Origin of the sequence: Micromonospora sp. HK10 (assembly GCF_000982955.1) — a bacterium.
Lineage (GTDB): Bacteria > Actinomycetota > Actinomycetes > Mycobacteriales > Micromonosporaceae > Micromonospora.
In genome coordinates this window covers 1-45873 of sequence record NZ_KQ058749.1, presented here as the reverse complement: position 1 = coordinate 45873, position 45873 = coordinate 1, and the positions used below count along the sequence as shown (strand labels likewise).

Here is a 45873-nt window from a genome sequence, read left to right as displayed (position 1 = left end):
CGCCCACGCCGCCGGCGCCCTGTCCCTCGACGACGCCGCCAAGGTGGTCGCACTGCGGGCCCAAGCCCTGCGGGCACTGATCGGGCACGGCGACATGGCGTCTCTCGCCCTGCCCGCCGACCAGGTCACCGAACTCCTCCACGGCTCGGAAAACCGAGCGCACATCGCCACGGTCAACGGGCCGAACGCCACCGTCATCGCCGGCGACCCCGACGCCGTCGCGGCGGTCGTGGCCCACTGCAAGGAGCGGGACATCCCCGCCCGGGTACTGCCCGTCGGCTACGCCTCCCACACCCCCCACGTCGAAGCGTTGCGCGACGAGGTCCACACCGCCCTCGACGGCGTACAACCCACCACGACGGATGTCGCGTTCTACTCCACCTACACCGGCGACCGCATCGACACCGACACGCTCACCGCCGACTACTGGTACGACAACCTCCGCCACCCGGTCCAGTTCCAGACCGCCACCCAAGCCCTGCTCCGCGACGGGTACGCCACCTTCGTCGAGGTCAGCCCCCACCCCGTGCTCATCCAACCCATCGAGGACACCGCCGACCAGCACGAGATCGTCGCCCTACCCACCCTGCGCCGCGACACCACCAACCAACTCACCACCGCGCTGGCCACCGCGCACACCCACGGCCTGCCGGTGAACTGGCGGCCGCTGCTGCCGGCGGTGACCGCGCCGGTCGACCTGCCGCCGTACCCGTTCCAGCGCCAGCGCTACTGGCTCACCAGCCGGCCCACCGCCGGGGAACCGGCCGACCTGGGCCAGGGCGCGGCCGACCATCCGCTGCTCGCCGCCGCCATCGAGCTGCCCGACCAGGAGGGCATGCTCTTCACCGGCCGGCTCACCCTCGACCGGCAACCCTGGATCGCCGACCACGCCGTCACCGGCACCGTCCTGCTCCCCGGCACCGCCTACGTCGACCTCGCCCTGCACGCCGGACACCACACCGGACACCCCCACCTCGACGACCTGACCATCGAGACGCCGCTGATCCTCGACCCGGACACCGACCTGCAGCTCCAGGTCGAGGTGGGCGCGCCGGACGATGCCGGGCGGCGGGCCCTCACCATCCGCTCCCATGGCGACGGCCAGGAGTGGACCCGGCACGCCACCGGCGCCCTCACCGCCACCCCGGCCCCGGCCGAGGCGGACCCCGAGCCGGCCGGCTGGCCACCCGCCACCGCCGCCCCCGCCGACGTGACGACCGCCTATCCCGACCTGGCCACGACCGGTCTCGGGTACGGGCCGGCGTTCCAGGGTGTCCGGGCGGTCTGGCGGGACGGCGACGACGTGCACGCCGAGATCCGCCTCCCCGACGAGGTGGACGTCGACGGGTACGCCATCCACCCGGCGCTGCTCGACGCGGCCCTGCACCCGCTGGCCCTGACCGGCGACGCCGACGGCGTCCGACTGCCGTTCGCGTGGACCCGCGTCACCCTGCACGCCACCGGATCCCGGGAGCTGCGGGTGCGACTCGCCGCGACCGGCCCGGACACCGTCCGGCTGACCGCCACCGATCCCGCCGGCGCACCGGTGGTCACGGTGGCCGGGCTGACCGTCCGCCCGCTGCCGGCCGAGCAGCTGCGCCAGGCGGGCGGCCGGAACACGCTGCACCGGGTGGCCTGGTCACCGGTGGTCGCCACCGGCGGGCTGCCGTCGGCCGTACCGCCGGCGGTCGGGCTGGACGACCTGGTGGCGTCGCTGGCCGCCGCCGAGCCCGTGGCGGAGACCGTGCTGGTCCGGGCCACCGGGCCGGACGCCACCGGTGATCCGCTGGCGGTGCACGAGGTGGTCGAACGGACCGTGACCGCGTTCCAGGCGTGGCTGGCCGACGAGCGCACCGCGGAGAGTCAACTGGTCGTGCTGACCCGGTGCGCGGTGGCCGCGCGCCCCGGCGACCCGGTGGCGGATCTGGCCGGGGCGGCGCTCTGGGGGCTGGTCCGCGGCGCCCAGGTCGAGCACCCGGACCGGTTCGTCCTGGTCGACACCGACGACCATCCGGGCAGCGTGGCGGCGCTGCGGGCGGCGGTGACGACCGGCGAGCCGCAACTGGCGGTACGCGAGGGCACCCTGCTGGCCCCCCGGCTGGCCCGGTACCGGGCCGTCGAGGCCGCGCAGGGCGCGGGCCAGGGTGGCGTCGTCGGTGACTCGGGACCGGCACCCGCCGCCCTGGATCCGGAGGGGACGGTGCTGATCACCGGCGGCACCGGCACCCTCGGCGCCCTACTCGCCGAACACCTCACCACCACCGGCCAAGCCCGACACCTCCTGCTCGCCAGCCGACGCGGCCCCGACGCACCCCAAGCGACGGAGCTGGTCGACCGGCTCACCCAACTCGGCGCCACCGCCACCGTCGTCGCCTGCGACACCGCCGACCCCGACCAGGTCCACACCCTCATCACCGGCATCCCCACCGACCACCCCCTCACCGCCGTCTTCCACACCGCCGGCGTCCTCGACGACGCCGCCCTACACACCCTCACCCCCCACCAGATCCACACCGTCCTACGCCCCAAAATCGACGCCGCCTGGCACCTCCACCACGCCACCCACCACCTACCCCTGACCGCATTCGTCCTCTACTCCTCCGCCGCCGGCACCCTCGGCAGCCCCGGCCAAGCCCACTACGCCGCCGCCAACACCTACCTCGACGCCCTCGCCCACCACCGCCACACCCTGAACCTCCCCGCCACCAGCCTCGCCTGGGGCTACTGGGCCCACACCACCGGCATGACCAGCCACCTCACCACCACCGACCAGACCCGGATCACCCGCAACGGCCTGCTACCCATGCCCACCGACCACGCCCACACCCTGCTCGACACCGCCCTGGCCAGCGGCGAACCGACGCTGGTGCCGGTGGCGCTCGACCTGGCCGCGTTGCGGGGCGGGCCGGTGCCGGCGATGCTGCGGGGCCTGCTGCCCGAGTCCCGCCGGCCGGCGGCCGGCGCCGCGCCGCGGGTGGCGCTGGCCGAGCGGCTCGGCGCCCTCGACGAGGCCGAACGCCTGCCCTACCTGCTCGGGCTGGTGCGCGAGCAGATCGCGACCGTGCTCGGGCACGCCGATCCGCAGGCGGTCGAGCCGCAGCGCACGTTCAAGGACCTCGGCTTCGACTCGCTCACCGCGGTGGAGTTGCGCAACCGGCTCAACGCCGCCACCGGGCTGCGACTGCCGGCCACCCTGGTCTTCGACCATCCCACGGCGGACGCCCTGGCCGGCTACCTGCTGACCCGGATGCCGGTGAGCGGGGCGGGCCGCACCGGGGACGTTCTCGACGAGCTTTCCCGGCTGGACCGGGTGCTCGCCGAGGCCACCCTCGACGAGGCCACCTTCCAGGAGGTGAGGAACCGCCTCCAGCGGCGGCTGGCCCTGCTGGGCAAGCGGTGGGAGCCCGCCGAGGGCGGCGACCTGGACGACCGGATCCACACCGCGTCGACGACCGAGATCTTCGACTTCATCGACCAGGAGCTGGGCCGGAAGGTGGGCTGAGCAGCGGCAGTCCGGCACGGCGGCGGGACCGGCCGCCGTGCCGGGCCGAAATCCGTTGACGGAGTGAGTACTCACTCCGTACCGTGACGGCATGACGGAGACGACAAGCCGGCGCCGGGCGCCGGGGATGAGTCCGGAAGACCGACGCGAGATGATCGTGGCCGCCGCCCTGCCGCTCCTGGTCGAGCACGGTGCCTCCGTGAGCACCCTGCAGATCGCCAAGGCGGCCGGGATCGGCGAGGCGACGATCTTTCGCGCCTTCACCGACAAGGACGAACTGTTGGACGCCTGCCTGGCGGCGGCCCTGCGCAACGACCACGTGCTGGCCGAGCTCGACTGCGTACCGCTGGATCAGCCGCTGGCCGCCCGGCTGACCGAGGCCGCCGCGACCCTGCACGCCTATCTCGAGCGGATGGGCGCGGTGACCGCCGCGATGCACACCGCCGGCCGCCGGCGCGAGCGCGCCAGGCCGGGTGACGGCGGGGCCACCGACAGCCGGGCGGACGCGGTGGAACGCACCCAGCAGGCGGTGGTCCGGCTCCTGGAACCGGATCGGGGCACGCTGCGGCTGCCCGTCGAGCAGCTGGCCGTCATCTTCCTCGGCATGCTGTTCGGACGGCGGGGAGCGCGGCGGGGAGCACCCGGCGGCGCGGAGACGCCGGTCGAGACGTTGGTCGACGTGTTCCTGCACGGCGTGGTCGGCAAGCCGGCCGACCCCTCCTGAGCCACCGCGCCCCCGCAGCGTCGGGCCACGGCCGCGGCGCACCGACCGCGCACCGGTCCAGGACGGCAGCACCGCGAGCCCCGGAACGGCAGCACCGCAGGCCCGGGGACGGCAGCACCGCGTGCCTCAGGACGGCAGAACCGCGGGCCCCGGAACGGCAGCCCCCGGCCCGCGGGCACCGTGCACAGTGGGCGGGCTCAGCGCCGCACGGGCGGATCCGTGCGGCCGTTGTCCTCGTCGGAGCTGAGCCGCAGCGAGCCGGTCAGGGCCGCCCAGGCGCGCCGTTCCCGGCGACTCAGCGGGGGCGCCGGCCGGACGTCGGGATGGGCGGCGGACCCGCTTCCGCCAGGGTTCCGGCGCGGCGCCGGAACGGCAGCGGACGCGTCCCGACCGGCCGGACGTCGCCCGGCCGGGTCATGCCCCGCCAGGCCCCGGCCGGTCAGGTCCCGACCGGCCGGGTCCGGCCCGGCCGGGTCCCACCCGGCCTGGTCCCCGGCGGTCGGGTCCGGGGCGGCCGGGGTCCAGCCGGGCGGGGGGCCGCCGGCCGGGGCGGCCCAGCCGCCAGGCGCCCCCGCCACCGTGCCGCCGGGCGGTGTGGGCGGCACCCAGCCGCTCATCGTCACGGCGAAGTGCGGCAGGATCGCCCAGCACTCGCGCCACCAGGCGCGCAGCGCCGACCACACCCGGCTCCGGCCGTTCACTAGGCGCGCTCGCCGGACACCTTGAAGCCGCCGAACTTGCCCGCCTTGACCTTGCCCGACAGTTGGCTGCCGTGCACCGTCAGGTCGAAGGTCACCGTCATCTTCAGGTGCGGCAGCTTGGCCTTGAACTGCAGCGCGTCCCCGTCCACCGTGCCGTCGAAGATCTCGGTCGACAGGTTCTGGCCGGTGTTCACCATCGTGCCGGTCACCGTGCCGGCGTTCTCCACGAGATCGACGGACACCTGCTGGCGACCCATCGGCGACTCGATCACCAGGTTCCACTTACCGTCCACGCTCATCGTGGGGCCTCCAATCCGTGCCGGGCGACGGGTTCGACCGGGCGGCGTAGGGGGTCATCGTCCGGTACCGGACCAAAGGCAGCTTGAAGCGCGCGTTGTGGTCGTACCCGGTCAACCGGACGCCGGGCGGGCGCCCGCCGGGTCGGCCGGCCGGCGCGCGGCGGGCGGCCCGGCCACCGGGACCGCGATGGCGGCGAGCACGAGGCCGCGCCGGGCGAGCCACCGGCCGGTGAAGCCGCCGAGCGGGCGGCCGTCGGGCAGCGCCGGCGGCGGCACCAGCAGCCGGGCCCGGAAGGTACCGGCCGCCGGGTCGACGGTCACGTCGGCCTCCTCGAAGTCCAGCCAACGCCCGGTGAGCGGGTACCAGGCCTTGTAGACCGACTCCTTGATGCTGAAGAGCAGCCGGTCCCAGCGCACCGAGGGCTCGCGCCGCACCAGCTCGGCGACCCGCGAGCGCTCCTGCGGCAGGGCGATCGAGTCGAGGACCCCGGCGGGGAGCGGTTCGTTCGGCTCCGCGTCGATCCCGGTGCTGAGCAGGGTGCCGGCCCGGGCGGCGACGGCGGCCCGGTAGCCGGCGCAGTGGGTGATGCTGCCGACCGTGCCGTCCGGCCAGCGCGGCTCGCGGCGTGGCCCGGCCAGCAGCGCGACGGGCGGCACGCCCAGTTCGGCGAGGGCCCGGCGGGCCAGGTGCCGACCGGTGGTGAACTCCCGCCGCCGCTTCTCCACCGCGCCGCCCACCAGCGCCTCCTCGGCCGGCAGGAGCCGGGCCTCCGGCGGGTCGTCGTACGCCTCGGCCGCGGCCACCCCGGCGGGCAGCAGCTCCTCGATCACCGCACCGGCTCCGGCAGGAGCACCCGGCGCACCGGGCGGGGTGGGGTGGCGCGCCGCCGCCACTCCCGCGGGTAGCCCAGCGAGACCTCCTCGAAGCGCACCCCGTCGTGCACGGTGGTCCGCGGGATGTGCAGGTGGCCGTAGACCACGGCGGCGGCGCGGTGGCGCAGGTGCCAGTCGGCGGTCAGCTCGGTGCCGCACCACTGCGCGAACTCGGGATAGCGCAGGATCCGGGTCGGCTCCCGGACCAGCGGATAGTGGTTGATCAGCACGGTCGGTACGGCGGGGTCGAGCGCCGCCAGCCGGCGGTCGGTCTCGGCCACCCGGGCCCAGCACCAGGCCTCCCGGCTCGGGTACGGGTCGGGGTGCAGCAGCATCTCGTCGGTGCAGACCACCCCGGCGGCGTACGCCCGCTCCAGCGACTCGGCCTTGGTGGCGGTGCCGGGGGCACGGAACGAGTAGTCGTAGAGCAGGAAGAGCGGGACCAGGGCCACCGGGCCGCCCGCGCCGGTCCAGACCAGGTAGTCGTCCTCCGGGGTGCGGACGCCCAGGTCGCGGCAGAGCCGCACCAGTTCCCGGTAGCGCGCCTCGCCGCGCAGCTGCACCGGATCCTGCCGGGGCGTCCACAGCTCGTGGTTGCCGGGCGCCCAGATCACCGTGGCGAACCGGCTGCTGAGCAGGGTGAGCGCCCACTCGATGTCGGCGAAGAGCTCGCCGACGTCACCGGCGACGATCAGGCAGTCGTCGTCCGTCTCGGGGTGCAGGCCCGCCACCACGTCCCGGTTCTCCTGGTACGCCACGTGCAGGTCGCTGACCGCGAGCAGGTTGCCGGTGCGGGTCTGCCCCACCTGGTTCACCTCCGCTGCTGTCGTGGGTCCCGACGATAACCACGCCGGTCCGGCCCGCCAACCCCTAGCCGCCGCCCCTAGCCGGTGGCGTCCCGCAGCAGCGTCTTCTGCACCTTGCCGAGCGCGTTGCGCGGCAGGCGGTCGACCAGGTGCACCCGACGGGGTCGCTTGTGCACGGACAGGTGCCCGGCGACGAAGTCGATGAGCTGCTGCGGCTCGGCGCCGTCGGCCACCACGTACGCGGTGATTTCCTCGCCCAGGTCGGGGTGCGGGGCGCCGACCACGGCGGCCTCGCTGACCGCCGGGTGGGCCAGCAGCGCGTCCTCGACCTCCCCGGCGCCGACCCGGTAGCCGCCGGTCTTGATCAGGTCGATCGAGGCGCGCCCGACGATCCGGTGCCAGCCGTCCGGCCCGATCACCGCGATGTCGCCGGTGTCGAACCAGCCGTCCGGCATCGGCACCGGCTCCCGGTGCAGGTATCCGCTGAACAGCGTCGGCCCGCGGACCTGGAGGCGGCCGATGGTGCTGCCGTCGGCCGGCACCTCCGTGCCCGCGTCGTCGACCAGGCGGGTCCGCACGCCGGCCAGCGGCAGCCCGACGTGGCCGGCGCGGCGGACACCGTCGGCGCGTCCGCTGACGGTGATCAGCGTCTCGGTCATCCCGTACCGTTCCAGCGGCGGCTGGCCGGACCAGGCGGCGAGCCGGTGGAAGACCGGCACCGGCAGGGCCGCGCTGCCGGAGACCAGCAGCCGGGCCGGGCGCAGCGCCCGGGCGGCGGCCGGCTCGGCGGCGATCCGGGACCAGACCGTCGGTACGCCGAAGTAGAGCGAACCGCCGGCGGCCGCGTACGCCTGCGGGGTGGGCCGGCCGGTGTGCACCAGCCGGCCGCCGATCCGCAGCGGGCCGAGCAGGCCCAGCACCAGGCCGTGCACGTGGAACAGGGGCAGCCCGTGGACCAGCACGTCGTCGGGGGTCCACCGCCAGGCCTCGGCGAGGGCGTCGAGGCCGGCCGCGATGGCCGCGTGCGGGATCACCGCGCCCTTCGGCGCGCCGGTGGTGCCGCTGGTGTAGAGGATCAGGGCGGGCTGCTCCGGTGCGGGCGGCGCCCAGTCGACGTCGGCGCGCCCGGCCCGCTCGACGGGCAGCCCGGGCGGTTCGCCGTCGGCGGCCGGCTCCCGGGTCGGAGTGAGCAGCAGCGCGGCGCCCGAGTCGCGCAGGATGTGCCCCCGCTCCGCCGGGCCCGCGTCGGGTGGCACCGGGACGACGGGTACGCCGGCCAGCAGCCCGGCGACGACCGCGACGGCGGTGGTCACGGTCGGCTCCGCCCGGACCGCTACGGCGGACGCGCCACGGATGTCCCGGGCCACCGACCCGGCCCAGCCGAGCAGCTCCTGCCGGGACAGGTCCCGGCCGCGCAGGCGCAGCGCGGCCGGGTGGTCGGCGCCGGCGTGCAGGGCGGCGAGCAGCATGCGGATCAGGCTTTCTGGACGGCGGGCGTGGCGGGTCCGGGCGGCACGCAGGACACGCTACTCGGCGACCCGGGTGCGGCCGGTCCAGCGGAACACCACCGGCTCGCCGTCGGCCGGGGCGGCCGGGTCGCGCTCGAAGTGCTCGTAGCCGCCGTTGTGCGGGAGCTTGACCTTCTGGTCGCCGGCGGCGAGCCGTTGCAGCCGCCACTCGGCCGGCAGGTGCCGGGGCCCGCCCTCCAGGACGACGTCGATGAGCCGCGCCGCCTCCGCCGCCAGGCCGAGCGGGTCGCGGCCGTCGTACGGGGCGGGGCAGGTGCTGGTGGGCTGCGACAGTTCAGTCATCACGGGAACCTTTCACCTCGATTTCACCGCACCGCTTCCGTGGGCGTACGGCGCAATTCGCCGAATCGGTGGGCCGGCGACGTGAACGTGTTTCCCCCGAATGGGGACGAACCTCGAACGACGGTGGTCGAGCCGCGGATAACGCGTGGTCAACGGGGTGTCCTGAGTGGGCGGAAGCGCGGCGACGCCGGCCCCGACCAGGGCCAAGTTATCCACATCACACCGGCCCGCCAACCCTTATCCGGACCCCTACCGAAAATGCTGGTCGGTCGATGGCCGCGCATTGCTCCGGCTTTAGTTCGCGGTCCCATGCTGGCGCGGGCGCAGCGTCTGTCCGACGACGGTTCCGGCGCCGGCCGCCGCGCCCGCCGCGCTGGAACTGAGGAGAGAGCATGACCGTCACCGTCGTGTCCCCCACCGTCGGCGTCGACGCGCCCACCGATCCACGGCACCCGCTGGTCCGCCTCGGCCACCTGTTCGACCCGGACACCATGGCGGTGTTCCGGCCGGCCGACGAGGCGGGGGTGGCGGTGGCGACCGGCCGGATCGCGGGCGCGCACGCGGTGGCGTACTGCACGGACGCCACCCGGATGGGCGGCGCGCTCGGGGCGCGCGGGGCCCGCAACATCGTCGAGGCCATCGACCTCGCCCTGCACCGGCGCTGCCCGGTCGTCGGGCTGTGGCACTCCGGCGGGGCGAAACTCGCCGACGGCATCGAGTCCATGGACGGCGTCGGGCAGATGTTCGCCGCGATGATCCGCGCCTCCGGCCGGGTGCCGCAGCTCTCCGTCGTCCTCGGTCCGGCCGCCGGCGCGGCCGCCTACGGGCCGGCCCTGACCGACCTGGTCATCCTCTCCGCGGCCCACGGCCGGCTCTTCGTGACCGGGCCGGACGTGGTCCGCCGGGTCACCGGCGAGCAGGTGGACATGGAGACCCTCGGCGGGGCGGGCACGCACAGCCGCTCCTCCGGGGTGGCCCACGTGATCGCCGACTCCGAGGCCGACGCCTACCAGCGGGCCCGCCGGTTCACCGCGCTGTTCGCCCGTCCCGGCGTCTTCGACCGGGGTGCCATCGCCGAGCCGCGCGACCTGCGGGCGCTGCTGCCGGAGGCCGCCCGGCGGGCGTACGACGTGCGTCCGCTGGTGCGCGCCATCGTCGACCGGGACTTCGAGGAGGTGCAGCCCCGCTGGGCCCGCAACATCGTGACCGGGCTGGGCCGGCTGGGCGGGCGCACCATCGGCGTCATCGCCAACAACCCGCTCTACAAGGGTGGCTGCCTGGATTCGTTGTCGGCCGAGAAGGCGTCCCGGTTCGTGCGGATGTGCGACTCGTTCGGGGTGCCGCTGCTGGTGCTCGTCGACGTGCCCGGCTACCTGCCCGGGGTCGGCCAGGAGAGCGGCGGGGTGGTCCGGCGCGGGGCGAAGCTGCTGCACGCCTTCGGCGAGGCCGTGGTGCCCCGGGTCACGCTGATCACCCGCAAGTCGTACGGCGGGGCGTACATCGCGATGAACTCCCGCTCGCTGGGTGCCAGCGCGGTGCTGGCCTGGCCCGACGCCGAGGTCGCGGTGATGGGCGCGCAGGCGGCCGTGGAGGTCCTGCACCGCAAGGCGCTCGCCGCCGTCACCGACGAGGAGCGGCCGGCCCTGCTGGCCCGCCTGATCGCCGCCCACGAGGTGGCGGCCGGCGGGCTGGACCGGGGGCTGTCGCTCGGCGTGGTCGACGAGATCATCGACCCGGCGGACACCCGGCGCCGGGTGGCGGAGGCGATCGCCGCCGCACCCGCCGGTCGCGGCCACCACGGCAACATCCCGCTCTGAGCCGCAGCGCCGCCCGGAGCGGGGGCCGATCGGAGCCGGAGTGTCGCTCGGAGCCGGGGGCCGCGCTTTCCGCGCGGACCGGGCCGGTGCCGGCGGCCGTCGCCGTCGACGGCGAGGGCGCCCGCGCCGGACCGGTCCGCGCAGCGGTCGGTCAGGACGGCCAGGGCGGCGTCCGGCCGGTCACGGTCAGCACGAGCACCAGGTCCTCGACGAGCCCGTCGGTGAACCAGGACCGCACGTCCGCCTGGTCGGGCAGCTGGATCTCCCAGTCTCCGGTCGGGTCGCCGCCGGTGAGCGGCTGCCAGGCCGCGCCGCCCGGACGCCGGGTCCCCACCACGCCGCCGGTCGTGCTCACCGGGCCGGTCGCGGCGACCCGCACCCCGCCCGTGGTGCGCGCCAGCGAGGTGACCGTGAGCTCCTCGGTGAACCCGGGCGCGCGGACCGCGAAGAGGGTCAGCTGGCCGGTGGCCAGGTCGGCCAGGTGGGGCGGGAAGTCGTCCGGGGTCAGCGGCAGCACCACCCGCATCCGCGCGGCCGGATCCGCGACGCCGTCCGGGTTGTTCAGCTCGTACCAGGCGTCCGGGAACTGGTTGCGGACGCTGAACGACCGGTCTCCGACGAACCGCCGGTCGAGCCGCCGGATCACCTCCTGCCGGTACTCCTCGCTGTCCAGCGCGGTGTACTCGATGGTGAGCAGCACGTCGGCGATGGTCCGGTAGTCGAACGGGTTCGCCGCCCTGGGCAGTTCGAGCCGCCACACCGTGTCCACGCCCATGCCCTCGAACGGCAGCAGCATCCCGGTCTCCGGCTCCAGGTCGAACAGCCCGGTCGCGTTGATCGGCGCGGTGACCGCGATCGACTCGGTGTCCCGCCGCAGGGTGACCGTGTCGAAGCTGTCCCGGGCCACCACGGTCCGGGAGACGCCGGACGCGGACAGCACCGCGCGGATTCCCCGGGCCGGCGGCACCAGCGCGATCAGTGACACCTTGACCCGGTTGACCAGGCGCAGGTAGTGGCCGGGGAACTCCCGGTCGAACAGGTCCTCCGGGGTGGCGAAGGTCAGCACCCCGGTGCGGCGGAACTCCTGCAGCTCGTACCCGGCGATCTGGGACAGTGACAGGGTCTGGCTCAGGTGGAGCTTGCGCCGGTTGGTCTGGAAGGCGTACTGGTCCAGCCGGACGATGTCCTGCAACAGCCGGGCCGAGCCGGTCAGGCCGCGCCGGTCCACGCCCGGCCCGGTGTCGTCGCCGGCCGCGCCGGCGTCCTGCCAGTAGTCCGCCGCGACGAACCCGAGCGCCGGCTCCTGCCGCTCGAAGGAGAGCTGCGCCTGGGCGAGCTGGGCCAGCGCGGTGGCCTGCTGAAGGAAGTACGCGTAGACCCGGCCCAGCACGCCGCTCATCCAGGCGTGGAGTTCGGCGTTGGTGAACTTGGTGGCCAGGAACTCCGCGACCGCCTCGGCGTGGTCCTGCTGGAGCCCGGCCAGGGCCCGCTCCCCCAGCGCCAGCGCCCGCTGGTTCTCGGCGAGCAGCACCTGCTGGCCGCCGATCGCCACGTCCCGCGTGGCCTGGCCACGCTGCAGCTGCCAGTCCTCGGCCCGCCGCTCGAAGCCGGCCCGCACCTCGGCGATCCGGGCGTCCGTCGCGGCCAGGTCGGCGTTGCCGGACAGGTAGTCGGTCAGCATGCCGAACGGCGAGAAGCCGCCCCCGGAGGCGACGCTCGTCGCCGCCGACACGACGCTGCCGAAGAAGGAGCTGATCCGCGCCTGCTCCTGCAGCGACCGCGCCTCCTTCAGCCGGTCCAGTTGGGCCCGCTCCCACGAGTTGAGCCCGGCCGCCAGCCGGTTACCCAACGCGGTGGCCAGGTCCTGCGCCTTGTCCCGCTGCAACGTGGCCAGCCGCACCCCGACGTCGGCACCGGCCACCTTGAGGTCGGAGATGCCGAGCGCGGCCTCGGCCACCTTCAGGTCGTGGCCGGCCTGCAGCAGCCCGTAGTTCTCCGCGTCCACGCTCTGCAGCGCGGCGAGGTAGCTGGACTCGACCTGCTGGGCGATCGAGACCAGGTTCTTCGCCCGTTCCACCAGCACCGGGTAGCGGTACGGGCTGGGCAGGAAGGACGTTCCGTCGGCCAGCGCGGCCGGGTCCGCGAACCCGACGATGTTCAGCCCGGCGTGGATCTTGTCCAGGCCGGCGCCCGCCCGGGCGCGCAGCGACGTCCAGACCGGATTCGCCGGGAACGGCACCTCCGGGCCGGTCTCCAGGGCCGCCTCGGGCAGCCGGAGGATGTCCACCACCGCCTCGTACAGCGCCCGGGCCCGGGCGTTGGAGTCGGTGCCGCCGCGGGCGAACTCCGAGTCGGCGAAGCCGAGCATGCACTCCACCACCGACAGGATGGTGAACCGGGTGTAGGCGCCCTTGCGTTTGCGGGCGGTGAAGTGCGGGTTCAGTTCCTTGATCTGGGCCAGCCAGCCGGGGAAGCGGTCGAAGTTCGACCGGGTGCCGGCCTCCAGCACCAGTCCGTGATAGATCGGTCGCTGGGCGGGCGGCAGGTGGTACGCGAACACCGTCTGGTACCAGTCCAGCGCGGTGGCGTACTCCTGCGCCTCCTGGAGCTTGCGCCCCAGCGCGACCGGGACCAGCCAGAAGATCTCCCGGAGGTGCTGCGGGATCTGCGCCTCCCGGGTGATCGGCTGGGCCGGCGTGCCGGCCGCCGCCACCAGCGTGGCGCAGAGCGCGCGGTGCGCGGCGAGACCGGCCGCGGTGCGCCGGTCCGTCAGCTCCAGGCCGGGCAGGCCGGCGCCCACCTCGGCGCGGACCGCGGCGAGGAAGGTCCGCGCCAGCGCGCGGGCGCCGTCCGGGGTGAGCCGGCGGGCCGCGGACAGGCCGGCCAGGAGATCGCGGTACGCCTTCGTCGGCGCGAGCTGGATCTCCGCGGTCACCACGTCGGTCTGGAACAGGTCGGGCTGGAGCTGGTTCTCCGGGTACGCGAACGCGCGCATCGCCGACCGCCACCGCCGGTAGCTGACCAGCCACTGCCATTCCAGGTCGAAGGACTGCTCGTCGGCGATGGTCAGCGCGGGCCCGGTCCCGTCCGGCGTCAACCGGCCGGTACGCGCGGACACCAGCAGGGTCTGCACCGAGTCCACGGCCTGACCGACCCGGCTGGTCCGCCCGGCCGAGGCGCGCAGGTCGAGGCAGAGCTCGCGGGAGAGCCGCCCGGCGGCCTGCTCCGGCGACTCGGGCGTGGGCCGCCGGCGGCCGATCTCGGCGATCAACTCGTCGCGCAGCGCCGGCAGCGCCCGCCGTTCGACCGCGTCGACCAGGGCGCGGAAGGCCGCGTCCAACGCGTCCGCCTGACGGGACCGGGCGGCCAGGGTACGCCGCCAGTCGGCGCGCACCGCCAGGTCGACCCGCCAGCGCAGCGGCCCGTCCGGCGGGCTACCGGCCGCGGCGACGTCCGCGACGAACGTCGCCGGTTGCAGGATGACGCCGCGGCTCTGCTCCTCGGCCCGCCACTGCGGGTGCCGCTGGCCCTTCTGCGCCTGCACCAGGATCGCGGCGACGTCGGACCACTCCTGGTCCAGCGTCTCGTCGGCGGCCAGCAGCGCGCGGACGCGGGCCAGGTAGCGGAACGCGTCCGGCGCGAGCGCGACCGGCCGCAGGTCGGCGGCGATGTCGTGCCCGTCGGCGTCCCGGGCGGCCAGCGCCGGCAGGTCCACGGCGCCGACGTACTCGGCGACCGCGCCGTCGAACCCGGCCAGCGACCGGCCGGTGCCGGAGAGCCGGGACTCGACCGCGGCCTGGGTGGTGGCCACCCAGTCGGTCCGTTCCGTCCACACGGCACGGGCCGGGTCCGTGGGCGACGGGCTGCGCAGCTGCGCCCCGTCGACCAGGTCCGGGTCGATCACCGGCAGCGCCCTGTCCGGCCCGTCCCGCTCCGCCTCGTCGGCGGCCCGCCACCGGGAACGCAGCGCCGCCTGCCGCCAGAGCAGCACGCCGGGCACCGCGAGCGGTGGGCGCAGCGGGTCGCCCGGCGCGGTGGACCGGTAGCCGAAGAGCTCCTCCAACTGGGCATCGGTGACCTGGTCCGGCGCGACGGTCAGCTCGTCGAGGCTGTCCGGCCGGCCGTCGCCGAGGTGGAACCCGAGCCGCGCGGCGAGGGCCTGCCGGAACCCGGCCGGCTCCCGGCGGGCCAGCCGCAGCTCCTCGGGCGTGGTGCCCAGCTCGTGCAGCAGCGCCTCGTACGCCAGCGCTCGGGCCCGTTGGTCCAGGGCCGCCGGAGCCGGGGCGCCCATCGTCGCGCGCAGCGCCTCGACCGCGATCCGCGCCCCCGGAACGGCTTCCGTCGCCGGCTCGTCGTTCTCGGGCCGGGTCAACCGGTCCAGCGGCTGGCCCAGCCGGGCGGCCAGCGCGGCCGGCGCCGGCCCGGGCGGGGCACCGTCGACGCTGACGTACCGGGCGGCGAGGCTGAGCAGCTCGTCCAGGTAGCTGGTCGGTTCGAAGACCCGGTCGACGGGCCCGGGCACGAACGGCATCCGCACCGTCACGTCGACCGACACGGCCTGCTCGAACGGCACCCCCTCCGGCCCGGGATCCGGGTCCGGATCGGGGTCCGGATCGGGATCCGGATCGGGATCCGGATCGGGGTCGGGGTCGCCGCCGTGGTGCGGCGGCAGCGGGGACGGCGCCGGGTGCGGCGCCGGCTGGTGCGGGTGCAGGATCCGCTCCCCGTACGCGGTCGCGGTGATGCGGACCGTCTGCCCGCCCTGGACGGTGTCGGGCAGGCGGCCGGAGCAGCTCCACGCCCCGTCGGAGGCGAGCTGCGCCTCCACCACCGGGCCGCCGGCGCCGAACTCGACCCGCACCCCCAGCACACTGAGCCGGGGGAACCCGAGGCCACGCGCCGCCGCGATGCCGGCGACCGGGACGACGAGTCCCACCTCCTCGCCGCCGACCGGGCTCTGGATCGTCACGAGCATCGACTGCGCCACTGTTGCGCTCCTTAGCGGTTGGTCGGTCAGAACCCGAGTGAGCCGTAGCCGTAGATCCGGGTCAGCCCCGAGTAGGTCTTGCCCAGCACCTCGTTGCCCTTGTCCGCGGCCGCTTCGACGCTCTTCACCCCGATGTAGCCGATCGCGACGCCGGCCACGGCGATGCCGCACGCCTCCGGCGCGAAGTAGCACATGATCGGGATCACCGTGCCGTTGTGGTCCTTGGCCTCCATGATGCCGACGATCGGGTACGTGGTTTCCACCCCGATCCGCACCACGTCCTTCGCCGTCGGCATCTCGCCGGTGACGAGCAGCTGGAAGCCGATCACCAGCCCGATCGCGGCCATGCTGTTCAGCAGTTCGACGTCCACCGAACCGCGCTGGCTCGACCGGCCGGTGCTGCCGCGCGGCTTGCGCAGGGTGGAGCGGGCCGTCATGTCGCCGGCCAGGTCCCCGCCCGCGCTGAGCTTGAACAGCGGCTTCTTGATGGACTCGAAGAACGTGCGCTGGTGCTGCGCCAGCCGCGCGTCGCCGGTCTTGTAGTCGATGCCGGCGGCCAGCACGTCCTTCGCCTTGCGCCCGACCAGTTGGTCGGTGCTGGACACGCCCTTCTCCAGGATCGCGACGTCGATGGTGACCGAACCCTTCGGGGCGCCGCCCGGCTTGCCGGCGAAGTCCCAGATGTTGCCGGACGGATCGATGATCACCTCAGTGACGATGCGGTTGGCGGCCACGTTCGGGGCGTTGAACCGGGCGCTCTCCAGGATTCCCTGCAACATGTCGTGCATCCGGGTGCCGAACGGGCTGCTGCCCTCGCCGGACAGCCGCACCTGCGCCGGTTCCAGGAAGTCGTCAGCCAACTGCTGCAGGAAGGTGGCGATCGCCTCCACCTGCTGGTCGCCGGCGCCGCTCGGATCCTGGAAGCGCAGCGGCGAGCCGGCCGCGAACCGGTAGAGGTTGGGCTGCACCCGCGGTCCCTGCGGATCGCAGGACAGCCACCGGCCGAGCCCCGGGTGCAGGTAGCGCGCCGCGTGGTAGTTGAGTCCGCTCTCCTCGTCCCGTTCCTTGCCGGCGTAGCGGTAGCGCTTGCGGGTGAAGCTGCCGAAGGCGGTCTCGCCGTACGGGGTGAACTCCTCCCGGTTCGTCAGCTGCCCGGCGCCGTCCAGCACCACGGTGGCGCTGCCGACGTGGTCGGCGAGGTGGACCTGGATCGCCGGCCCGCTGTCGGCGGGGTGCGCCGGGCCGACCCGGACCAGGGCGACCCGCCGCCGGTTGTCCAGCACGTGGATGGTGTTGTTCGCCCCGGACGCGCCGCCGGCCGTGGCGCCGGCCCAGCGGTGGTGCTCGAACACCTCGCCCAGGTAGTGGGTCACCTCGACCGCGCCGCCCTGCCGCCGGACCAGCTTCTTCACCCGCTGCCCGGCGGCGTCGTAGAGGTACTGCGCGTGCACCGACGGCTCGGCGCCGGCCGGTTGGACCGCGAACGAGACGAGCTGGTCGGCGTGGTTCCAGGCGAAGTGCCGCGAGGTCGTCTCGGCGCAGAGATTGCCGTTCGCGTCGTACCGGTAGTCGTACGGGGTGCCGCCGGTGGTCACCCGCCGCAGCCGGTTGCTCCCCGGGTCCACGGTGTGCTCGCGGGTGAAGCCACCGGTCGAGGAGTGCGCGAGCCGGACCAGCGAGCCCGCCGCGTCGTACCCGTACGTCTCGAGGTACGGCCGGGTCCGGGTCACGTCGGTGCCGCGCGGCAGGTCCGTCCAGGGCAGGACGTCGACGGTGAGGTCCGACTCCCGGCCGGTCGCCCGGCACAGCCGGTACGCCGGGTCGTAACCGAACTGCCGGTCCAGCGCGTCCGGGGTCAGCGGCAGCCCGCAACCCGGCGTCCGGTCGCGGATGGTGAGCACGTTGCCCACCAGGTCGTAGTCGTACCCGTGGTCCTGGAGCACCTGGCCGTCGCGCACGCTGTACAGCCGGGCCAGCCGCGACGTGCGGGCGTCGTACGCCTGCCGGGTGACCACCCCGTTGCCGTACTCGACGAGGGTGCGCTGCCCCTTGGCGTCGTAGTGGATCCGGGCCAGGTAAACCGTGTCGTCGAGCAGCATCCGGTCCAGCTCACCGGAGCGGTTGTACGACGGACGCAGCTCGCGCCGCCGGCCGTCCACGTCGGCCGGGAGGGTGTGCCGCATGATCCGGTTGAGGGCGTCGAACGCGGTGCTCGTCCGGTACGCCGTGGGGTCGAGCAGGCCGGCCTCGTGCTCGTCGCGGGTGCGTCCCGGCGGCGGCGTCCAGTCCACCCGGAACGCCGGCACCTGCCAGCCGTGCCCGGCCGCCTGCGCGTAACCGGCCAGGATCGGCCCGTCCGCGATCATCCGGCGGGTCGACTCCCGGACGTTGCCCTTGAAGTCCACCGATTCGACGGTGACCAGGCCGGCCTCGTCGTACTGCCGGACCGCCCGCCCGAGCAGGTTGCGCGCCCGGGCCGTGTCCCGCTCGGCGGCCGGCTGGTCGGGCCGGCCGGCGTCGCCGTACTCGACGCGCTGCCGCAGGGTGACCGGGTCGTCCGCGCCGTCGCGGGCCCAGACCCGCACCGGACGACGCAGCGCGTCGAACGCCACCAGGTGCAACGCTCCCCGACCGTCGCGGCTCTCGATCGCCACGTCGGCCGCGTCCGGGACGGTGTCCCGCACGCCGGCGTCGACGCTCTCCATCCGCCAGCGGCGGCCGGCCAGGTCGACCCGGAAGCGGAACGCGACCCGGTCCAGCGGGTCGGTGACGCTGACCAGGTTGCCCTGGATGTCGAAGCTGGACCGGGTGACGAACCAGTCGGCCGGGTCGGCGCCGTTGCGGGTGACGCCCCGCACGGTCCGCCCGAGCGCGTCCAGCTCCGCGCTGGCCGGGGTGTTCCAGTGCGAGCGGTACGCCTCGGCCGCGCCGCCGTGGCTGCGACCGGCGTTGTCGTTGGCGTCGTAGGTCCAGCTCTCCCACGGGGTCGGGGTGACCACGTCCGGGTCGGCCAGATCGACCGGCACGCCGAACACCACGCGCTGTTCGCTGCCGTCCGGCTGGACGGTCCGGACCACCTGGCCGCGCGGGTCGTAGCCCGTGGTGACCCGCTGACCCAGCTGCGCCTCCCCGGGCGCGGCGAACTCCCAGCCGGTGGCGAAGAACGGCTCGTAGGCATGGACCGGCTGGCCCTTGTTGTTGTAGACCGTCCAGCCGCTCACCGTCACGTTGTCCGGCGCGCCGGCCGGGCGGGTACGGGTCACCACCGGCCCCACCGGGAGCGACTGGTCGGTGGGGACCACGGCGCCGCCGAACTCCGGGTCGCCGGCCAGGGTGTCCTCGGCGAGGGTGCGGGTCTGCACGAGCCGGCCGAACCCGTCGGAGTACTCGACCGACACGACGGCCTCGTCGCGGCGCGGCAGCGGCACCTCCGTCTGGGTGTCGTGGTAGGCCCGGTGCACGGTCCGCACCGACGCCGGCTGCCCGCGCTCGGCGAAGGCCCGCAGGTCGTACTCCAGCCGGACGGTCGGCTCGACCGCGTCGCCCTCGCCCGCCGCGCCACGGTCGTAGCGCGCGGTCACCAGCCCGATCGGCGAGAACGACACGCTGGTCCGGTTGCCGTTGGCGTCGACCACCTCCCGGGGCAGCAGGACCCGCAGGTCGTACGCCGCCGTGGTGGCCAGGCCGGCCGGATCCACCGCCCGGACCGGCAGCAGGTCGTGCTCGTCGTACCCGAACCGGCTCTCCGCGCCGAACGCGTCCCGCGAGGCGAGCAGCAGGCCACGGGCGCCGTAGCGGTGGCACGCCCGGGTCAGGTAGTAGCCGCCGCCGTCGTACCGGTAGCCGGCCAGCGGCGCGGTCATGGCGCGGAACTCCGGCGGGTACTCGGCCGGCCACGGGTCGCCGCCCGCCGGCTCCAGGAAGGGCGGCCGGCCGCCCAGGTCGGTAAGGAAGTCGTCGGTGAACGCCAGCGACTCGGCGCGCACCGCCAGGGCGTGCTCCCCCAGCTGGCCCAGGGGCAGCCCGGTGTACGGGTCGCCGTCGTAGTAGGTCCGGGCGTGGCCGACCACCCGCAGCGGCGCGGTCCCCGCGAGGACCGCGTCCCGCAGCGCGGCCACGCTCTGCCGACCGTCGTCGCCCACCTCGACGCAGCGCGTCTCGCAGACCCGGTCGACGAGGTACCGCTCGGCGTCGTCGCGCTGGGCGTACCGGGTGGTGGCGTAGGTGGCGAGGTAGGGCTCGGCGGCCACCGGGCCGGTGGACCAGGGGTCCCGCCCGCGTGGCACGGCGACGTCCAGCTGGCCGGTGGGGTTGCCGTACCCGTCCGGCTCGGTGCTGACGGTGATCCGGGTCATCGGCTCGTCGCCGCGCTCCCACTGGGTGACCCGCCGCGCCACCGGGTACGGGAAGAAGACCCGCCGCGGGCCGGCGGCCGGCTCCTCGCGCAGCCCGGACAGCGCCTCGGTCACCGTGTACGGCCGGTGCTGCCGCGCGCCGCCGTCCCGCGCGTACAGCTCGGTGCGCAGCACCTGGCCGCGCAGCGCCCGCAGCGCGTCGCGGCGGTCCGGCCGGGCCAGCCCGGCCAGCCACCCGGCCATCCCGGCGGGGCGGGTGAGCCGCGCCGGGTCGCCCGGCCAGTACTCGTGGCCCAGCTCCAGCTCCGCCCAGTCGGCGGCGTCGGCGGCGGTGACGGGCCCGACGTGGAACCAGGTCTTCGTCAGCGTCGGTGCGGTGTCGTACGCCTCCGGCGGGTCGACCGTCTCGGCGTCCAGCTGCTCGACCATGGCGAAGCCGCGGAACTCCCGGTCCACCCCGTCCCAGTAGCCGTGGTGGTAGCGGTACTCGCGGCTGACCTGCCCGCCGGAGATCTGGTCGGTGGACCGGACGCGGGCCACCACCTGCACCGGGTACGGCAGCGGGGTGCGCCACCGGGTGGCCGGGTCGGCCTCGTCCCGGCGGTAGTCGACGGTCGACGGCCGGTAGTCCACCGTGGTCCGCGCGCCCAGCTGGTTGTCGACGCTGGACAGCAGGTAGGGCTTCACCCCGCCGGTCAGGTCCAGGAACCGGGGAGCCACCCGGTGGGTGCCGGCCGCGGCCCGGCTCCACAGCAGCCCGGCCATCCCGGTGCCGAGCAGGTCGGCGAGCTGGACGGCGTCCGAGTCGACCAGGTCCGGGGTGCCGGTGACGGTGACCGGGTGCTCGGTCCAGCCGTTGCCGGCCTGGTTGCCCCAGAGCAGGACCCGGCCGTGGTCGAGGTAGACGAGATCGGCCACGCCGTCGCCGTCCACGTCGCCGAGCAGCAGCCGCCGCGGGTCGTACCCGGGCGGCAGCCGGGGCGCGTGCCGCATCTGGACGGCCGGCCCCCAGCGCCCGTGGCCGAGGTTCGGCCAGTACGTCACGTTGCCGTCCCGGACGAGCACGATGTCCTGCAGACCGTCGCCGGTCATGTCGGCGAGGCGGACCTGCGGATCGGACAGGTCGACCGCCGGTCCGGCCGCCACGGCGGTACGCTGCCAGGCCCGCCGGGGATCGGCGTCGTTGAACCAGCACTCCAGCCGGGTGCCCGAACGCAGCACGTCGGTGAGCCCGTCGCCGTCGAGGTCGACCAGCCGGACGGCCGGGTCGGCGAGGTCCACGCTCGGCGCCTGGCGGTACGGCCGGAACGAGGACCGGCTCCAGCCGGGACCGGCGCTGCCCGCCCCGAAGCTCAGCGGGAAGTAGCCGCTGCGCGCGCCGGAGGTGACGAGCAGGTCGGGGCGCCCGTCGCCGTCCGCGTCGAGGAACCGTACGCCCGCCTGGCTCAGCGCGACCGGCGGCGCCTCGTCGACCGGTCGCGGCAGGTCGAACCGCCCGTCGCCGCGGTTGCGCCAGGACCGCCAGCCGGCGCCCAGCTCGACCAGGTCGGGCAGCCCGTTGCCGCGCAGGTCGACGAGGGCCAGCTCCGGGTCGTGCAGCGGGCTCATCGGCAGCCCCGGCCCGCTGATCGGGGTGAAGCGGCGGCCGGCCGGGTCGAACCCGGAGTAGCCGAACGTCAGGGACGGCAGCGCCTCCTCGCGCCGCGCCGGGCCGGACTCGTCGATCCCGACCACCTCGACGCCGGTGAGCAGCGACACGCCGGTGAACCCGGCCTGCGCGTACGCCAACCGGTACTCGCGGGCCACCCGCTGCTGCCCGTCGGCGGCTCGGGTGACCACCCGCACGGCCCGGCAGCGCAGCGACGTGCGGACCTCGAAGCCGGCCCGGTGGTCCGAGAACGGGTCGGGCCTCGGCTCGTACTCGAACAGCACGGCGACCAGGAACGACGGCTGGGCCGGGTCACCGTAGTCGACGTACTCGATGCGGGACAGCAGCGGCTGATCCCAGCGGTGCCCCTCGGTCTCGCCCCGGTCCCGCAGATAGGTGTAGCGGACCTGGTTGCCCAGCGGGTCCACGGTCCCGGTCACCCGCCAGCCGAAGATCCGGTCGGCGCGGTCCGGGTCGCGTACGGTCGCGGGGTCGGGCTCGCCGGCGGCCCGGTGCGGCGTCCCGTAGTGGGTCAGCAGCCCGCTGCGGTCGCGTACCGCCCAGTAGTCGCCGGTGTCGTCGCGGACGTGCTCGATCCGGGCGAACAGTCCCTCGGTCCGGGGGCGGTAGCGGGTCCGGCCCGGCTCGGCCCCGGACACCGGCACCAGGTCCTCGGCCCCGGACAGCAGGAACGTGTCGTCGCCTTGATACCGCGGCACCCCGCGCGACGTCTTGCGGGTGATCCCGGGCAGGCTCAACGCCCAGCCCAGCCCGAACGGTCCGTTGCCGTGCCCGGTGCTGTAGCCGAGCGCGAGCGTGGGCTGCACGCCACGGCGGCCGGGCGGGATGGCGAGCGGGACCGAGAGGTTGCCGGTGCCGGTCAAGAGGTCGGCCGAGAACGCCTCGCCCATGCCCTTGACCGCGCCGCCTCCCGTCGGCAGCGAGATCACCGCGCCACCCGCGACCGGATCCGTGCCGCCGCCGTCACCCATGCCGCCGCGCCCCCTCGGTTGGCTCGACGTCCCGCCCGGCCGGCGCCACATCGATCCTCGCCGACAGTGTCGGGCCGGCGGCGGCGCGGATCTGTCGGGTAGCTGCCCGTCCGGCTATCCGGGAACCGACCGGCGCCGTCAGGGCAGCGAGACGCCACCGTCCACGTTGAGCAGGTTGCCGGTGATCCACGAACCGGCCGGCGAGGCCAGGAAGACCACCGCGGCGGCCACGTCGTCGGCGGTGCCCAGCCGGCGCAGCGGCAGGGTGTCGCGCATGTTGCCGAACACGTCCGCGCTCTCCTGCGACGACATGCCCATCATGTTCACCGCCACCCCTTCGGTGGGGATGGGGCCGGGGCCGATCGCGTTGACCCGGATGCCGTGCGGCCCCCACTCGCGCGCCCAGGAGCGGGTCAGCGAGAGGATCGCCGACTTCGCCGCGCCGGCCGGCGAGTAGAGCGGGAAGCCCCGCTCCGGATCCGGCATGAGGATCGAGATGATGGTGCCACCGCCGGCGCTGATCATGTCCCGGACGAAGGCCTGGCTGACGTAAAAGGTGCCGAACAGGTCGATGTCCACCACGGTGCGGAAACCCCGCGCGCTGACCTTCTCCGCCGCCATCCGGAAGTTGCCGGCCGCGTTGTTCACCACCAGGGACACCGGGCCGAGCTGCTCGCGGACGCTGCGGGCCAGGGCCCGCACGGCCCCCTCCTCGCGTACGTCGCAGGGCACCGCCACGCAGGTGCCACCGGTGTCCACCTTCAACGTCTCGGCCGCCGCGGCGAGCCGCTCGGCGTTGCGGGACGCGATCGCCACGGTGGCGCCGTGCCGCAGCAGCGCCCGGCTGATGCCGTACCCGATGCCGGTGCCGCCGCCGGTCACCACCGCGACCTGCCCGGCCAGCGCATCCGGCGCGAAGACCTGTCGTTCCGTCACGTCGACCCCTTCCTTCGGTCCGGGCGCGCGGCCACGAACCAGCTCCCCATCTGCGTGCGCCGCCGGCTCACCACCGGGTCAGCGTGGACACCGCCTCGGCCGGACTGGGCTGGGCGGCGATCTCGGCCCGCAGCCGGGCGGCCGCACCCGCCCAGCCCGGGTCGGCGAGCACCGTGGCGACCGCGGCGGCGATGTCGTCCACCGTGGTCGCGTCGGCCTTCAGGGCGACGCCCGCGCCGGTGGCGGCGAGCCGCTCGGCGTTGAACGTCTGATCCGGCACCGGCGTCACCAGCACCTGCGGTACGGCGCAGACCGCGGCGGTGAGCATGGTGCCGGCCCCGGCGTGGTGCACCGCCGCGGCGCAGCCGGGCAGGATGAGGTGCAGCGGCGTCTCGGTCAGCAGCCGCACCCCGGCGCCCGGGTCGCCGAGCGCCGCCCGGTCGGACTCCTTGACGGTGACCACGATCTCCACGTCGAGCCGGCGCAGCGCGGCGATGATCTCCGGGACCTGGAAGCCGTCGGCGCCGACCGCGAGCGTGTTCGACATGCTCCACGACACGCAGACCCGGGGGCGGTCGGCCGGCTCGGCCAGCCCGGCCGGCACCGCACCCGAGCCGTTGTACGGCACGTAGCGCACCGGGACCCGGTCCGGCAGGTCGACGCTCTGCAGGCTCGCCGGGCACGGGTCGACGGTGGCCGCCGCGTACCGGGGCCGCTCGGGCACCCCCAGGCGGGCGTAGAGGGCACGCAGCTCGGCGGGCCACTCGGCGGGGTCGGCGCCCAGGCCCGGGAAGTGGTCCAGCCCCGGCATGTACGGGCCCCACAGGTGGTGCACCAGCGGGCAGCCGGCGGCCGCCGCGACCACCGGCCCGACCAGCGTCACCGGGTCGGTGACCACCAGGTCGGGGCGCCAGCGGCGGACCAGGTCGACCAGTTCGTCGGCCATCGCGGTGGCGGCCGACACGTGCGGGACGTACTGGAGGTTGCGGAAGTCGCGCAGCACCTGCGGGGGCAGCGCGCGCATGCCCTCGACGCTGGCCGGCATCCGGCCGCGGGCCTGCCGGATCCGGTCGTTGAGCCCGGCCACGCCGGCCATCAGGTCGTACCCGGCGCCGACGGGCGCCACCACCAGCCCGGAGCGCAGCACCGGCTCCACCACCGGCGGCTGCCCGGCCACCCGCACCTCGTGCCCGGCGGCCCGGAACGCCCAGGCCAGCGGCACCATCGGGTAGTAGTGGCTGGACCAGGCCATCGGGATGAACAGGACTCGCACGGGTACCTCCTCGGTGGGGCGGCCGGTCAGGCCGACCGGCTCAGGGCGAGGTGCCGGTCGATGACGTCCCGGTAGTAGAGCGGGCCGAACTCGGGCAGGTCGGGCAGCAGCCGGCGCAGCTTCGCCAGGGAGACCCGGTACCGCTGGTGGCCGTCGACGAAGCGCCGCCGGGCGTGCACGCCGAGCCGCCGCTCCAGGTGGTCGACGATGTCCTCCACCGGCACCGCGCGGCCGGAGGCCACATTGACCACCTGGCCGGCCACCCCGGCGACGAGCAGGCCGTCGAGGATGTGCACCACGTCGTCCAACGCGATCAGGTCCCGGTGCGCGCCCCGGAAGACGTCGACCTGCCCGGCGAGGACCGCCCGGGTCAGGAAGGGCAGCAGCTGGTGGTCCGGCTGGTCCGGGCCCACCACGTAACCGAGGCGCAGCGTGAGATGGCGCACTCCCGAGTCGCGTACCAGCAGTTCCAGGCCGAGCTTGTGCCGCCCGTACGGCGAGCGCGGGGTGACCGGCTCGTCCTCCCGGCCCGGGCAGCCGGGCGCGCCGTACACGTCGGCCGCGGCCGAGGAGAGGTAGACCAGCAGCCGGCCGTCGCGGCGGCACCGCGCGGCCACCTCGGCGACCCGGCACCGGTCACGGTGGTACTCCTCGGCGGTGGCGGTGCGGGTGCTGGAGACGCCGGCGGCCAGGACGGTCACGTCCGGGTGCGCGTCGGCCAGCCGGGCCAGGCCGCGGCCGAGAAAACCCCGCCCCACCACCTCCATGCCCGTCCGCCCCTCGCCCGATCGCCGCGGTGTCGTCGCCGAGCGCACCATCGGGACCTGAAGGATCCACAAAGCCGACCCAACACCCCCCGCCGACGGGCCGTCCGGCGGGCGGTGAGCGGGCCGCCGGCTTGCCGATCCGGCGTACGGTGGCGGCCATCGACAGGTATTGCGGTGGAAACACGCGGCGGGCAAACTTCACTCGGCACTGTCGCGCGGTCACTCTTTGCGAGCCGCAACGGAGGAACAACAACGGGTCGACCGGGGGCGTTCGAGGATGACCTTGATCGAGCGGACCGACGAGCTGAACTCGTTGATCGGCGAGTTGTCCAGCACCACCGGCGGCGACGGGCGGGTCGTCCTGGTCAGCGGCCCCACGGCGGTCGGCAAGACCGATCTGGTCCAGGCCTTCGCCCGGGCCGCGAGCGAGCGGGGCGCGGTGCTGCTCTCGGCCACCGCCACCCGCGGCCACCGGGATCGCCCGCTCGGGGTGGTCGCCCAGCTCATGCGGCAGGCCGAGCCGCACTCGGCGGCGCTGCGCCAGCTCACCGAGAACGCGGTGCTCACCGCCACGCTGCACATGCACGGCGCCGACGACGCCCACCAGGTCCGCCCGGCGGTCCTGCACGGCCTCTGGAGCGAGCTGGCCACCCTGGCCCAGGCCCGGCCGATCGTCATCGTGGTCGACGACCTCCAGTACGCCGACGTCTCGTCGCTGACCACCCTGCTGTTCCTGGCCCGCCGGGCCAGCACCGGCCGGGTGATGCTGGTGTTCACCCTCTCCGCCGACGCCGACCCGGGGCGTTCGGCGCTCCGCGGTGAGCTGCTGCGGATGCCGCACTGCCGGCGGATCCGGCTCGTCCCGCTGTCCCGTTCCGGTCTGGCGGCCCTGCTCGCCGAGGTGCCCGGCATGCGGGAGCGGCCCGGCGTGGCCGCCGAGGCGCATGCGCTCACCGGCGGCAATCCGCTGCTGGCCCGCGGGCTGCTGCTGGACAACCGGCGCCCCGCCGGGGAGCCGGCGGCCGGGCTGCTGGTGGGTGACGGGTTCACCCGCGCGGTGCTCTCCTGCCTGCACCGCACCGACGGGATCGTCCGCCGGGTGGCCCAGGGCGTGGCGCTGCTCGGCGGCGAGAACGACGCGGCGCTGGTCGCCGACCTGCTGGACGTGCACGCCGTGCTGGTCGACGAGGCGATGATCGCGCTGCGCACGGCCGGCCTGCTCGGCTTCGACGGTTTCCGGCATCCCCGCGCCCGGGCCGCGGTCCTGGAGACCCTCGACGCCGAGGACCTGGTGAACCTGCACGCCCGCGCCGCCGTCCTGCGGCACCGGCAGGGCGATCCGCCGCTGGAGACCGCGCGGCACCTGGTCAGCGCCGGCCATCCGAGCGCGGAGTGGACGATCGGGGTGCTCACCGACGCCGCCGAGCAGGCCCTCGCGGGTGGCGAGCTGGACCTGGCGTTGAGCTGCCTGCGGTTGGCCGACGCCCAGTGCTCGGACGCACGGCAGCGGGCCGCCATCCGCACCACGCTGGCCGCCGTGGAGTGGCGGATCGATCCGGGCACCGCCAGCCGGCACCTGCCGGACCTGGTCGACGCCCTGCGGCAAGGGCTGATCAGCGGCCGGCACGAGGCCATCGTCATCGAGTTCCTGCTCTGGTCGGGCCAGCTGGACACGGCACGCGCGGCGCTGACCCGGCTGGTGGAGCGGCCGGGCCCGCCCAGCGGCGAGGCGGCGGTCACCATCGCGGCGCTCCGCCCGTGGCTCGGCCACGCCTTCCCCGAACTGGGACGCCTGCTGGAGGATCACCAGCCCCGCTCCGCCCTGGTACGCCCGGCGCGGGTGCTCGCCGACCCGACCCTGCACCGGGTGGACGCGCTGGCCGACGCCACGCCGCACGGCGACGGCGTGACCCGGTCCGAGCAGCTGCTGGCCAAGTGCGACCCGGACGAGCTGACCCTCGGCACGATCGTCACCTCGCTGGCCACCCTGATGTACGCCGACGAGCTGGAGAAGGCCGACTCATGGTGCGACCGGCTGCTGCGGGCGGTCGGCAACCGGCGGGCACCGACGTGGCAGGCCCTGCTGACCGCGATGCGGGCCGGCATCCTCGGCCGGCAGGGCAACCTCCGGGAGGCGCAGCAGCAGGCCAACGACGCGCTGAAGCTGCTGCCGGCGGCTAGCTGGGGGGTGGCCCTGGCGATCCCGATCGCCACGTTGATCCTGACCGCGGTGGGGTTGGGCAACCTGGACGAGGCCGCCGCGTGTCTCGGGGTGGCGATGCCCCCGGGGCTGTTCCAGACCTCGTTCGGCCTGACGTACCTGCACGCCCGGGGGCGTTACCACCTGGCCGCCCGGGACGCCCCGGCCGCCCTGGCGGACTTCGAACGGTGCGGGGAGATGTTGCGCCGGTGGGGCCGGGACGAACCGGCGATGCTGCCGTGGCGCAGCGACGCCGCCCTGGCCCTGCTGGCGCTCGGCCGGCCCGGGCCGGCCCGGGAGCTGCTGCGCGAGCAGCTGGACCTGCTCGCGCCCGGGCAGCACCGGACGCGCGGGCTGACCCTGCGGGTGATGGCCGCCGCCGTCGCGCCCGCCGAACGGTTGGCCCTGCTGCACGAGGCGCTGACCCACTTCGAGGCGTCCAGCGACCGGCTGACCCTGGCCATGGTCTTCGCCGACATCAGCCGCACCCAGGAGCTGCTCGGCGCCCGGCCGCAGGCCGAGGCCGCCGCGCGCCAGGCGCAGCTGTGGGCACGCGAGTGCGGGGCGGAGGCCAGCGTACGGCGGCTGCTGCCGGCGACGGTGCGGGTGGACGTGACGGAGGAGGCGCTGCCCGTCGTGCCCGAGGAACGGGTGACCGACCTGAGCGACGCGGAGCGGCGGGTGGCCGGCCTGGCGGCGTCCGGGCACACCAACCGGGAGATCGCCGACCAGCTCTTCGTCACGATCAGCACGGTCGAGCAGCACCTGACCCGGGTCTACCGCAAACTCAACGTCCGGCGCCGCACCGACCTGCCGTGGGAGTTGCAGACGGAGGGCGGTCGCCGGGGCTGACCGGCCGGGTCAGCCGGGCCGAAGCTGACCGCCGGGTCAGCCGGGCCGGCGCGGTCCGGCCCGGCGCAGCGCCGCCCGGGTGAGCGCGTCGAGGCCGGCGACCCCGGTGTCGTCCCAGGGGCGCCGGACGCCGTCGGCGGCGCTGCCGCAGTCGCCGGCCACGGCCGGATCCCGGTCGTCGCCGGCCAGCAGGGCCAGGTATTCCTGGGCGGTACGGCCGGGCGGCAGTCCCAGCGCCGCGGCCGTCGGCTGACCGGGCGGCGGCCGCAGCCCGTGCCCGGCCAGTTCCTCGTTGACCTCGAGGTCCGCGGCGAGCCGCCAGCGGCGCCCCAGCCGGCGGTCGGCTCCGGTCGCCGCGCCGGGCCGCAGGGGCGACCGCCTGGCGTGCCCGCGCACCAGGTGCCCCACCTGGTGCAGCAGTCGCCAGCCGAGTTCGTCGACCGGGGTGAGCAGGGCGGTCACCGGATCCACGTACGCCACCCAGCGGGGATCGGCCGGGAAGGCCGCCAGGCGCCGGTCGCGGACGGCGACGCCCGGGCCGACGTCACGCGCCGGGCGCACCGAGGTGATCACGGCCAGGACCGCGGTGGCCGCCGAGGGCACCCGGCGCACCGCCCACAGCCGGGCGGCGGCGAGCCGGTCCATCACCTCGTCCAGTTCGACCGGGTCCGGCCTCACGACCTGCGCCCTGGGCGGTGTCCGCCGTCCGCACCGGTCGCCCCTTCCGGGGCCGGTGGCACCGTCCTCGGCCGGACCGGAGCGGAGTCCCGGTGGCGTCCGGCCCGGGCCCGCCGCCGGCCGGCACGGGGCCCGGACACCGGCTGCGGGCCCGCCCACGCGCTACGTCCGTCCCGCCGGGCGCGGATGTCGGCCATGCCAGTCCTCCCCTGTTCCCGCGCGGCCACCCGCCCGCCGGCCGGGCGGCGTCGACCGGCCCTCGGCGGTGATGGTGACCGGCGCGCCGGTCCGGGGCGTGCAGGACCTCCCGTCGCGTGCGCGGGAGGGCCGGCGGGGTCAGCGGGCGGGGAATTCCTACCGACTGCGAATCGCGGTCGGAGCCTTCCTCGCCAGGTCCGTACGGGCGAGCGCGCCGTCAGCCGACCATTCCACCACCGCGATGGTGGTCCCGATGGCGAGGCCGCCCCATTTGCCGCGCCTCGGGGCCTACTGCGGACGAAGACCGTGAATTCATAGTTTGGCCGACGTACTAAGGGCCGAACGTACGAATTGCCGCCATGCGGTCAGCCTATGGCGAATTTGTGGGTTCGTCAACCAGCACTGACTACCGGAAAGTAGCCGGCCGGACACCCAGCGCGGTACTCGCGCCGACCGTCCGGACCGGCGCCCGGCGGCCGCGTTTGGGGCGGCTTTGGCGGGCCGGGCCACCATCGCCGGGTCGACCCCGATCGACAGGGAAGGAGGCGGTCCGGTGACCGACCGCGATTCGTCGTGGGCCTCGGGCGGGGCGCGTCCGCGCCCCCGGGGCGGAACGGAGCGAGCATGCTGACCCCGTACCTGCTGCGCGCCCCGGCCGCCGCCGACGGGCTGCGGCTGTTCTGCTTCCACCACGCCGGCGGCTCGGCGGCCGCGTTCGGCACCTGGCAGCGCGGGCTCGGCCCGCGGGCGGAGGTGCTGCCCGTGCAGTTGCCGGGCCGCGAGGGCCGGCTGTCCGAGCCCCGGGCCACCGACATGTCGGGGCTGGTCGACGACCTGGTGCGGGAGCTCGGGGAGCACTTCCGCCCGCCGTTCGCCTTCTACGGGCACAGCATGGGCGCGCTGCTGGCGTACGCCGTGGCCCGCCGGCTGCGCGACCGGAGGGCCGCGCTGCCGACGCTGCTCGCGGTCGGCGCCTATCCGGCGCCGGAGCGGCCCGGGCTGCTGACCGACGTGCCCGGGATGGCCGCCGACGATCTCGCCGCGCTGCTGGTCCGCATCGGCGGCATGTCGGAAATGCTGCTCGACTACCCGGAATGGCGGGACGCCGCGATCGACCTGCTCCGTGACGACCTGCGGGTGTGCCACAGCTACCGGCACGTCCCGGACGCGCCACTGCCCACGCCGATCGCGGCGTTCGTCGGCGACCGGGATCCGTTGCTGACGCCCGCCGAGGCGGCGCCGTGGGCCGGGCACACGACGGGCGGGTTCGAGCTGCAGCCGGTCCCCGGCGGGCACTTCTTCCTGCGGGAGTCGACCCCGGTGCTGCTGGGGGCGCTGCGCCGGTCCCTGGCCGCGGCCACGGCGCGGCGCGGTGTCGCGCACGCCGCACCCGGCGAGCGGGGCTGATCCCGGGCCGCCACCACGCACAAGACCGAGAAATGCGACGTGTCCGCTGTCGACGGAAAGGTCAGCTCGCTCATTTGTCGACCGCATTCCGTGCATCGACAACAATCCGACGTCGGTTGCCCACCCACTGGCACGGTGGCAGAATGATCGTCCTGGGGAGGAATTGTTTTGCCGCCCGCAGTTCGGTTGCATTCACCGACCTGCGGACCGCTTCATAACGTCCGGAATTGCGCCGCAGTTGGGAAGGTGAATTACGCCTTCCGGGGGCCGCCTCTCGGCGGCGGAGCACCCGTGTCGGCGGAACCGTTCCCCCCGCCTGAGTGCAACCTGGGGGGCTGCCGTGGGGCTGGTGGAACGGGATGCGGTGCTGTCGCGGCTGCGGACAGCGCTGCGGGACACGCTGTCCGGCCACGGCCGGCAGGTGGTGGCGGTGGGCGCGGCCGCCACCGGCAAGACGGCGCTGCTGTCCGCGTTGGCCGCCGAGTCCCGGGACGCCGGCGCCACCCTGCTGCTCGCCACCGGGTCACGGCGCGAGGCCGCGTTGCCCTACGGCGTCATCCGGCAACTGCTCGCCGGTGGCGCCGAGGAGCCGGCGCTCGCCTCCGCCGCCCGCTTCCTCGACGGCACCATCGCCCTGGGCACCGTCGCGCTCGGCACCGTCGCGCTCGGCACCGTCGCCGGGTCGCCGGACCGGGCCGACCCGTCGCTGGTCGACCGGGTCTGCGCCGAGGTGCTGCGCGCCGCGCGCACCAACCCGCTGGTGATCGCCGTCGACGACGTCGACCAGGCCGACCTCGCCTCCGTGCGCTGCCTGGTCGAGCTGGGCCGGCGGATCACCGACACGCCGATCCTGCTCTTCCTGGCCGCCTCCCCCGGTGCCGACGACGCGTACGCGGCGCTGATCGACGCGCCCCGCCGGCAGCTGTTGCCGCTGGAACCGCTCTCCGCCGACGGGGTCGCCATGCTGCTGGCCCAGCACGCCGACGGGCTGATCGACGCGGCGCTGGCCACCGCGCATCACGCGGTGAGCGGAGGCAATCCCCTGCTGGTCAAGGCGCTCGTGGAGGACACCCGCAACAGCCGCGACGGCCGGCCCGGATCGGTCGTCATCGGGGGCGCCTTCACCGAGGCCCTGCTCGACTGCCTCTACCGGGGCACGCCGACCACCCTGCGGGTGGCGCGGGCGCTCGCCGTGCTGGGTGACGCGAGCCGGCCGACCACGCTGGGCTGGCTCGCGGAGGTCGACGCCGCGGCGGCACGCTCCGCGTTGGACCTGCTCACCGCGTCCGGCCTGCTGCGGGAGGGCCGCTTCCGGCACCCGGCCGCCCGCGAGGCGGTGCTGCGTCACCTCATCGCCGAGGAGGGCCCGGAGCAGCACCGGCGGGCCGCCGAGCTGCTGCACCGGGAGGGCGCCGAACCGGCCGAGGTGGCCCGGCAGCTCGTCGCCGCCGGCACACCACCGGAGAGCTGGGCGGTGCCGGTGCTCCGGCGGGCCGCCCGGCAGGCGGTGGCGGACGGCGAGCTGCACCGCGCGGTCGACCTGCTGGAGCTGGCCCACACCGGCGCCACCGAGGCGGTCGACCGGACCACGCTCAAGGTGATGCTGAGCAGCGTGGAGTGGCAGCTCGACCCGTCGCTGGCCGCCCGGCACCTCGCCGCGCTGGTCGCGGTGGCCCCGGAGGTCGGGTTCGGGGCGAAGGCCGGGGTGACCACCGCCCAACAGCTGCTCTGGCACGGTCGGGTGGACGAGGCCATGGAGGTGCTGCGGCACGCCCGGTTCACCGCCGACGACCCGCGCACCGCCCGCCTGCTGTCGCGGGCCCGCAACCTGCTCGCGTACGCGTACCCGGCGGTCGGGCGGCGGCTGCGTCGGCTGCTCGGCGACGCCTGCGGATCGCTGCCCCAGGCCACTCCGGACGGCGGGGCGGCCGAACTGCTCTTCGCCGCCGTCGACGGGGTGAGCGGCCGGCACCGGCAGCTCGAACAGCTGCTGGAGCACCGGCACGACCAGCTCAACCCGGTGGACCTGACCGCGGCGCTCATCGCGCTGATCTGCGACGACCGGGCCGACCGGGCGGCACCGTGGGCCGCCCGGCTGGTCGCCGGAAGGGGCGTGGCGCTCCCACCGACCTGGCAGGCGATCCTGGCGGCGCTGCACGGCGAGGCGGCCCGCCGGCAGGGCGACCTGCGGGTCGCCGCCGCCGAGTCCGAGCGGGCGCTGACGCTGGTCGGCCGGGACGGTTGGGGGGTGGCGATCGGCGGTCCGGTCGCCACCCGGGTGTTGACCCTGGTCTCCACCGGCCGCCTGGACGAGGCCGCCCAACTGGTCAACCAGCCGGTCCCACCGGCAACCTTCCAGACCCCGTTCGGCCTGCACTTCCTGCACGCCCGGGGCCGCTACTACGCCGCCACCCAACGCCCGGAGGCCGCGCTGGTCGACTTCCACACCTGCGGCGAGCTGATGCGCGCCTGGGAGGTCGACCTGCCCGCGCTGGTCCCCTGGCGTACCGAGGCGGCCCGGGTCTACCTGGCGTTGGGCCGGGCCACGGAGGCGGCGCGGCTCGCCGAGGAGCAGATGGGGATGGTCGGCGACCGGCGCAGCCGCAGCCGCGGGCTCACCCTGCTGGTCGCGGCGGCCGTCAGTCCGCTGCCCGAGCGGCTGCCGCTGCTCCGCGAGGCGGTGGACATCCTGGAGGCGGCCGGGGACCGGCTCGCCCTGGTGCGGGCGCTCAACGACGAGGCGGCGGCGCACCAGGCCGTCGGCAACACCATCCAGGGCCGGATGTCCACCCGCCGGGCGCGCCAGGTCGCCGAGCAGGGCGGCTTCCCCGGGTCCGGGCGGCGGACCCACGACGACGGTGGCAGCGCCGCGCTGCGGGTCGACGCCGAGCAGGTCGCCGCGCTCAGCGAGGCGGAACGCCGGGTCGCCACCCTGGCCGCCCAGGGCCTCACCAACCGGGAGATCGCCGATCAGCTCTCCGTCACCATCAGCACCGTCGAACAGCACCTCACCCGGGTCTACCGCAAGCTGCGGGTCCGCCGCCGGGCCGACCTGCCGTACCGGCTCGGCGCGGCCTCCTCGGGCCCGTCCTGACCGGAACCGCCGACCGGTCGGGGCGGTCCGCCGATCCTGGTCGGTCGCGGTCGGTCGGTCGCAATCGGTCGCGGTCGGCCGACCACGGTCCGCCGGCCACGGTCGGTCGGCCACGGCCGGTCGGCCACGGTCGGTCGGCCACGGTCGGTCGGCCACGGTCGGTCGGTCATGGTCCGCCGGTCACGGTCGGTTGGTGGCGCGCAAGGGGCCGGTCCGCCGCGGGCTCAGGCGATGTCGGCCGCGGCGGCCCGGCCGGCGGTACGGCCGGAGAAGAGACACCCGCCGAGGAAGGTGCCCTCCAGCGCGTTGTACCCGTGCATCCCGCCGCCGCCGAACCCGGCGACCTCGCCGGCGGCGTACACCCCGCCGAGTGGCTCACCGTCCGCGCCCAGCACCCGGCCGGACAGGTCGGTGTGCAGCCCGCCGAGGGTCTTGCGGGTGAGCACGTGCAGTTGGACGGCGATCAGCGGCCCGGCCGCCGGGTCGAGCAGCCGGTGCGGGGTGGCCACCCGGATCAGCCGGTCTCCCCGGTAGCGCCGGGCGCCGCGGATGGCCTGCACCTGCGCGTCCTTGCCGAAGGGGTTGGCGAGTTCCCGGTCCCGGGCCTCGACGAGCCGGCGCAGCGCGACGGCGTCGAGCTGCGGACCACCCGTCCCGGCGGCCAGCTTGTTCATCCCGTCGACCAGCTCCGGCAGGCGGTCGGCGACCACGAAGTCGGCACCGTGCCGCTTGAACGCCTCCACCGGCCCCGGCGCACCGGGGCGGACCCGCTGCAGCACCTGCCGGACGCTGCGGTTGGTCAGGTCGGGATTCTGTTCGGAGCCCGAGAGCGCGAACTCCTTCTCCAGGATCTTCTGGGTGAGCAGGAACCAGCTGTAGTCGTGCCCGGTGGCCCGCAGGTGGCGCAGCGTGGCGAGGGTGTCGAAGCCGGGGAAGAGTGGTGCCGGCAGCCGCTGGCCGGTCGCGTCGAGCCACAGCGAGGACGGGCCGGGGAGGATCCGGATGCCGTGGCCGGGCCAGACCGGGTCCCAGTTGCGCAGCCCTTCGGTGTAGTGCCACATGCGGTCGGGATTGATGACCCGACCGCCGGCCGCCTCGGTGATGGCCAGCATCCGGCCGTCGACGTACGCCGGCACCCCGGTGACCATCCGCTCGGGCGGGGTGCCCAGCCGGGCCGGCCAGGCCCGCCGGACCAGGTCGTGGTCACCGCCGATCCCACCCGAGGTGATGATCACCGCTTGGGCGGCGTACCCGAAGTCGCCCACCACGGTGCGCGAGGTGGGCCGGCCGCGGGCGCGTCGTCGGGCGCGAGCACCGCGCCCCGTACGCCGGTGACCATGCCGCCGCTGGTGACCAGCTCGTCGACCCGGTGCCGGAAGAGCAACCGGATCCGGCCCTGCTCGACGGCGGCGCGCACCCGCCGGGCGAACGGCTCGACCACACCCGGCCCGGTCCCCCAGGTCACGTGGAACCGGGGCACCGAGTTGCCGTGCCCGTGCGCCGCCCCACCGCCCCGCTCGGCCCAGCTGACCACGGGGAAGACGCGGAGACCCTGCGCGCGCAGCCAGGCCCGCTTCTCCTCGGCCGCGAAGTGCACGTACGCCTCGGCCCACCGGCGCGGCCAGTGGTCCTCCGGCCGGTCGAACGCGGCGCTGCCGGTCCAGTCCTGCCAGGCCAGCTCGACCGAGTCCCGGATGCCCATCCGCCGCTGCTCGGGCGAGTCGACCAGGAAGAGCCCACCGAACGACCACCACGCCTGGCCGCCGAGGTTCTGCTCGGGCTCCTGATCCAGCAGCAGCACCCGGCGGCCGGCGTCGGCGGCCTCGGCGGCGGCGACCAGGCCGGCGAGGCCCACCCCGACCACGATCACATCGGTGTCCACGCCCCGACGGTAGTTACCGGAGCCGGGAAACCCCCGGCCGGGGTACGCCGGATCGGCCGTCGTGACGGTCGGGTCGCGCCGGACGGGGAGGTCCCCCGCCCGGCCGCCGTGGCCCGGTCAGGTCGCCGGGGCGGCGCTGCGGGTGTAGCCGTTGAGCAGGGCGAAGTCGCGGCACTGACCGCCGCCGCCCCCGGCGCCGTCCAGGGCCGTGCCGGCGCGCCGGCAGGTCGCCCGCAGGCTGATCACCCGGCCCGCGGGCACCTCGATCGGCGAGACCATGTGGTAGTCCAGGTCGCGGAAGTTGTTCAGGGCCACGGTCAGCACGGTCGTGCCGTCCACCACGAGATCGAGCCGTCCCTCGTCGCCCTGCGGGTTCTGCAGGAAGATGTCGGTCAGCACGAACACCCGCCGGGACGCCACCGTGTAGCGGTCGGTGCGGGAGCTGCCGGTGCCGGTCGTGACCGCGAGTCGCCGGCTGAACGACTCACCGCCGTCCGGGATGGCCGGCACCCCGGCGCGGGCGCTGGGGCTCGGCGAGGGCGGCCGGGCCGGGTTGCTCGGCGCGGGCAGCGACGGGCGGGCCCCCGGGGCCACCGCGTCGACCGCCTGCTGAGCCTTGCTGTCCGCCTGCTGGGCGCGGTTGTCGGCGGCACTGGCCTGTTGTGCCACCGGGGCGACCTGCTCCTGGGCGGCCTCCTCGGCCAGCGACTTCACGGTCGGGCGCAACAGCGCGTACCAGAGGCCCGCGCCGAGCAGGGCCAGCACCAGCAACGCCGCCAGCACGCGGGGCAGGCCCCGGGGCAGGACCGGCTCCTGCACGGTCGCGGCGTCCAGCGTCGCCGGCGGCGTCTCGTCGGAGGCGACCCCGACCTGGAACGGGAGGGTGACCGGGTGCCCGCGCCAGAGCAGCCGGCGGGTCCGGGCGCGCACCTGCACGAAGGCCGCCTCGCCGGGGGCCACGGTGACCTGCGCCGGGCGGATCGCGACGGCGAGCCGGTTGTCCGGGTCGCTGCCGGTGAGCGCCAGCCCGAGCGGCACGTTGCCCAGGTTGGCCACGGAGAGCTCGTGCCGGCCGCCGCGCCGGCCCCGGGAGGTGCGGGGCAGGATCTCCGGCGCGAGCTCGGCGAAGGGCAGGACCCGCACGACGCCCTCCGGGACGACCTGCGCGTCCGGGGTCTCGGTCGGGCTCACCCGCACGGCGAACGGACGTTCGCCCGCCACCACCTGCGGCGCGCGGGGCGGGTGGAACCGGACGGCGACCGACTCGGTGGCACCGGGGTAGACCGCGACGGTCGACGGCTCGACCGTGGTCCAGCCGGCCGGCTCGCCGAGCACCTCGATCACGTACGACTCCACGATCGGCCCGGCGTTGCGGATGTCGAGCCGGCAGCTCGCCGCACTGCCCGGGCTGACCTCGACGAGGTCGGCGTCCAGGTTGGCGTCCGTGGTCATGGCCGCGACTCTAGGAGCGTCCGGCCCGGTTCAATCAGGCGTAGAGGAAGACCTTCGGGCAACCCGCGAGGGCCGTTGAGTCCACGTTGACTGCACGATTGGTGCCGGCGGCGATACTCGGCGCAACATCCGTCCGACCGAGCGCTGCTGGGGGAGCCGATGCGCCGTCTACCGATCCACCTCTACTCCACCGATGTGATCTCCCGCGCCGGCGTGGTCAGCCAGCTCCGGCCCCGCCCGGAGGTGCTGCTGCTCGACGAGTCCGAAGCGGACCAGGCGGCCGTCGCGGTGATCGTCAGCGACAGCATCGACGAGCCGACCCTGCGCACCCTGCGCGCGCTGCGCAGCCGGTCCCGGTCGGCCCTGGTGCTGGTGGTGACGCAGGCCGACGACGCCGGCCTGGTCGCCGCGGTGGAGCACGGGGTGGCCGGGATCGTGCGCCGGTCGGAGGCGAGCGCGGACCGGCTGGTCGCGGTGATCCGGTCCGCCGCGGCCGGCGAGGGCGCCGTGCCGCCGGACCTGCTCGGCCGGTTGTTGCAGCAGGTCGGGGCGTTGCAGCGGGAGGTGCTGGGGCCGCGTGGGCTGACCTTCTCCGGGCTGGCCGAGCGGGAGGTGGAGGTGTTGCGGCTGGTCGCCGACGGGTTCGACACCGCCGAGATCGCCAGCCGGCTGTCCTACTCGCAACGGACCATCAAGAACATCCTGCACGACGTGACGAACCGGCTGCACCTGCGCAACCGCTGCCACGCCGTGGCGTACGCGCTGCGCAACGGCCTGATCTGAATCGCGCTGCCCGTTCGGGCAGCCCGCGCTGCCCCCAGGCCGGCACCGACCGGCACCACCACACCGCCGCCCGCCCGCCACGGTGGTGGCGACACGTGTGACCACGGGAGGTGTCGTGCGCTGGGGCAGCCGCCGCTGGGTAGTCGTGGTGCTCGGTCTGCTGGCCGGGCCGGCCGTGGCCGCGGCGCCGGAGCCGCCGGGGCCGCCGGCCCCGGCCCCGCCGCCGGCCGTCGACGCCGGGTACCGCCTGGGCTACACCAGCCCCGAACGCCCGACCCTGCTGGTCGGCGGCGGCACCGGCCCGGCCCAGCCGCTGCTCACCGCCGCCGAGCGGGGCGACGCCGAGCAGGACGCCGACGCCCGGGCCGGCCGGCTGGTCTGGGTGGGCCGGCGGGCGGTCGACGGGAGCGCCGACCGCAACGGTGCGCTCTACCTGCGCCGGCCGGGTGCGGCGCCGGCCCGGCTGCTCGGCGGGGCGGGCACGGTCGGGCAGCCGGCGCTCTCCCCCGACGGCCGACGGGTCGCCTTCACCAGCGACCGGGCCGGCAACGCCGACATCTGGGTGATCGGTGTCGACGGCACCGGGCTGCGCCGGCTCACCGACCACCCGGCCGAGGACAGCTGGCCGACCTGGTCTCCCGACGGCGGCCGGATCGCGTTCGCCAGCACCCGCGCCGACCTCGCCGGCGACATCTGGGTGGTGCCGGCCACCGGCGGCACCCCGGTCCCGATCACCGACGGGCCGGCCGCGGACGGGCAACCGGCCTGGTCACCGGACGGCCGGCGGATCGCCCTCAGCACCACCCGGTTCGCCCCGGCCGGCGCCCCCGACGTCCGTACCGTGGCCACGGTGGCACCTACCGGCGGGCCGGTGACCCGGCTGGTGCCCGGCCCCGGCGACGCCGCCGAGCCGGCCTGGTCCGGCGACGGCGCCCGGCTCGCCTTCACCACCACCCGCGACGACCCGGCCGGCGACGTGTACCTGCTCCGGGACGGCCGGGTCACCCCGGTCGCCACCGGACCGCTGCCGCAGCACGACCCGGCCTGGCGCGGCGCCGACCTGCTCTGGACCGGCACCGACGAGGCCGACAGCACCGACGTGTGGAGCGCCGACGCCACCGGCGGCGACCGCCGGGACCACACCGCGCGGCCGGGGCGGAACGAGACCGGGCCGGCGTTCAGCCCGGACGGCACCCGGCTGGCCTACAGCGCCGAGCAGGCCGACGGTGGTGCCCGGGTCGTGCTGGCCGATGCCACCGGCGCGGACCCGCAGGTGCTCGCCCCGCCGGGCACCGCCGACGGTGACCGCGACACCGATCCGACCTGGTCGCCGGCGGGCGACGCGATCGCCTTCAGCCGCCAGCCCGCCGACAGCGACGAGCCGTCCCGGATCCTGGTGGTCGCGGTCGCCGACGCGCGGCTGCTCGCCGAGGTGCCGATGCCCGCCTACCTGCGCGGCAGCGACGCCGAGCCGGCCTGGTCGCCGGACGGCCGGCGGCTGGCCTTCGCCCGGTACGCCACGACGCGCGACAGCGACCTGGAGACCCCTGTCGTGGACCGGCCGGCCCTGCCCGGGAGCACCTTCACGGTGACCCAGTCGGTGCGTACCCCGGAGATCCCGCCCCGGCCGGACATCGTCTTCCTGGTCGACGACACCGCCTCGATGGCCCAGCCCGGCGAGGGTGGCGCGAGCGTCATCCAGCAGCTCCGGGCCCGGCTGCCCGAGGTGATCAAGAACGTCCGGAGCAGCCAGCCGGAGGCCCGGTTCGGGCTCGCCACGTTCAGTGGGGTCGACGGCGAGGGCGGCCACGACCCGCTGATGTACTTCCCCCGCCAACCGGTGACCGCCGACGACGCGGCCGTGCGCCGGGCCGTCGACGGCCTCACCGCGCAGAGCCCGTACGGCACGGAAAACTGGTTCTACGCGCTGCGGCAGTTGGCCCGCAACGACCGGATCGGCTTCCGCCCGGACAGCAGCCGGGTGGTGGTCCTGATCAGCGACACCGACAGCGTGGACAAGACCGTGCCGCCGCCCGAGGAGGGCAGCATCGCCGAGGCCGACCTGACCCGGGAGTTGCAGGCCGCCGGCATCGCGCTGATCGGCGTACCGATCGTCGGGGCCGACTTCGAGCGCGGCCTGAACTACGACGGGGCGGCCGGGCGGATCACCGCGGCCACCGGGGGCCGGCTCACCGACGACAGCGACCCGGGCGGGGTGATCGACGCCGTGCAGCGCGCCATCCGCGAGCTCACCGTCACCGTACGGCCGGCCGCCACCTGCGCGGACGGGCTCTCCGTCCGGTTCGACCCGGATCCGGCGCGGGTCGCCGCCGGGCAGCCGGCGGTCTTCCGGGAGACCGTCACGCTGGCACCGGGCGCGGTCCCCGGCACCGTGCTGCGCTGCACCGTGCGCTTCGACCTCGAACCGCCGGAGGCCGGCGCGGACGCGGTGCAGGAGCTGATCGTCCGGGTCGTCCCGCCCGGGCTGCCCCTGGTCCGCGTCGACGACGTACGGGTGGCGCCGGCCGGGCCGGACGGCGCCCGGGTGAGCTACCAGGCCTCGGCGGTGGACGCCACCGGCCGGCCGTTGCCGGTGCGCTGCGTGCCGGCCTCCGGCTCCCTGTTCCCGATCGGGCAGACCGTGGTGACCTGCACGGCGACCGACGGCGCCGGCCGGACCGGGTCCGACACGGCGCTGGTCGTGGTCGCCGATCCGGCGACCCAGGGCAGCCGGATCTGGCTGGCCGGCCTCGACGCCGGTCCCGGCGGCACGCTGACCGTCACCGACCAGCGTGACCTCAGCGCGCGGGTGGGTCCGGCCTGCCCGAGCCGCTCGGCGGACCGGGCTCCGGCCTGGTCACCCGACGGCACCGCGCTCGCCTTCGCCGACAGCGCCTTCGACCTGTGTGTGGTGACGCCGGAGGGCGCCGGCGCCCGGCATCCGCTCGCCGCCGCGGACCGGGCCGGCCGTATGGTGGCGGACCCGGCGTGGTCACCGGACGGACGGCGGATCGCCGTGGCGCTGAGCCGCCCCGAGTCGCCCGGGCTGCGGGCCGCCGAGCCGACCGACATCGTGGTGCTGCCCGGGCGCGGCGGCCCGGCCACCCCGGTGATCCGCACGGTGGGCAGCCAACCGGCCTTCCAGCGGCTGCCGGTGCCCGAGCTGAGCCTCGCCGTCTCCGTCGGCGGCCTGCCCGGCTACCTCGGCGGCGATCCGCTGCCGGTCACCTTCACGGTGCGCAACGCGACCCGGCTGCCGGCCGACAACGTCTGGCTGGACGTCGCCGCGCCGGCCCCGCTGCTGCCCCTGACCACCGCCGACCCGCGGTGCGACGCCGGCCTCCGGCTCTGCCGGCTCGGCACGCTCGGTCCCGGTGCCCAGCAGGTGGTCACCGTGGTGCTGCCGGCCCGGGCGGCGGTCACCGCCACGGTCACCGGGCGGCTCACCGCCACCGTCCGGCAGGTGCCGGCCAGCCGGATCGCGCAGGCGCCGGTGCGGGTGCTGGCGCCCCGGGTCCGGCTCGACCCGGCGATCGGCCCGCCCGGCTTCGTCACCACCGCGCTCGGCGCAGACTTCCCGCCCGGCGCACGGGTGCGGCTGAGCTGGACCCCGGGCATCACCACCACCCCGGACACGGTGACCGTCGGCGCGGACGGCAGCTTCCGCACCCCGGTGCTGGTGTTGCGCAAGGACACCCTCGGCCCGCGGGACCTGACCGCCAACCGGGTCGCGGGCCGGCCCTTCGCCCCGGTACGCGCACCCGAGCCCTTCCTGGTGGTGCCGCGCGACCTCGGCCCGCCGGTCTTCAGCGGCCGGGGGTGACCGGTGATCCACGAGATCGACGACGCGCTGCGCCGGCTGGTCCGCGAGGAGGCGCTGCCCAGCTCCAGCGTGGACATCGTGCTGGAGGCGCCGACGAAGGAGTGGGCGGCCCGGCGCAACGCGCCCACCGTGAACCTCTACCTCTACGACATCCGCGAGGACCTGCGCCGCCGCTCGCGCGGCCTGATCAACGAGTACGACGAGCGTGGCCAGGTGGTCCGCCGGATCGCCCCGCCCCGGTACATCAAACTCTCCTACCTGGTCACCGCCTGGACCCAGCGACCGGAGGACGAGCACCGGCTGCTCTCCGCGCTGCTGCTGTGCTTCCTGCGCTTCGACGCCGTGCCGCCGACCGTGCTGACCGGCTCGGTGGCCACGACCGGGATGCCGGTGCCGATGACGGTCGCGTTGCCGCCACCGGAGGACCGCGCCTTCGCCGACGTCTGGACGGCGCTGGGCGGCGAGCTGAAACCGTCCCTGGACCTGGTGGTCAGCACGCCCGTGGACAGCGGCCGGGAGGTGCCGGTCGGTCCACCGGCCCGCGAGGGCGTGGTCGCCGACGTCGCGGACCGCACCACAGACGGCAGCGGCGACCGGGTGCGGCACCGCCCGGCCCGCGCCGGCGGCTGACCGTGGCCGGCCACGCGGCGGCGCTGCTGCGCCGGCTCCAGCACCTGGAGCGGGCGGTACGCGCCGCGGTGGCCCGCCGCCGGGAGAGTGATCCGCAGCCGGACGACCCGTTCCGTGGCCTCTACCTCTCCGACGAGGCGGTCGACGCGGCGCTGGCCGCGGCCCGCGACCCGTTCGACCCGTGGCCGGCCGGTGACCGGACGGCGGCGCCGGGCAACGACCGGCTCGCCGCGTTGGCCGCCGCGGCCGGGCTCACCCCGCTGGACGAGGCGCTGCTGCTGGTGGCGCTCGCGCCCGACGTGGACAGCCGGTTCGAGCAGTTCTACGGCTACCTGAACGACGACGTGACCCGCCGCCGCCCCTCGGTCGGGCTGGCGCTGCGGCTGTGCGGGCTGCCGGAGTCGGCCACGCCGGCCCGGCTCCGGCTCGCCGCCGGCGCGCCGCTGGTGGACCTGGCCCTGCTGCGGGTGGACTCCCCCGACCGGCCGGTGCTCAGCCGTGGGCTGTGGGTGCCGGACCGGGTGGGCGGCTGGCTGCTCGGCGTGGACGCCCCCGAGCCGCTGCTGGTCGGCCTGGCCGAGCCGGCCGCCCCGGTCGGGCCACCCCCGCCCGGCGCGGTGCCGCTCGGGCGGGCGCTGGACCGGGCCGGGGCCCGCCTGGCGTACCTGCGGGAGCGGCCGGGCGGCAGCGCGACCGCGCTGGCGGTGGCCGCCCTCGACGGTGCCGGCCACCGGGCGATCGTCGTGGACCTGCCCCGGCTGGCCGCCGACCCGCATCCGGCGGAGCTGGCCACCGCCCTGGTCCGGGAGGCCGTGCTCACCGGGGCGGGCCTGGTGGTGGGGCCGGTGCAGGGTGACGAGCCGTGGCCGGTCTGGTCCCGGCTGACCGCGGCCGGCGCGCCGGTGCTGGCGTACGGGACGCAGCCGTGGGACCCGGCCTGGACGGCGCTGGCCCCGTTGCAGGTGGAGGTGGCCCCGTTGACCGCCGACGAGCGGGCCGCGGTGTGGCGGGCCGCCCTGCCCGACGGACTGGCCGACGGGCTGGACCCGGCCGGCGCCACCGCGCAGTTCGTGCTGGGCGCCCCGGCGATCCGGCGGGCCGCCACGGTGGCGGTGCAGCTCGCCACGGCCGCCGGCGAGCGGGTCGGCGAGGCGCACCTGCGCGCCGGGGCGCGTACCCAGAACGCGGCCGGCCTGGAACGGCTGGCCCGGCGGATCGTCCCGGAGGTCGGCTGGGCGGACCTGGTGCTGCCGGCCGCGACGCTGTCGCTGCTGCGCGAGCTGGCGGGGCGGGCCCGGCACCGGGACCGGGTGCTGCGCGAGTGGCGGATGCGCCCCGGCGGCGGGCGCGGCCACGGGGTGACCGCGCTGTTCGCCGGGGACTCCGGCACCGGCAAGACCATGTCGGCCGAGGTGGTGGCCGCCAGTCTGGGGCTGGACCTGTACACGGTGAACCTGGCCACCGTGGTGGACAAGTACGTCGGGGAGACCGAGAAGAACCTGGAGCGGATCTTCGCCGAGGCGGCCGGGGTGAACGGCGTGCTGCTCTTCGACGAGGCCGACGCGATCTTCGGCAAGCGCTCGGAGGTGCGCGACGCGCACGACCGGTACGCCAACATCGAGAGCGCGTACCTGCTGCAACGGATGGAGACCTTCGACGGGTTGGCGGTGCTCGCCACCAACCTGCGGGCCAACCTCGACGAGGCGTTCACCCGCCGGCTGGACGTGGTGGTGGACTTCCCGGTGCCCGACGAGGCGGCCCGGCGGGCGCTCTGGGACCGCTGCCTGGGCGAGCGGGCACCGCGCGCCCCGGACGTGGACCTGGACTTCCTGGCCGGCGCGTTCGAGCTGGCCGGGGGGCACATCCGGTCGGCGGCGGTGACCGCCGGTTATCTGGCCGCCGGGGCCGGGCGGCCGGTCGGGATGGCGGAGCTGATCGGCGCGGTCGGGCGGGAGTACCGCAAGCTCGGCCGGCTGACCCTGGAGAGCGAGTTCGGCCGGTGGCTCCCGCTCGCCGTGGGCTGAGCCGTGCCCTTTCGGGCAGCCGGCGTTGCCCTCGTGGCGGGTCGGCCGGCGCTGGCCGGCCGGGCGAGCGGGGTGCACGGTCGAAGCAGGCCCGGCCGAGGGGGTAGACCATGCGCGGACATCGTGAGTTCGACGCCGAGGGGGCGGTACGCCCGGCCGGTGACCGTCCGACCGGCCCCGAGCGGGACGGCGAGTCCCTGATGTACGCCGCCGCGACCGCCGGTCGCCCCGATGTGCTCGGCGCACCCGGCCTGCTCGGCCTGCAACGGGCCGTCGGCAACCAGGCCGTCGGTGAGCTGCTGGAGCCGTCCGCGCCGCGCTCGCCCGTGCACGACGTGGTCCACTCCGGCGGCGGCACGCCGCTGGCCCCCGAGGTCCGCGCGGACATGGAGGCCCGCTTCGGCGGGCAGGACTTCGGCGACGTCCGGGTGCACACCGACCAGGCCGCGCACGACTCGGCGCGCGCGGTCAACGCGCAGGCCTACACGGTGGGCTCCAACATCGTCTTCCAGCGCGGCGGCTACGACCCGGCCTCACCGGCCGGGCAGCACGTGCTCGCCCACGAACTGACGCACGTTGTGCAGCAGCGCAGCGGCCCGGTGGACGGCACCGACACCGGCGGCGGGGTGAAGGTCAGCGACCCGTCCGACCGCTTCGAGCGGGAGGCGGTCGCCACCGCCGACCGGCTGATGGCCACCCCGCCCACAGCCACCCCGACCACGGCCGCCCCGGCAGCGGTCGCCCCGGCCACGGCCGCGCCGGCGGTGCAGCGCGCGGTCGAGCACGACGGGCATGACCACCCGCCGGTGCAGCGCGCCGAGGAGATGTCCGAGGAGGACGAGTCGGCCCAGACGTACGTGCAGCGGCAGGAGGCCGGCGGGGAGGAAGAGGAGACCGCCGAGCAGTAGCGGCCGACCAGCGACCTGTGCGTCGGCGCATCGCTGGGCCACTGGTGGACCCGCCCCGATCGGGAGGTGTGAGGTGAAGGCACCGGCCGAGGAGCGGGGCACGACCCCGCACCGCGCGGCGCCCGTCCCGCCACGCGCGGCGGCCGACGCCGAAGCCGCCACCGGCGTACGCGAATCGGCCGAGCGACCACTGAGCCGCGCGGCCGTGCAGCGGTTGCAGGCGGGGGCCGGTAATCGGGCCGTGGCGGCGCTGGTCGCCCAGCGGCGCGCCACCGCCGCGCGTACCCCCGCCGCGAAGCGGCCCGCTTCCGGCGCGGGCCGTGGCGCCGCCGGCTCCGTGCAGCGCTCCGCCACCCCGGCCGCCGCGGCGAGCGGACCGACCACCGCCGGCCCTGCCTCCGCGCCCGCCGCCCCCGCCGGCCCTACCTCCGCGCCCGTCGCCGCCGCCCTC

Annotated in this window: 24 protein-coding genes and 2 pseudogenes; 12 read left to right on the top strand and 14 right to left on the bottom strand. The window is 75.7% G+C overall.

The features are described from left to right. Together LQ51_RS09395 and LQ51_RS09390 are read left to right on the top strand one after the other, a co-directional pair. A partial coding sequence (locus LQ51_RS09395) for a type I polyketide synthase (RefSeq protein WP_046564321.1) occupies window positions 1-3502 on the top strand: 3502 nt, incomplete at its 5' end. A gap of 91 nt (window positions 3503-3593) precedes the next feature. Next, window positions 3594-4226 (top strand): TetR/AcrR family transcriptional regulator, encoded by a 633-nt coding sequence (locus LQ51_RS09390; RefSeq protein WP_197087609.1) that lies wholly within the window; start codon window positions 3594-3596, stop codon window positions 4224-4226. A gap of 197 nt (window positions 4227-4423) precedes the next feature. On the opposite strand, the gene LQ51_RS31130 is transcribed toward LQ51_RS09390, so the two are convergent. The 6 genes from LQ51_RS31130 to LQ51_RS09360 all read right to left on the bottom strand — a co-directional run bounded on the left by LQ51_RS31130 (window position 4424) and on the right by LQ51_RS09360 (window position 8716). Next, on the bottom strand, window positions 4424-4927 hold the full coding sequence (locus LQ51_RS31130) for a hypothetical protein (RefSeq protein WP_052744795.1): 504 nt from the start codon (window positions 4925-4927) through the stop codon (window positions 4424-4426). Beyond that, window positions 4927-5226, bottom strand: coding sequence for a hypothetical protein (locus LQ51_RS09380; protein WP_046564319.1), 300 nt, complete (start codon window positions 5224-5226; stop codon window positions 4927-4929). The genes LQ51_RS31130 and LQ51_RS09380 overlap by 1 nt, the downstream gene beginning before the upstream one ends. A 111-nt stretch (window positions 5227-5337) precedes the next feature. Next, entirely contained in the window at window positions 5338-6057 is a 720-nt protein-coding gene (locus LQ51_RS09375; protein ID WP_046564318.1) for a 4'-phosphopantetheinyl transferase family protein, read from the bottom strand. Then, the gene (locus tag LQ51_RS09370) at window positions 6054-6905 is read right to left on the bottom strand and encodes a metallophosphoesterase family protein (protein ID WP_046564326.1); all 852 of its coding nucleotides are present in this window, start codon (window positions 6903-6905) and stop codon (window positions 6054-6056) included. The genes LQ51_RS09375 and LQ51_RS09370 overlap by 4 nt, the downstream gene beginning before the upstream one ends. A 77-nt stretch (window positions 6906-6982) precedes the next feature. Next, window positions 6983-8374 carry an AMP-binding protein gene (locus LQ51_RS09365; RefSeq protein WP_046564317.1) on the bottom strand — a complete coding sequence of 464 codons (1392 nt, stop codon included), beginning with the start codon at window positions 8372-8374 and terminating at the stop codon, window positions 6983-6985. 57 nt (window positions 8375-8431) lie between these two features. Next, a complete protein-coding gene (locus tag LQ51_RS09360; RefSeq protein WP_046564316.1) occupies window positions 8432-8716 on the bottom strand; it encodes a DUF5988 family protein in 285 nt (94 codons plus the stop codon). Between the two features lie 392 nt (window positions 8717-9108). Between LQ51_RS09360 and LQ51_RS09355 the strand changes: the two genes are divergently transcribed. Beyond that, window positions 9109-10533 carry an acyl-CoA carboxylase subunit beta gene (locus tag LQ51_RS09355; RefSeq protein WP_046564315.1) on the top strand — a complete coding sequence of 475 codons (1425 nt, stop codon included), beginning with the start codon at window positions 9109-9111 and terminating at the stop codon, window positions 10531-10533. 151 nt (window positions 10534-10684) lie between these two features. On the opposite strand, the gene LQ51_RS32680 is transcribed toward LQ51_RS09355, so the two are convergent. From LQ51_RS32680 to LQ51_RS09330, 5 genes are all read right to left on the bottom strand, one after another. After that, window positions 10685-15520, bottom strand: a complete 4836-nt coding sequence (locus LQ51_RS32680) for a Tc toxin subunit A-related protein (RefSeq protein ID WP_046564314.1) — start codon at window positions 15518-15520, stop codon at window positions 10685-10687. A 26-nt stretch (window positions 15521-15546) separates the two neighbouring features. Further along, window positions 15547-22515, bottom strand: coding sequence for a SpvB/TcaC N-terminal domain-containing protein (locus tag LQ51_RS09345; RefSeq protein ID WP_046564313.1), 6969 nt, complete (start codon window positions 22513-22515; stop codon window positions 15547-15549). A gap of 138 nt (window positions 22516-22653) precedes the next feature. Next, window positions 22654-23451 carry an SDR family oxidoreductase gene (locus LQ51_RS09340; RefSeq protein ID WP_046564312.1) on the bottom strand — a complete coding sequence of 266 codons (798 nt, stop codon included), beginning with the start codon at window positions 23449-23451 and terminating at the stop codon, window positions 22654-22656. A 67-nt stretch (window positions 23452-23518) separates the two neighbouring features. Beyond that, the gene (locus tag LQ51_RS09335; RefSeq protein WP_046564311.1) at window positions 23519-24724 is read right to left on the bottom strand and encodes a nucleotide disphospho-sugar-binding domain-containing protein; all 1206 of its coding nucleotides are present in this window, start codon (window positions 24722-24724) and stop codon (window positions 23519-23521) included. Window positions 24725-24750: 26 nt separating this feature from the next. After that, window positions 24751-25491 (bottom strand): NAD-dependent epimerase/dehydratase family protein, encoded by a 741-nt coding sequence (locus tag LQ51_RS09330; protein WP_046564310.1) that lies wholly within the window; start codon window positions 25489-25491, stop codon window positions 24751-24753. A gap of 277 nt (window positions 25492-25768) precedes the next feature. Between LQ51_RS09330 and LQ51_RS09325 the strand changes: the two genes are divergently transcribed. Beyond that, window positions 25769-28543: a helix-turn-helix transcriptional regulator gene (locus LQ51_RS09325; RefSeq protein WP_046564309.1), complete on the top strand. Its 2775-nt coding sequence runs from the start codon at window positions 25769-25771 to the stop codon at window positions 28541-28543. Window positions 28544-28579: 36 nt separating this feature from the next. Here the strand turns inward: LQ51_RS09325 and LQ51_RS09320 are convergent, their stop codons facing one another. Then, window positions 28580-29221 (bottom strand): DUF2201 family putative metallopeptidase, encoded by a 642-nt coding sequence (locus tag LQ51_RS09320; RefSeq protein ID WP_052744794.1) that lies wholly within the window; start codon window positions 29219-29221, stop codon window positions 28580-28582. A gap of 822 nt (window positions 29222-30043) precedes the next feature. Here LQ51_RS09320 and LQ51_RS09315 point away from each other — a divergent pair. Together LQ51_RS09315 and LQ51_RS09310 are read left to right on the top strand one after the other, a co-directional pair. Then, window positions 30044-30826: a thioesterase II family protein gene (locus LQ51_RS09315; RefSeq protein ID WP_052744793.1), complete on the top strand. Its 783-nt coding sequence runs from the start codon at window positions 30044-30046 to the stop codon at window positions 30824-30826. A 349-nt stretch (window positions 30827-31175) separates the two neighbouring features. Beyond that, a complete protein-coding gene (locus LQ51_RS09310) occupies window positions 31176-33920 on the top strand; it encodes a helix-turn-helix transcriptional regulator (RefSeq protein WP_156313018.1) in 2745 nt (914 codons plus the stop codon). 224 nt (window positions 33921-34144) lie between these two features. On the opposite strand, the pseudogene LQ51_RS09305 reads toward LQ51_RS09310, so the two are convergent. Together LQ51_RS09305 and LQ51_RS09300 are read right to left on the bottom strand one after the other, a co-directional pair. After that, window positions 34145-35802: pseudogene (locus tag LQ51_RS09305) on the bottom strand (FAD-binding dehydrogenase). A gap of 117 nt (window positions 35803-35919) precedes the next feature. Continuing rightward, entirely contained in the window at window positions 35920-37254 is a 1335-nt protein-coding gene (locus tag LQ51_RS09300; protein ID WP_052744792.1) for a COG1470 family protein, read from the bottom strand. A 159-nt stretch (window positions 37255-37413) separates the two neighbouring features. Between LQ51_RS09300 and LQ51_RS09295 the strand changes: the two genes are divergently transcribed. From LQ51_RS09295 to LQ51_RS09270, 6 genes and pseudogenes are all read left to right on the top strand, one after another. Further along, on the top strand, window positions 37414-38037 hold the full coding sequence (locus tag LQ51_RS09295; protein WP_046564307.1) for a response regulator transcription factor: 624 nt from the start codon (window positions 37414-37416) through the stop codon (window positions 38035-38037). Between the two features lie 115 nt (window positions 38038-38152). Beyond that, window positions 38153-41860, top strand: a complete 3708-nt coding sequence (locus LQ51_RS09290; RefSeq protein ID WP_046564306.1) for a VWA domain-containing protein — start codon at window positions 38153-38155, stop codon at window positions 41858-41860. Window positions 41861-41863: 3 nt separating this feature from the next. Then, the gene (locus LQ51_RS09285) at window positions 41864-42490 is read left to right on the top strand and encodes a Pvc16 family protein (RefSeq protein ID WP_046564305.1); all 627 of its coding nucleotides are present in this window, start codon (window positions 41864-41866) and stop codon (window positions 42488-42490) included. A 2-nt stretch (window positions 42491-42492) separates the two neighbouring features. Beyond that, the gene (locus LQ51_RS09280) at window positions 42493-44514 is read left to right on the top strand and encodes an AAA family ATPase (RefSeq protein ID WP_052744791.1); all 2022 of its coding nucleotides are present in this window, start codon (window positions 42493-42495) and stop codon (window positions 44512-44514) included. A 110-nt stretch (window positions 44515-44624) separates the two neighbouring features. Then, window positions 44625-45422, top strand: a complete 798-nt coding sequence (locus LQ51_RS09275; protein WP_046564304.1) for an eCIS core domain-containing protein — start codon at window positions 44625-44627, stop codon at window positions 45420-45422. Window positions 45423-45495: 73 nt separating this feature from the next. Continuing rightward, window positions 45496-45873: pseudogene (locus LQ51_RS09270) on the top strand (hypothetical protein); the annotation flags it as partial.

Coding starts and splice junctions, on each gene's coding strand:
- LQ51_RS09345 (WP_046564313.1), bottom strand. CDS start 22,515: ATGGGTGACGGCGGCGGCACGGATCCGGTCGCGGGTGGCGCGGTGATC.
- LQ51_RS09330 (WP_046564310.1), bottom strand. CDS start 25,491: ATGGAGGTGGTGGGGCGGGGTTTTCTCGGCCGCGGCCTGGCCCGGCTG.
- LQ51_RS09300 (WP_052744792.1), bottom strand. CDS start 37,254: ATGACCACGGACGCCAACCTGGACGCCGACCTCGTCGAGGTCAGCCCG.
- LQ51_RS09295 (WP_046564307.1), top strand. CDS start 37,414: ATGCGCCGTCTACCGATCCACCTCTACTCCACCGATGTGATCTCCCGC.
- LQ51_RS09390 (WP_197087609.1), top strand. CDS start 3,594: ATGACGGAGACGACAAGCCGGCGCCGGGCGCCGGGGATGAGTCCGGAA.
- LQ51_RS09380 (WP_046564319.1), bottom strand. CDS start 5,226: ATGAGCGTGGACGGTAAGTGGAACCTGGTGATCGAGTCGCCGATGGGT.
- LQ51_RS09325 (WP_046564309.1), top strand. CDS start 25,769: ATGACCTTGATCGAGCGGACCGACGAGCTGAACTCGTTGATCGGCGAG.
- LQ51_RS09360 (WP_046564316.1), bottom strand. CDS start 8,716: ATGACTGAACTGTCGCAGCCCACCAGCACCTGCCCCGCCCCGTACGAC.
- LQ51_RS09315 (WP_052744793.1), top strand. CDS start 30,044: ATGCTGACCCCGTACCTGCTGCGCGCCCCGGCCGCCGCCGACGGGCTG.
- LQ51_RS09275 (WP_046564304.1), top strand. CDS start 44,625: ATGCGCGGACATCGTGAGTTCGACGCCGAGGGGGCGGTACGCCCGGCC.
- LQ51_RS09365 (WP_046564317.1), bottom strand. CDS start 8,374: ATGCTGCTCGCCGCCCTGCACGCCGGCGCCGACCACCCGGCCGCGCTG.
- LQ51_RS09355 (WP_046564315.1), top strand. CDS start 9,109: ATGACCGTCACCGTCGTGTCCCCCACCGTCGGCGTCGACGCGCCCACC.